We start from the raw sequence: 56688 nt of genomic DNA on the forward strand, positions 1-56688 counted from the left end.
TCGACGAGAAGTTCGCCCAGGCGGGCGTCGCCTCCCTCGGCAAGTGACACCCGGGCCGACGCCGCCCTCGGCGAGCAACCCCCGGGGCAGGCGCCGCCGCCCTCGGTGAGCACCCCCCCCAGCTGGTGGTGACGCCCGGATCCCCCGCCGGGCGTCACCGTCTTTTTCGTTTTTGACCTTTTAAGATCGGTACGTGTCACAGCGCAGCAGGACCTCAGTCGCCGCCCTGGCCGCAGTCCTCGCGCTGCTCGCGGGCGGTTGCACCACCACCGCCGGCGTCCGGGGCACCCCCGGGGCCGCCGGACTGCGCGACCCGTACTTCCCGAAGCTCGGCAACGGCGGGTACGACGTCGGGCACTACGGCCTCACCCTCGCCTACGACCCGGCCTCCGGCCGCCTCGACGGCACCGCCGAGATCACCGCCCGCGCCACCCAGGACCTCAGCGCCTTCAACCTCGACCTCGCCGGCCTCACCGTGCGCGGCGCGACCGTCGACGGCACCCCCGCCGCGTACAACCGGGCCGGGAACGAGCTGACCCTCCGCCCCCGCGAGGAGCTCCCCGAGGGGAAGCAGTTCCGGGCCACCGTCACCTATTCGGGCGTGCCCGAGCCGCTCACGGACGCGGACGGCTCCAAGGAGGGCTGGCTGCGCACGGCCGGCGGGGCGGTCGCCGTCGGCGAACCCGCCGGCTCCATGACCTGGTTCCCCGGCAACCACCACCCCTCCGACAAGGCCTCCTACGACCTCACGCTCACCCTCCCCGCCGGAGTCGACGGCTTCTCCAACGGCGTCAGGACCGCGCGGCGGACCGAGCCGGACGGACGCGTCACCACCGTGTGGAGCACGCCCGAGCCGATGGCGAGCTACCTCGCGACGCTCGCGATCGGCCGGTACGAGACGCGGACGGCGACCGCGCTCGGCACCGTGCCGGTCCTCACCGCCGCCGAGCCCCCCGCCGCGGCGGGCAGCGCCGCGCTGCGGGCCGAGATCCCCGCGATCCTCGCCCGCCAGGTGAAGCGCTTCGGCCCGTACCCCTTCTCCGCCGCCGGGGCCGTCGTCACCGAGAACGGAAACCTCGACTACGCCCTGGAGACCCAGACCCGGCCCCTCTTCCCGACCGGCTCCTTCGACCGGCCGACCCTCGTCCACGAGCAGGCGCACCAGTGGTTCGGCAACTCGGTCACGCCGGAGACCTGGCGGGACATCTGGCTGAACGAGGGCTTCGCGACGTACGCCGAATGGCTGTACGGGGAGGAGTACGAGCACGTGCCCGCGCGGACGCGCTTCGAGCAGGCCTTCGCCCAGGACGCGAACTGGGCCTTCCCGCCGGCCGCCCCGCCCACCGCCGAGAACCTCTTCGACCCGCCCGTGTACCAGCGCGGCGCGATGGTCCTGCACAAGCTGCGCGAGGCGGTCGGCGACCGCGTCTTCGACGAGATCCTGCGCGGCTGGCCCGCCGAGCACCGCCACGCCAACGCCACCACGGACGACTTCACGGCCTACGCGGAGGGCGTCGCGGGCCGCGACCTCAAGCCCCTGTGGGACGTCTGGCTGTACGGCGACGGGAAGCCGGACAAGCCCTAGGGTGTCTTTCGGACCGGGCCCCGGACCAGGCTCTTGCGCATCACGACGCACGGGCGGCCGTGGGCGAGGTCCGGGCGGCGGGCCGTCTCCTCGTAGCCCAGCGCGGTCCAGAAGGCCAGTGCCTTCGGGTTGTTCTCCAGGACGGCGAGCCGCAGTCCGGTGCGGCCCTCGGCGCGGAAGCCGGTCTCGACGTACGCGGCGAGCCGGCGGCCGTACCCGGCACCCTGCGCGTCGGCGTGGACCATCAGCAGGCCGAGCCACGGGTCGGTTCGGAGCGGGTCGGGGTGGCGTCCGAGCGTGACCGCGACGGCGACGAGCCGACCCTCGGCGCGGGCGAGGAGCACCTCGGCCGTCGGCTGCGCGAGCTCGTCGGCGAGGGCGGCGGCGACCTGCTCGGGCCGGATGTCGTCGGGGTCGGGGAAGTCGCCGCTGAGCTGCTGGAACTCCTGGTTCGACGCGTACAGCGCGGTGAGTTCGGTGAGCAGCGGGCCGGGGAGGGCGTGCGCTTCCGCGCGCGGGAGGGGTTCGACGATCACGCGGAGAAGGGTAGGGCCCCGGCGCGCGTTCCGCCGGGGCCCAGCTGGTGCGTGCCGTCCGTCAGAGGTTGACGCCGAAGTCGCGGGCGATGCCCTCCAGGCCCGAGGCGTAGCCCTGGCCGACGGCGCGGAACTTCCACTCGGCGCCGTTGCGGTACAGCTCGCCGAAGATCATGGCCGTCTCGACGGCGGCGTCCTCGGAGAGGTCGTAGCGGGCGATCTCGGCGCCGCCGGCCTGGTTCACGATGCGGATGTACGCGTTGCGCACCTGGCCGAAGTTCTGCGAGCGGGAGACCGCGTCGTAGATGGAGACCGGGAAGACGATCTTGTCGACGTTCGGCGGGAGGGCCGCGAGGTTGACGTTGATCTGCTCGTCGTCGCCGCCGCCCTCGCCGGTGCGGTTGTCACCGGTGTGCACGATGGTCTGGTCCGGCGTCGACTTGTTGTTGAAGAAGACGAAGTGGGCGTCCGAGGCGACCCGGCCGGCGCCGTCCACGCCGATCGCGGAGGCGTCCAGGTCGAAGTCGGTGCCGGTGGTGGTGCGGACGTCCCAGCCGAGGCCCACGGTGACGGCGGTGAGGCCCGGGGCCTCCTTGGTCAGGGAGACGTTGCCGCCCTTGGACAGGCTCACAGCCATGGAAAGTCCCTTTCGTCGTTCTGTCGTCGCCTGGAGAAACGCGCTTCGGCCGCCGGCGGTTCCCGCCGTCCCCACGCACGCGTGCCGCGCGGGGCGCTCCGCGCGAAAATCAGGATGACTCGTGGCCGCCCCTCCGGGGAACATGGGGGGCATGTCCGGTCCGTATCCCGTCCGCGGCTCCGTCTCGCTGCCCGAGGCCGAGCTCCAGTGGCGTTTCTCGCGGTCGTCGGGGCCGGGCGGACAGCACGTGAACACCAGCGACTCGCAGGTGGAGCTCCGCTTCGACCTCGCGGCCACCGACGCGCTCCCCGAGGTGTGGAAGGCCCGCGCCCTGGAGCGCCTGGCCTCCCGCCTGGTCAACGGCGTCGTGACGGTCCGCGCCTCGGAGCACCGCTCCCAGTGGCGCAACCGCGAGACGGCGGCGGTCCGCCTGGCCGCGCTCCTCGCCGAGGCGACGGCCCCGCCGCCGAAGCCCCGCCGTCCGACGAAGATCCCGCGCGGGATCAACGAGCGGCGGCTGCGCGAGAAGAAGCAGCGCGCGGAGACCAAGCGCACCCGCCAGTCCCGCGACTGGAGCTGACGGGAGCCGACGGGAGCCGGAGCGCCGGACGGCGCGCCGCCGCCCGCGACCTCACCCCAGCCGGCGGTACTTCCCCTGGTAGTACGTCAGCGGGCCGCCGCCGCCCGAGGGCAGGCCGACCGTCAGGACGCGGCCCACGACCAGCGTGTGGTCGCCGGCCACGACGCGGTTCTCCGTGCGGCACTCCAGGACCGACAGGGCGCCGTCCAGGAGCGGGGCGCCGCTCTCCTCGCCGCGCGCGTACGGCAGGTCGGCGAAGAGGAGGCGGTCGCTGACCCGGTTCTTCATGGCGAAGCGTCCGGCGACGTGCCGCTGGTCCTCGGCGAGGATCGACACCGCCCAGACCGGGACGTCGGCGAGCAGGTCGTCCATGCGGGAGCCGTTGCGGAGGCTCACGAGGACCAGGGGCGGTTCGAGGGAGACGGACATGAAGGCGGTGGCCGTCATGCCGACGTCCTCGCCGCGCGGGCCGTCGTCGGGGTCGTGCGCGGTCACCAGGACCACGCCCGCCGCGAGGCGGGACATCGCCGCCCGGAACTCGTCGTTGCTCACCCCCTCAGCATGAGGGACGGCCGGATCGGACACGGGGGGTGAGGTGGGTGTCTTCTGCAGCACCCTCGCACGCTAGCCCCGGCGCCGGGCGCCCCGCATCGGGCCGGGGGACCAGCCGGTCACGGCCGCCGGACCTAGGCCCTGGCATATGCCCCGGCCGGGAGGGCCCGCCGACGTACATTGTGACTTGAGTCACAGAGGGCAGTATTTGCTGACCCTGTGTACCGGGTGCGCAGCTCGCTGTGATTCAGTGGCGGTGACAGTGCAGTACGAAGCCGATGAGAACCCTGGAGTTGCTGTCGAGGTCTCGGGGAGAGCGAGCGATGGAGACCGAGTCGGAGCCCTACGTCCGTCTCTCGACCCTGCGGCAGCTGCATCAGGTCGTGGCGGACCTCAACACTGCCCGGAGCCTGGCGGACACCCTGCAGACCGTCGCCGACGGCGTGGTCGCCGGCCTCAACTACGAGCTGGCCTGCGTCAACCTCGTCCGTCCCGACGGTGACCTCGTCGTCGCCGCCTTCGCCGGAAGCTCCGCCGCCGAGGCCCTGATCACCGGCCGCGTCGGCTCCCGCTCCTCCTGGGACCGCCGTCTGTCCATGGGCGTCTCCTGGGGCGACCTGCGGTTCATCCCGCACACCGAGGGCTGGGTCCTCATGGAGGACGACGTCCCCCAGTGGCACACCGACGGCCCCGCGCCCCGCTTCGAGGACGAGTGGCACCCGCACGACCGCCTCTACGCCCCGATGTACGCCCCCACCCTCGGCTCCGCCCGCACGGGGGGAGCCCCCTCCGGCTCCGGCCGCGAGCTCCTCGGCGTCATATCCGTCGACCGCCCGCGCAACGGCCGGCACCCCGGCCCCTGGGGCCAGGAGGCGCTCCAGATGTACGCCTCGCAGTCGGCGATCGCCATCAGCAACGCCCGCCTCCGCTCCAACATGCAGCGCGCCCTGGTCCGCCTGGAGCGCGAGCAGCAGGCCCTGCGGGCCAGCGAGGAGTCCTTCCGGCAGGCCTTCGAGTACGCCCCCTCCGGCATGGCCATCGCCGAGATGGGCGGCGACCAGCACGGCCGGCTCCTCCGCACCAACGACGCCCTGTGCCGGCTCCTCGGCCGGCCCGCCTCCGTCATGCGGCGCTACTCCTTCGCCGACCTCGTCCACCCCGAGGACATAGGGACGCTGCTCCGCACCTCCGCCGAGGGCGGCCGGGCCGAGCTGCGGCTCGGGCGCCGCGACGGCACGTACGTCTGGGTCTCCCTGCGGAACTCGGTGGTCGCCGACACCGCCGACGGTCCCCGCTTCCTCCTCACCCACGTCGAGGACATCGAGGAGCGCAAGCGGCACGAGCTCCAGCTCGCCCACCGCGCCTCGCACGACGCCCTCACCGGCCTCCCCAACAGCGCCGAGCTGCGCTCCCGGCTCTCCGCCCGGCTCTGCGAGCGGCCGTCGGCGCCGGGGAACGAGGCGGCGTACGGCGGGTACGACGCGCGGCGGGACGCCGGCGGCTACGAGTCCGCGTACGAGTCCTCCCACGACCCCTCGTACGACCCCACGTACGACTCCGGCTACGAGCCGCAGCCGTACGAGCACGAACACGAGCACGGCTTCGGCTTCGAGCCGGCGGGCGGCTCCGGGCCGTACGACCACCACGTCCACATCGTCGCGCCCACGGGGGGCGAGACCGACGACGGGACCAAGGGGCTCGCGGTCCTCTTCTGCGACCTCGACGGCTTCAAGTCGATCAACGACCGCTTCGGGCACCACACCGGCGACGCCGTCCTCATCGAGGTCGCGCGCCGGCTCACCAACGGCGTGCGGGACGGCGACACCGTCGCCCGGCTCGGCGGTGACGAGTTCGTCGTCCTCGCCGACGGCCTCGGTTCCGCCGACGCCGCCGACCTGGCCGTGCGCCTGCGCAACGCGATCATCCCGCCGATCCGGGTGGACGGGCGGGCGGTCCGTGTCGGGGCGAGTTTCGGCATCGGCTGGGCCGAGTGCGGGATGACCGTGGAAGAGGTCCTGAACTCCGCCGACCAGCGGATGTACGTGGAAAAGCGCTCCCGCGCCAAGGTCCACCGGCGGGCGGGCTGAGCCGCGCGCTGGTCCGTTCGGGGTAGGCTCGCCCGGTCGGCGACGGCTGGCGAGCATGGAGAGGATGACCCGGATGGCTGCCGGTAACGACGGCGCGAGCAAGCCCGAGGACGACGATCCGTTCGGCTACCTGTACGCGGACGGCCAGGCAGCGGGTGCCCAGCCCCCGCAGGGCGGCGGCTACGGCTACCCCGGCCCCGCCCCCGCCCAGCCGGGCGTGCCCCGCACCTCGTACAACCAGGTCAGAACGGTCGGCGAGCGCCAGTACGGCCACCACCAGCAGCAGGCGTACGTGCCGCCGCAGCAGCAGGCCCCGTACGGTCAGCCGCAGGCGCAGTACGCGGCGCCCGAGACGTACGGCGCCCAGCCGCAGACCCGCTCGATCCCGGCCCAGCGCGGTGGCGGCTCCGGCCGGGGCCCCAACACCAGGAGCCTCCTGATCGGTGCGATCGCGGTCGTGGCGGTCGTGGTGGTCGGCATCGCGGCGGCCCTGATCACGAACGCGGGCAAGAAGGACGACGAGGACGCCCGGGCCGGCGGCGGCACGCCGTCGACCGCGCCCACCCAGGTCTCCGATACGCCGAGCACCGAGCCGAGCACCGAGAAGACCCCGGAGGAGCTCCCCAAGCAGGACGCGGCGACGCTGACGCTGGGTGGCTCGGCCACGACGGAGAAGACCGTCCAGGGTGCCGAGGGCGTCGACGGCGCGTACGTGTCGGGCTTCAACGCGCCGGGCGCCTCGGTGACCTGGAAGGCGAACATGCCGACGGCGGGCAAGTACCGCCTGACCGTCCGCTACGCCATCCCGGCGGTCGACGCCAACGCCACCCTGACGGTGAACGGCAAGCCGAACTCCCTGCCGATCGGCCTGAAGAACTTCATCCACTCCACGGACACGAACCTGGAGAAGAACTGGCAGACCACCTGGGCGCCGGTCGACCTCCAGAAGGGCGACAACGAGATCAAGATCTCGTGCGAGCAGGGCAACCAGTGCAACGTGCTGCTCGACTGGCTGGAAGTCACCCCGGGCGGCGCCTGAGCCCTACGCGGTCTCCTCGACGACCTTCACCCGCGTCAGCAGTTCCTCGTACGCCGGTGCGTCGAACTCTCCGGCCACCGGGGAGAGGACCGTCGCCGCCGAGAGGGCGACCGCGCGGGTGAGGCGGTCGGGCCAGGGGGCGGCGTCGACCAGGCCCGAGAGGAGACCGGCGACGGCGGAGTCGCCCGCGCCCGTGGGGTTGCCCCGCACGGTGGCGGGCGGGGTCGCGCGCCAGACGCCCTCGGGAGTGGCGGCGAGCAGGCCCTCGGGGCCGAGCGAGGAGACCACCGCGCGGGCGCCCCGGCGGCGGGCGTCGCGGGTGGCCCGGTGGGGTTCGCGGGCGCCGGTCAGCTGGGCGAGCTCCTCGGCGTTCGGCTTGACCAGGTCGGGGCGGGCGGCGATGCCGCGCCGCAGGGGTTCGCCGCTGGTGTCCAGGAGGACGGGGACGCCGGCCGTCCTGGCGAGGCGGACGAGTTCCGCGTACGCGCCGACGTGGACGCCCGGCGGGAGGCTGCCGCAGAGGGCGACCGCGCGGGCTCCGTCGAGGAGCGCCGTGAAGCGGGCGCGGAAGGCGGTCCATTCCGCGGCGGTGACGGTCGGGCCCGGTTCGTTGAGCTGGGTGGTGTTCCCGCTCGCGGTGTCGACGACCGCGACCGTGCGGCGGGTGGGGCCGGCGGTCTCGACGAGCTCGTCCCGTACGGGCGTCGGCGCGAGCCGGTCCCGCAGCGTCGCGCCCGTGGCGCCGCCCGCGAAGCCGGTGGCGACCGTCTCGTACCCCAGGGCGGCGAGGACGCGGGCGACGTTGAGTCCCTTGCCGCCGGGCCGCTCGATGACCTGGGTGACCCGGTGGGAGGCGTGCGGGGTGAGGGCGGGGACCCGGTAGGTGAGGTCCAGCGCCGTGTTGAGGGTGACCGTGAGGATCACGACCTGACCGCCCCCCGTACTCCGTGTGAAGTCCTGCGGAACGTGCGTTCCGACGGGCACCGATCATGCCAAAGGAAAGGCGGTTGGCCCAGACCCGCGGCCGACCGCCTTCGCGCGTGACACCTGATCAGGCGGCTGTGCCCGCCGTCGGGTCGACGATCCACTCGCCCTTGCGCATGACGCCCCTGAGCTCGAACCCGGCGTCGAGGACGACGACGTCGGCGTCCTTGCCGGGCTCCAGGGAGCCGACGCGGTCGTACACGCCCAGCAGCCGGGCCGGGTTGGCGGAGACGGCCCGGACGATCGACTCGACCGGCAGGGCGTCGACGGTCGCCGCGCGCTTGAAGGCACGGTCCAGGGTGAGGGTGGAGCCGGCGATGGAGCCGCCCTCGACGAGGCGGGCGACGCTGTCCTTCACGTCGACGGCCAGCGGGCCGAGCATGTAGCGGCCGTCGCCGAAGCCGGCCGCGTCCATGGCGTCGGTGATGAAGGCGACGCGTTCGGGTCCCGCGTGGTGGAAGGCGAGCTCCAGGGCGGCGGGGTGGAGGTGGGTGCCGTCGTTGATGAGCTCGACGGTGATCCGCTCGTCCTCCAGGAGGGCGGCGATCGGGCCGGGGGCGCGGTGCCCGAGGGCCGGCATCGCGTTGTAGAGGTGGGTGGCGACGGTGGCGCCCGCGTCGATGGCCGCGCGCGTCTGCTCGTACGTGGCGTCGGTGTGGCCGATGGCGGCGATCACGCCGTGCTCGGCGAGGAGGCGCACGGAGTCGAGGCCGCCGGGCAGCTCGGTGGCGAGGGTGACCATCCTGGCCTGGCCGCGGGCGGCGTCGATCAGCTTGCGGACCTCGGCCGGGTCGGGGTCGCGGAGCAGCGTCTCGTCGTGGGCGCCCTTGCGGCAGGGGGAGATGAAGGGGCCCTCGAAGTGGATGCCGGCGAGGTCGCCCTGTTCGGCGAGCTCGGAGAGCAGCCCGGCGCGCCGGGCGAGGAAGTCCGTCTCGCCGGTGACGAAGGAGGCGACGACGGTGGTGGTGCCGTGCAGCCGGTGGGTGTGGACGCCCTTGAGGACCTCGTCGACGGTGCCGGAGGTGAAGGAGGCGCCGCCGCCGCCGTGGTTGTGCATGTCGACGAAGCCGGGGACGAGCCAGTGGCCGGTCAGGTCGACGGTCGGGGCGCCCTCGGGTGCGGAGCCCGCGATGCGGCCGCCGTCGACGATCACGCGTCCGTTCTCGACCGTTCCGGTGGGCAGCACGACGTGTGCGCCGGCGAGAACCTTGTGATCGGCCATCAGGCGGAAACCTCCGAGTCGAGGGAGAGAAGGTCCCAGGCGAGGAGGCCCGCGCCCAGGCATCCGGCGGTGTCCCCGAGGGCCGCCGGGACGATGGCGGGCAGCTTCTGGAACGTGACGCGTTCCTCCACGGCGGCCCGGAGGGGTGTGAACAAGGTTTCCCCGGCCTCGGCGAGACCGCCACCGATGATGAGCGTGCGGGGGTCCAGCAGGGTGAGGGCGGTGACGAGTCCGTCGGCGAGGGCGCCGACGGCGTCCTGCCAGACCCGTACGGCCGTGGGGTCGCCGGATTCGACGGCCTTCGCGCAGTCGGCGGCGTCGGCGTCGGGGTCGCCGCTCGCCTCGGCCCAGGCGAGGGAGACGGCGGAGGCGGAGGCGTAGCGCTCCAGGCAGCCGCGCTGGCCGCAGCCGCAGTCGGTGCCGCCGGGGCGGACGACGATGTGGCCGATCTCGCCGGCGTAGCCGTGGGCGCCGGCCTCGATGCGGTCGCCGATGCCGATGGCTCCGGCGATGCCGGTGCCGAGGGGCACGAAGAGGAAGCGGTCGGCGCCGTTGCCCGCGCCGATGCGGCCTTCGGCGAGGCCGCCGGTGCGGACGTCGTGGCCGAGGGCGACGGGGACGCCGTCGAGCCGGCGGCTGAGGAGTTCGCGCATGGGAACGTCGCGCCAGCCGAGGTTGGCGGCGTAGACGGCGATGCCGTGCTCGGCGTCGACGATGCCGGGGACGGCGACTCCGGCGGCCGCGGCGGGCTCTCCGTACCGCTCCTGGCCGAGGGCGCGGAGCTCTTCGGCGAAGCCGAGGATGGTCTCCACCACGGCCTCGGGGCCGCGCTCGCGGCCGGTGGCGCGGCGGGCCTCGTGCAGCAGGGCGCCGTCGGCGCCGACGAGAGCGGCCTTCATGCCGGTGCCGCCCACATCCAGGGCGATGACGTGTCTCACGGAGGACAGTGTGTCGCTAGAGGGCCCAAAAGGTCTAGTCCACTTACGAGGATTGTTGCGTACGGATACAAATTCGAAGGCCGTCATGCGGTCATGGTCCCGCCGCAGTTGCGGAAGTGATACCCGAGTGGACTAGACCTCGCGCCCGCCCACGGGAGAGACTTGCGGCCCGAAGACGAGCAAACATGCAGCTCAACGACGAGCAAAAGGTGGATGAAGCCGTGGAGCGGCGACGATTCCTTGGACTGACCGCGGCCGCCGCCGCCCTCGGACTGACCACGACGGTCGCCGGCTGCGGCGTCCTGGGCGGCGACTCCGGCGACGTGACCCTGAGACTGGTCGCCGCCGACTACGACCTGACCGGCGGCGACACCACCGAGAAGTACTGGACCGACCTCGTCGCCGCCTTCGAGGCGAAGAACCCCGGCGTCAAGGTCGAGGTCCAGATCGAGTCCTGGGACGACGTCGACCGCAAGGTCGCCGAGATGGTCGAGGCCGGCAAGGCCCCCGACATCGCGCAGATCGGCGCCTACGCCGACTACGCGGCCGCCGGACAGCTCTACGCCGCCGACGAACTCCTCTCCATACCCGTCCAGGCCAACTTCCTCGGCCCCCTCGTCTCGGCCGGGGAGTACAAGCGCACCCAGTACGGCATGCCGTTCGTCGCCTCCACCCGGCCGCTCTTCTACAACAAGGACCTCTTCCAGGCGGCCGGGGCCAAGCCCCCCACCACCTGGGACGAACTCGTCGAGGCCGCCGAGAAGCTCAAGGCCGGGGGCGTCGCCACCCCCTTCGCCCTGCCCCTCGGCCCCGAGGAGGCCCAGGCCGAGGCCCTCATGTGGCTGCTCAGCGGAGGCGGCGGCTGGACCGACGCCGCCGACCGCTACGCCGTCGACTCCGACGCCAACGTCCGCACCTTCGACTGGCTCCGCAAGAACCTCGTCGGCAAGGACCTCACCGGACCCGTCGCCCCCGGAAAGCTCAACCGCAAGGCCGCCTTCGCCGCCTTCGCGAAGGGCGAGGTCGGCATGCTCAACGGCCACCCCTCGCTCCTCAAGGAGGCGGCCAAGAAGGGCGTCCGGGTCGGACAGGTCCCCCTCCCCGGCGTCGACGGCCCGCCCAAGACCTCCATGGGCGTCGCCGACTGGATCATGGGCTTCCGGCAGAACGGCCACCGCAAGGAGATCGGCGACTTCCTGAACTTCGCCTTCAGCGACGAGAACGTCCTGAAGTTCGCCGGCGACAACGACCTGCTGCCGGTCACCGTCACCGCCTCCACCCGCATGGAGACCGACCCCGCCCACGCCAACCTGCGCGTCTTCCTCGAGGTCCTCCCCGACGCGCAGCTCCCGCCGGTCGGCAAGACCTCCTGGGCCAAGGTCAGCGAGGACGTCAAGCAGAACATCGGCCGGGCCGTCGCCCCCGGCGGCCGCCCCGCCGACGTCCTCGGCCGGATCGGCCGGGCGGCGACGGCGGCGGAGGCAGCCGAGTAATAGGTTGTTCGTATGACCGAAGAGACGGCGGACGGCGGGGGCGGGCTCGGGGAGCGCGAGCGGGCGCTCCTCGCCGTCGAGCGCCGCTCCTGGCCCGGGCCCGGGGCCAAGGAGCGGGCCGTCCGCGAGCGGCTCGGGCTCTCCCCGACCCGCTACTACCAGCTGCTCAACGCGCTCCTCGACGACCCGCGCGCCCTGGCCCACGACCCGGTGACCGTCAACCGGCTGCGTCGGGTCAGGGAGGAGAAGCAGCGGCGCAGGGAAGGGTGACCCCGGCCACGCTGACGTGACCCCCGTACCTGGGTAGGGTCGGAGCATGGTCAACAGCCTTCAGCACCCGACCACACCGTCCGGCCGAGACGGTCTGGCCGCGTTCCTCGCGCGGCCCGAGAAGGCCGTCGTCGCCCTCGACTTCGACGGCACGCTCGCCGACATCGTCCCCGACCCCGAGCAGGCCCGCGCCCACCCCGGTGCCGCGGCCGCCCTCGCCGCCCTCGCCCCCCGGGTCGCCTCGGTCGCCGTCGTGACCGGCCGCCCCGCCGGGGTCGCCGTCCGCTACGGCGGCTTCGCCGGCGTCCCCGGCCTGGAGCGCCTCGTCGTCCTCGGCCACTACGGCGCCGAACGCTGGGACGCCGTCACCGGCACCGTCCGGGCCGCCGCCCCGCACCCCGGCGTGGCCTCCGTCCGCGCCGAGCTCCCCGGATTCCTGGACCGGGCCGGGGCCTGGCCGGGCGTCTGGATCGAGGAGAAGGGCCGCGCGGTCGCGGTCCACACCCGCCGCGCCCAGGACCCGGAGGGCGCCTTCGAGGCCCTCAAGGGTCCGCTGGGCGAGCTGGCCGTCGCCCACGGCCTGGTCCTGGAGCCCGGCCGCATGGTCCTGGAGCTGCGGCCGCCGGGCATGGACAAGGGCGTGGCACTCGCGAAGTACGTACGGGAGGTGGGCGCCGGGTCCGTGCTCTACGCGGGCGACGACCTGGGCGACCTGCCGGCCTTCGCGGCGGTCGAGAAGCTCCGCTCCGACGGGACCCCGGGCGTCCTGGTGTGCAGTGGCTCCACCGAGGTCCCGGAGCTGGCCGACCGGGCGGACCTCGCCGTCCGGGGCCCGGCGGGCGTGGTCGAGTTCCTGACGGAGCTGGCGGAGGCGGTACGGAAGGGCTGAGTCCTCCTCCGTGATGCCGCGAGGGGGATACGGGGGGGGAGGTCCCGTGACGCGCGCGCCGTGACCGGCGTGCCTGCACGCCGGCCCGGCGGACCACCGGGGCGCGGATCGCCGGGGACCGGGGCGCCCTCACCGCAGCAACAGGTCCACCACGCCCGTCAGGTCCTCGTCACCGCTCCCGACGTCGAGCCGACGGCGCATCAGCTCGAAGTAGGGCCGGAGCAGTTCCGGGCTGACGCCCTGCCCCTCGGCCGTGGCCAGGAACGTCGGCGTGCCGGCCACCTGCATGGCGAGGGGGGAGGCCACGTCCGTGGTGAGGTCGCCGCTCTTGAGGCGGTCGGCGGTCTGCAGGACGTACGGGTCCGCCATCGCCGAGAGGTAGCCGGAGAGCAGCGGGGCGAACGCCACGGGGTCGATGTCCTCCCGGCGGATCAGCGCGAAGGCGTGCGCCGCCCCTGCGAACATCCCGTACATGCCGCTGAGCAGCGCCACGTCGTGCAGGGCGGCGAAGCCGGCGTCCTCGCCGACGTACTCGGTCCCGGCCGGGACGGCGAGGGCGGCCCGGTGGAGCTCGAACAGCTCCCGCGAGCCGCTGTAGAAGACGTAACCGCCGGCCTCGGGGACCCCGATCATCGGCGGGACGGCCATGATGCCGCCGTCCAGGTGGCGGGCGCCCCGCTCCTCGGCCCACGCGGCCCGGGCGCGGGCCTGGGCGGGAGTCGTGGTGGTGAGGTCGACGAGGTCCTTGCCCGCCAGGTCGACGCCGTTCAGGACGGCGCCCACGGAGTCGTCGTCGAGGAGGCAGACCACGACGAGGTCGCCCGCCGCGACGGCCGCGGCCGCGCTGTCCGCGACCTCCGCCCCCTCGGCGGCGAGCGCCTCGGCGCGGGCCGGGGTGCGGTTCCAGACGGTGAGCGGATGCCCGGCGGCGAGCCAGGTGCGGGCCAGGGCGCTGCCCATGGAGCCGAGGCCGAGAAGGGTGACGGGGGTCTTCGGAGGCGTGTTCGCTGTCATGTCCGAAAGGCTGCTGCACGCTTCTGACCTGCTCAAGTACCCACTTGGAAGTGGGTGGTTACCCTGGGGTGAGCGAACAGGTCAGAGGGGCGGGACGCATGGCGACACTGAACCGGCCGGCAGCCGGGGCCGGGCACGTCTGTGGCATCGACACCGCGATGGAGGTGATCGGCGGCAAGTGGAAGGTGCTCATCCTCTGGGCGCTCCACGAACGGCCGCGCCGCCGCTTCGGCGAACTCCGGCGCCTCGTCCCGGGCATCACCGAGAAGGTCCTCGCCTCCCACCTGCGCGAGCTGGAGGCGGACGGCATCGTCGACCGCGTCTCCTACGACGAAGTCCCGCCCCGCGTCGAGTACGCCCTCACCCCGTCCGGCATCCGCCTCAACGAGGCTCTGGAGCCCCTGGCGGCGTGGGGGAGGGACCGGGCCGGGGCCCGAGCGACCGCCTGAGCCGCTGACGGCCCCTGCCGTGACCCCGTCCCGCGAAAGCGCCCGCCCGGACGGTGCCGGGAGGGGCGCTCACCGCTCCCGCAGGGCCTCCAGCTGGTTCAGGAACCAGCGCTGCGGGGGCTGGGAGGTGGACGTGGCCGCCAGGCGTTCGGTGCGGTCCGCGCGTTCGGACGGGGGCATCGTGAGGGCCGCGTGCAGGGCCTCGGCCGTCTCCGAGACGTCGAAGGGGTTCACCGTGAGCGCGTCCTCGCGGAGCTCCTCGTGGGCGCCCGCCTCGCGGGACAGGACCAGGGCGCAGCCCGCCTCCGAGACGACCGGTATCTCCTTCGCGACCAGGTTCATGCCGTCGCGCACCGGGTTCACCAGGGCCACGTCCGCGAGCCGGTAGGCGGCCAGGGAGCGGGTGAAGTCGTCCTTCACCGAGACCAGGACCGGCTGCCAGTCCGCCGTGCCGAACTCGGCGTTGATCTCCTCCGCCAGCTCCTTCACCGCCGCCGTGTACGACCGGTAGGAGTCGAGGTCCTGGCGGGAGGGGTACGCCGAGGCCAGGTGGACCACCCGCTCGCGCCACTCCGGACGGACGGTGAGGAGCTCGCGGTAGGCCAGCAGGCCGCGCAGGATGTTCTTCGACAGCTCCGTGCGGTCGACCCTGACGATGCTCTTGCGGTCGCCGATCTCCGCGCGGAGCTCCGCCAGGCGCTCGTCCACCTCCGGCCGGTGCGCCAGCGCCCGCAGCTCCTCGCCGTCCACGCCCAGGGGGTGTGCCGCGACCCGGGTGCGCCCGAGGTCGCCCGCGCACTCCTCGAACGCCGACGCCCAGGCCCTGGTGTGGAAGCCCAACCGGTCCGCGCCGAGCATGCCCCGCAGGAGCTCCTCGCGGATGTCGGCCGGGAGCATGCGGAGGTACGGAGGGGAGGCCCAGGGCGTGTGCGTGAAGTGCGCGATGCGCAGGTCCGGGCGCAGCTCGCGGAGGCGGCCCGGGACGAGGGCCAGGTGGTAGTCCTGGACCAGGACCGCCGCGCCCTCCGCCGCCTCCGCGGCCAGCGCCTCGGCGAAGGCGTGGTTGTAGGCGCGGTACGACTCCCAGCGGCGGCGGAACTCCGCGTCGAAGACCGGCTCGCGCGGGATGTCGTACAGGTGGTGGTGGAGGAACCACAGCACCGAGTTCGCGATGCCGTTGTACGCGTCGGCGTAGACGGACGGGTCGATGTCCAGCATCCGCACGCCCGGTTCGGCGACGCCCCGCCGGACCGCCTCCCGGTCGCCCTCGCCGAGCGCCGCGCACACCCAGAGACTGTCCTGGGAGCCGATGGCACTCAGGCCCGAGACCAGGCCGCCGCCGCCCCTTCGGGCGTCGAGCGAGCCGTCCTCGCCGAGTGCGTACGAGACGGGGCCCCGGTTGGAGGCGACGAGCACAGTAGCCATGGGGCGAACCTAGCCCGTCCCGTAAACGCTCAAACGTACGTATACGAGACAGGCTGATCCGGCCACGCTCCGTCACCGCGGATCGATGCCGCCGATCGATCGCCGCGGATCGTCGCCGCCGATCGATCGCGGGTGCCCCGTCCCGTCTCATGCCACGCGGCGCTGCGCGTACTCCGTGATCTCGGCCATCGGGGGGCGCTCCTCCGTGTCCACCGCGTACGTGCGCGGCTCGAAGCCCTGCCGGCCCCGCTCGAACTGCGTCAGCCTCGGCCGCACCAGGTGGCCCCGCGAGAGCCGCAGCTGCGCCGTCCGGTAGATCGCCGCCGCCATCCGGCCCAGCGCCTGCCCGTCCTGGTGCCGGTGCTTGCGCACCCCCACGTCCACCTGTGCGAGCGCGTCCAGGCCCACCGTGTGCAGGGCGTCCACGAGCAGTCCCAGCTCCACTCCGTAACCGACGGGGAACGGCAGCCGTTCGAGCAGGGAGCGCCGTGCCGCGTACTCGCCGCCCAGCGGCTGCACGAAGCCCGCCAGCCGGGGCCAGTGCAGGTTGAGCAGCGGACGGGCCACCAGCTCCGTGACCCGACCGCCCTGACCGGGAGTGTCTCCGAACGGGCGGTCGTACATCGCCTTCACGAAGTCCACGTCCGGATCGGTGAGCAGCGGGCCCACGATCCCCGTCACGAAGTCCGCCGAGAAGTCCCGCAGGTCCGCGTCGACGAAGCACACCACGTCCCCGCTCGTCACCATCAGCGACCGCCACAGGACCTCGCCCTTGCCGGGCACGGTCGGTATCCGGGGGAGTATCGAGTCCCGCGCGACCACCCGCGCCCCGGCCGCCGCCGCCACCTCCGCCGTGCGGTCCGTGGAGCCCGAGTCGATCACCACCAGCTCGTCGACGAGCGGCACCGCCTCCGTCATCAGCTCGCGACGGATCACGGCGACGATGTCCCCGACCGTCGCCTCCTCGTTCAGCGCCGGCAGGACGACGCTGACCTTCGTGTTCCGCTTGGCGGCGAGGATCCGCTCCAGCGGTCGGTCCGCCACGGACCAGGACCGCCGGTCCAGCCAGCGCTCCACCTCTTCCAGCACGTGATCTCCATCTCGCGGTTCGGACGGCCGGTTCAAGCGTCCGGGCCTTCGGTTACAGTCTTGAACAACGCGGATGCCCGATGCACGTCGGGGTGCCGACCGCGTCGGAGCGCAGGAACGAAAGTCCACCGCGCTTCACAATCGAATACCGCTCATCCAGAGGGGCAGAGGGAAACGGCCCGTTGAAGCCCCGGCAACCCTCCAGTCGGTTACCACTCGTCCTCCAGCGAGGTCCCCGGCTAGGGAAGGTGCCAAATCCGTCTCATGGCGAAAAATTCGCCATTGGGAAAGATGAGGAGAAAGGGCCTCGCCTCCATGGCTGTACAGACCGTTACCCCCACCACCGTCGACCTCGGTCCCGCGTCCGGGCTCTCCTGTCGCGAATGCGGTGAAGTCTTCCCGCTCGGTCCGATCTTCGCCTGTGAACTCTGCTTCGGACCGCTCGAAGTCGCGTACGACCTCCCCACCGGTGACCCCGAGGCGCTGCGCAAGCAGATCGAGGCCGGTCCCGCCAACATCTGGCGCTACGCCCCGCTGCTGCCCGTCCCGGCCGACGTCGCCGAGAAGCCGAACCTGAACCCCGGCTGGACCAAGCTCGTCCGGACCGACAACCTCGCCCGCGAGATCGGCGTCGCCCCCGGCAAGCTCTTCGTCAAGGACGACTCCGGCAACCCGACCCACTCCTTCAAGGACCGGGTCGTCGCCCAGGCCCTCGAAGCCGCCCGGGCCTTCGGCTTCACCACGCTCTCCTGCTCCTCCACCGGCAACCTGGCCGGCGCCGTCGGCGCCGCCGCCGCCCGTGCCGGCTTCCGCTCCTGCGTGTTCATCCCGCACGACCTGGAGCAGGGCAAGGTCGTCATGGCGGGTGTCTACGGCGGTGACCTCGTCGCCATCGAGGGCAACTACGACGACGTCAACCGCTTCTGCTCGGAGCTCATCGGCGACCCGCTCGGCGAGGGCTGGGGCTTCGTGAACGTCAACCTCCGCCCGTACTACGGCGAGGGCTCCAAGACGCTCGCGTACGAGATCTGCGAGCAGCTCGGCTGGGTCGTCCCCGACCAGCTCGTCATCCCGATCGCCTCCGGCTCCCAGCTCACGAAGATCGACAAGGGCCTCCAGGAGCTCATCAAGCTGGGCCTCGTCGAGGACAAGCCGTACAAGATCTTCGGTGCCCAGGCCGAGGGCTGCTCCCCGGTCTCCGCCGCCTTCAAGGCCGGGCACGACGTCGTCCGGCCGCAGAAGCCGAACACCATCGCCAAGTCGCTCGCCATCGGCAACCCGGCCGACGGCCCCTACGTCCTCGACATCGCCCGCCGGACCGGTGGCGCCGTGGAGGACGTGAACGACGAGCAGGTCGTGGACGCGATCAAGCTCCTCGCGCAGACCGAGGGCATCTTCGCGGAGACCGCGGGCGGCGTGACCGTCGGCGTGACGAAGAAGCTCGTCGAGGCGGGTCTGATCGACCCGGACCTCACCACCGTCGTCCTCAACACCGGCGACGGACTCAAGACCCTGGACGCGGTGGCCGACACCTCTCAGGCGACCGCCACCATCCGCCCGAGCCTGGACGCGTTCCGCGACGCCGGCCTGGCGCTCTGAAAGGTTGAAGAAGACATGGCCGTGAACGTCCGCATCCCCACCATCCTCCGCACCTACACGGGCGGGCAGTCCGAGGTCCAGGCCGAGGGCGCGACCCTCGCCGAGGTCATCGCGGACCTGGAGAAGAACCACACGGGCATCGCCGCCCGCGTCCTGGACGACCAGGGCAAGCTGCGCCGTTTCGTCAACGTCTACGTGAACGACGACGACGTGCGCTTCGAGCAGGGTCTGGAGACGGCCACCCCGGCCGGCGCGGGCGTCTCGATCATTCCGGCCGTCGCCGGAGGCTGACCGCCGAGCGCGGTGCCGGCGGCTGCTGAGCCCCTTGCCTTACCAGTCAGTACGAATTGCCCCTTCCGCGCGATAAGCGGAAGGGGCAATTCTGCATGGTTGAGCGCGGTAGAGTTGGGGAAGTCCCCTCCGCTGCCCATGCCGGGCGCATATGAGAATGCGTCTCCGCACGACAAGAAGCAGCCAAAGTGTGTGCGCGTTGTGTACCTTCTGCGCGCTTTGCCGGGCCCGACTTGCCCCGTGATCCTGGGGATCCTCCCCAATTCCCCTTTCCGCCGCGCCCAGAATTCTCGGTCGAATGACCTGTTGCAGAGGGCAGTTGGGCAGATACATTCAGCCGCGGTCGACGCGTTCCGGCGCAGAGGTCTGACCCGGGTCCGCGAAGTGCGGGTCCCGCGCAAGGGCCAGTAATAGGGGAGTTAGGCATGGCTCAGGGCACCGTCAAGTGGTTCAACGCGGAGAAGGGCTACGGCTTCATCGCGGTAGACGGTGGTGCGGATGTTTTCGTCCACTACAGCGCGATCCAGATGGATGGCTACCGCAGCCTCGAAGAGGGCCAGCGGGTCGAGTTCGAGATCTCGCAGGGCCAGAAGGGTCCGCAGGCGGACATGGTCAAGCTCGCCGTCTGAGCGCGGCGCGATCGGCCACCGACGACGCAACGCCGTCGAGGGGTCCGCATCCCCGAGGGGATGCGGACCCCTCGTGCGTTCCCGCCCCTCCCGATCGACCTCCCGAAACTCGAGAGTCGCTTGCACTCTCCTAGGGCGAGTGCTAATCATTGGCGTTAGCACTCGGAAGGTGAGAGTGCTACGAGGATCGGGCAGACGAGGCCGCCGGCCGGGTGGGGCAAGGAACCACGCGGAGTCGCGGAGGCCGTCCGTCGCGGGCGTCGGCGCGGTCCTGGAGCGTTATCCACCCCATGTCCGGGAGGACCACTTCACATGGCCAAGATCATCGCGTTCGACGAGGAGGCCCGGCGCGGTCTCGAGCGCGGCATGAACCAGCTCGCTGACGCCGTCAAGGTCACCCTCGGCCCCAAGGGCCGCAACGTCGTCCTCGAGAAGAAGTGGGGTGCCCCCACGATCACCAACGATGGTGTCTCCATCGCCAAGGAGATCGAGCTCGAGGACCCGTACGAGAAGATCGGCGCCGAGCTGGTCAAGGAAGTCGCCAAGAAGACGGACGACGTCGCCGGCGACGGTACGACCACCGCCACCGTCCTCGCCCAGGCACTCGTCCGCGAGGGCCTCCGCAACGTCGCCGCCGGTGCCAACCCGATGGCCCTCAAGCGCGGCATCGAGAAGGCCGTCGAGGCCGTCTCCGGCGCCCTGCTCGAGCAGGCGAAGGATGTCGAGACCAAGGAGCAGATCGCTTCCACGGCCTCCATCTCCGCCGCCGACACCCAGATCGGCGAGCTCATCGCCGAGGCGATGGACAAGGTCGGCAAGGAAGGCGTCATCACCGTCGAGGAGTCCCAGACCTTCGGTCTGGAGCTGGAGCTCACCGAGGGCATGCGCTTCGACAAGGGCTACATCTCGGCGTACTTCGCCACCGACATGGAGCGCATGGAGGCGTCGCTCGACGACCCCTACCTCCTGATCGTCAACTCCAAGATCTCCTCCGTGAAGGACCTCCTTCCGCTCCTGGAGAAGGTCATGCAGTCGGGCAAGCCGCTGCTGATCATCGCCGAGGACGTCGAGGGCGAGGCCCTGTCGACCCTGGTCGTCAACAAGATCCGCGGCACCTTCAAGTCCGTCGCGGTCAAGGCTCCGGGCTTCGGCGACCGCCGCAAGGCCATGCTGAACGACATCGCCATCCTCACGGGCGGCACGGTCATCTCCGAGGAGGTCGGCCTCAAGCTCGAGAACGCGGGCCTGGACCTGCTGGGCCGCGCCCGCAAGGTCGTCATCACCAAGGACGAGACCACCATCGTCGACGGTGCCGGTGACAGCGACCAGGTCGCCGGTCGCGTGAACCAGATCCGCGCCGAGATCGAGAACTCCGACTCGGACTACGACCGCGAGAAGCTCCAGGAGCGCCTCGCGAAGCTGGCCGGCGGCGTGGCCGTCATCAAGGCCGGTGCCGCGACCGAGGTCGAGCTCAAGGAGCGCAAGCACCGCATCGAGGACGCCGTTCGCAACGCGAAGGCGGCCGTCGAGGAGGGCATCGTCGCCGGCGGTGGCGTGGCCCTGCTCCAGGCGTCGAACGTCTTCGAGAAGCTCGAGGCCGACCTGTCGGGCGACGAGGCCACGGGTGCGAACATCGTCAAGCTGGCCCTCGAGGCCCCGCTGAAGCAGATCGCCGTCAACGCCGGCCTCGAGGGCGGCGTCGTGGCGGAGAAGGTCCGCAACCTGCCCGTCGGCCACGGCCTGAACGCCGCGACCAACGAGTACGTCGACCTCATCGCCGAGGGCATCATCGACCCGGCGAAGGTCACGCGCTCCGCGCTGCAGAACGCCGCGTCGATCGCCGCGCTGTTCCTCACCACCGAGGCCGTCATCGCCGACAAGCCGGAGAAGGCCGCCGCGCCGGCCGGCGGCGGCATGCCGGGCGGTGACATGGACTTCTGATCCTGACGGATCGGCAGTTCGTCGCTGGACGCGAACGAGGGCGGCACCCCCTGGTGGGGGTGCCGCCCTCGGGCGTTCCGTCCGGCGTGCGGGATCAGCGCACGTCGACGTAGTCCCCGACCGAGGCCGGGGAGTTGAAGTGCCGGTAGTCGCCGAAGCAGTGGATCCGCCAGCTGCCGTCGGCGCCCGCCTTCGCCTTCAGGGAGACCTTGCCGGCGGAGGTGGAACGGCCGGAGAGCACGGTCTTCCAGACCGTCGAGCCCTTCGGCTTGAACTGCAGGACCACCGGCGCGTTCCCGTACGCCCGCCAGGCGCCGTCCCAGTGGTGCTGGAGTCCGCCGGTGACGGTCACGTACCCGCCCTTGGCGACCGGCTCGGGGCCTGCGTTCAGGGAGACGATCCGGGTGTCGTTGCGGGCGAGCCGGAACGAGCCGGAGCCGGACTCGGCGAACCGGTCGCTGGTCAGGTGCCGGACGCGGTACCAGCCGCCGCGACTCGCGGCGGAGAGCGTGAACGTGTTGTAGTACGACGATTCCACGTTCGCCGTCGCGATCTTCTTCCAGCCGCCGTCGACGGACTGCTCCAGCTGGAGGTACTGCGTCGTCGGGAAGGACGCGTCCCGCTCGTACGTGGCGCGGAAGGTGCCGGTGACCGTGACCCGGCCGTCGGCGGAGAGGCCGATGGACGTGAGGTCCGTGCGGGATTCCAGGGGGATGGCCAGCGCCCCGTAGACCGGGTCGAAGTTCAGGTACCGGTCCGGGGAGTCGACCGTCCAGCCGCCCGCCTCCCCGCCCGAGGCGGCGACGAGCCGTGCGCTGAAGCGGCCGTCCGCACCCGTGAGCACGGTCACGGGCGTGCCGATCCCGTACTGGGGGGCGCCGAGGCGCACACGGACCGGCTCGTTCGCGACCGGCGCGTTCCCGGCCGTCGGGTCGGTCATCCGGCCGCTGATGGTGACGGTCGTGCCGTTGAGCGCCCGCTTCTTGTCGGAGGCGGCCGTGACGGTCACCTTGCGCGGCGCCCACTCGTAGACGCTGTGCCACGTCTCGACGGAGCCGTGGACCTCGGTGCTGTCCTCCGAGAACGTCGCCCGGACGTTGCTGTAGCCACCGATGTCCGCGCTGGTGATCGGGTACGGCTCGCCGGTGAACCCGCCGGTCGCGTCGGTGACGGCCTGCGCCGTCGGGGCTTCCCTCGGGAACAGCCGGTAGGAGACCGAGCGGCCCGCCAGCGGCACCGCGTCCCCGGACCCGGGCTGGATTCCGACGAGGGTGCCGGCGGGGCGGGTGTTGCGGTCGGCGTAGGAGGGCTTGCTGAGGGTGAAGGCGGGGATCGCCGGGCGCAGCCGGAAGTCGAGCTGCCCGGCGTCGGGGCGGGTGAGCTTGTTGCCGAGCGAGTCGGTGGCGGTGACGTCGATGGCGTACGTCCCGAGGGACGGGAGGGTGCCGCCGTCCTCGACGAGCTTCAGCGTGGCCTCGGCGGGCAGCCGGAAGGTGTGGGCGTACCTCGGGTCCGCGGCGTGGTCCGCGGTGAGCGCCGGGACGGTGGCGACGACGGTGTCGCCCTGCCGGATCCGCGCCGAGACGGCGGTGATCCTGGCCTGCGGGGCGTCGGACCAGGCGGTCACCGTGAAGGTGCCGCGCTGGGTGTCGTCGGTGACCGCTCGGCCGATGCCGACGGCCGGGGCGTCCTCGGCGAGGGCGGGGGCGGTCGACGCGGCCAGGGCCACGGCCGCGACGGCCGCTGTCAGGGAGAGGCGGAGGTCAGCGCGCATCGATGTACTTCGCATTCGTCTCGCTGTAGAAGTGGCTGCCCGTGGTGTTGAGGTAGAGCGCCCAGGAGCCGTCGCCGTAGGCGGTGGCGCGGTAGCTGAAGTTGCCGCTGGTGTTGGTGGTGATGCTCTTGGTCACCCAGTACCACTGGTTCTCGCCCTTGGGCTTGTAGACCAGGGTCAGCTTGGCTCCGGCGAGCGGCTTCCAGGCGCTGCCGACCTTGCGCTGGACGGTGCCGGAGACGGTCATCTTGCCGTTCACCGAGGGCCGGGTGGGGCTGACGGTGAAGGCGGAGAAGCGGGTGGAGGTGCGGGCCCGCTTCAGGGACGTGCCGGTCTTGGCGACCAGCTCGTTCGTCTCCGGGTGGTGGACTCGGTACAGCGCGCTCTCGTAGCCCTGGGCGACGAGGGTGTAGCCGCAGTAGTCGTCGGCCCCGCCGGAGCGGAGGGTGCGCCAGGTGTGTCCGCCGTCCAGGGAGGCCTGGAGCTGTACGGGCTGCCCGTAGGCGCAGTAGCCGGTGCCGATCCTGCCCTTGGCGGTGACGGTCCGGTACTCGTCGAGGGTGATCGCGTACGAGGAGTACGAGAACTGCTGCGGGACGGCGACGTCCGCCTTGTCGTACACGTGGTTGCCGCCCTGGAAGTACGCCGAGGGCCGCAGGGTCGTGTAGACGAAGTCGGTGCTGTACTCGGCCCGCGCGGCGAAGGTGAAGGTGCCGGTGGCGGAGGCGGCGGCGCCGCCGAGCACGTTCACCGCCGACCGGTCGTAGTACCCCGGTTCCCTGCCGGTCGCGACGACGGGGGCGCCCGCGAAGGGCTTCCAGGTGTCGTCCACGTACCGCTCCACGTGGCCGGTGACCTGGACGTTCGTACCGGCGAGGACGCGGTACCGGTTCAGGTCGGAGCTGATGCGGTAGACGAGCTGCTCGATGCCCAGGCGCGGGACGGAGACCTGGTCGTCCGGGTCGTTTCCGGTGCCGGTGGTGACCACGGTCGCGGAGCCGCCGCTGACTTCGGCGTTCGGGGTCAGGGGCACGGAGAAGGTGCCGTCCGCGAGTGTCGTGGCCGTGGTGGTCGTGGTGCGGCTGTCGCCGTCGTACAGGTTCAGCGTCAGCTGCACCTTGGTGCCCTCGGGGGCGGTGGTGCGGGCTCCGGTGGCCGGGTTCCACAGGGTGGTCCGGCCGGAGAGCACGGCCTGTCGCCGGTCGTAGCTGGTGGTCTCGCGGTCCCAGGACAGGTCGGTGACGCCGACGTGCGGACGGTGGGCGTAGGTGCCGGTCCACTGCTTGGTGGTCTCGCCGGGCAGTCGGTACTCGACGCGGACCGGGTAGTCCCCGAGGGCCGTGCCCTCGGGGAGGACGACCGGCGCTTCGGTCGTCCAGCCGGCGAACTCCGAGGTGAGCGCCTCCGTGGAGGCGAGGACGGGGGCGTCCGGGGCGGCGGAGGCCAGCACGCTGACCTTGACCCAGAGCGCGTTAGAGGGCAGCAGCAGACGGTAGCGCCCGTCGTCCAGCGTGCTGCCGGTGGTGCCCGTCCAGTCCGCGTGCGCGGCCGGGGCGTGGATGACGGCGGGTACGGCGATACCCGCCGAGAGAGCGAAGACGGCGGCCGCACGGACGAAGGCGTGCGGAAGCCTGCGCGTTGAGCGCGGCAAAGGGACCCCCCACAGGTCTGAGATCGCGGCCACGCCCTCAGCCGGGCGGCCGCGTGGCAGAACTTTAGCGCTCACCTGTTGAACATGTTCATTCGCTTTGCGGAAGTGCCGGGGTGATCCTGGAATGGCCTCCTTGTGAAGGGAGATCACGATGGTCACCCTCCTGACGACGCCGGCCGACCGCGAACTGGTCGTCACCCGCACCTTCGACGCTCCGCCGGCCCGCGTCTGGGAGGCCTGGACGCGGCCCGAGCACGTGCGGGAGTGGTACGGGCCGGCCGGGCTGACCACGTCCGTCGTCGACATCGACCTGCGGGCGGGCGGCGCCTGGCGCTGGGGCCAGACCGGGCCGGACGGCCAGGAGATCGTCTTCTCCGGCACGTACGAGGACGTCGTCCCGGCGGAGCGGCTCGACTACACGGAGGTCTTCGAGCAGATGCCGGACGCCGGGCCCGTCCGCGTCACCCTCACCTTCGACGCCACCCCCGACGGCGGCACGGCCCTGACCAGCGCCTCCTTCTGGCCCTCGAACGAGATCCGGGACCAGGCGCTGGCGGCGGGCATGGAGGCGGGGGTGAGGGAGCAGTACGACCGGCTGGCGGAGCACCTGGAGGGGATGGGGTGAGTCCCCGGCGGGGTCAGCGGCGGAAGAGGGCCGTCCAGAGGAAGGACTCGCCGAAGAGCGGGGAGTCGGCGGTCTGCGCGCGCATGCGGCGCAGCTCGATCTCTGTCAGGTCGGTCTCCGTCGGGGCGGTCTCCGTCGGGCCGGTGAAGATCGTACGGAGCGAGGCGTCGGTGTAGGCGAGCCCGCCGTGGAGCCTCCCCTCGCGGTAGAAGTCGGCATCCGGCAGCTCGGAGCCCATGCCGCCCTCGCCGGCCGCGAACGCGGTGAGCGCGAAGCGGCCGCCGGGGGCGAGGGCGCGGCCGAGGAGGGCGAGGTAGCCGATCCGGCGGTGCGGGGGCAGGTGGTGGAAGCAGCCGGAGTCGTAGATCAGGTCGTACGGTCCGTCGAGGACCGCGGTGAAGGCGTCGCCGCAGACGAACCGGACGTTTTCGGCACCCGTCCCGGCGGCCCGCTCCTCCGCCCAGGCGATCGCGGTGGGCGAGAGGTCGACCGCGGTCACGTCGAAGCCGGCCGATGCGAGGTACAGGGAGTTCCGGCCGGGTCCGCAGCCGAGGTCGAGGGCCTTGCCGCCGGCCGGGAGCAGGCCCTGCTCGACGTACGAGACGAGGTTCTCGTCGGGCTTCGCGACGAAGAACGGCACGGGCTTGTCCCGGTCCGTGTAGAAGGCGTCCCACCAGTCGGCCCCGCCCTCCGTCCACCGGTCGGCGCCGGGCGAGAACAGGCCGTCGAGCAGGGTGAGTACGTCGTCGATCGTGCGGATGCTGCGGTCCGTGGCGTCCATGTGGATCTCCCCTCCGAGTCCCCCAAGAATAGCGGGAGTTGAGATAAAACCGCAGGTCGGAGGCGGTGTGCGGATCGGGTGTGCGGGTGCTGGGCGGGCTGCGGCGGTGGGGGTGGGGCCGGGGTCCGGGAGGGGCGTGCGGGCCCTCCCGTACCCGCCCACAGGCCCGGGGAAGGACCGTTTCACGGCGCCCGCGGCCAATTTTCTGGCGCGTGCGATTCGCCTGAATGTACGATCCGGCTGCCGACAGGGGGGGTCCCGCCGGCCCCCGGCCACGCGGCCCGTTCCGCCCCGCCCGTCGCGCCCGCCCTCCCCCGTCGTACCCGCCTTCACACCCGTACGAGGGGACACGTACTTGTCCGTCCGAAGAGCCGTCGCGCTCGCACTGAGCGCGGCCCTGGGCATCACCGGCCTCGTGGCCACCGCACCCTCCGCACCGGCGGCCACCGCCTCCGACGCGCCGTACGACGTGACGATCCCGGCGCCGGTGGACGCTGCCGGAACCGCCGACATGATCCTCGTCGCGGCCGGGACCGGTGTCCAGATGATGCGCGGCGGAGAGATCGCGTCCCCCGTCTGGCAGGATCTGAAGGACGGGCGGGTCGCCCATGGCCCGCTGTGTCACACGGGGGACTCCTTCTCGCGCGGCGACAGGGTCGCCTGCGTCGGGTACGGGGAGGTCACCGTCCACGACTTCGCGGCCGGCGCCGACTTCACCCGGTCCTTCGCGTACGAGCAGTGGTACCCCGTCCTCGGGCCGGACCGGTTGCTCGCCGCCGAGACGGGGGCCGACGGAACCGTCCTGCACCTCCTCGGCTACGGCCCGGACGCCCCCGCGGACCTGGACGTGCCCCTGCCGGGCGACACGACGCCCTCCGTCCTGGGCTACGACGACGCAGGCGTGCTCATCCGTTACGGCGGCACCACCTCGCTCGTCGACTTCGCCACGGGCACGCTCACGCCGGTGCCCGCCCTGCCGGTCGCCACGAACTCCCCCCGTGCCGCTCTCAGCGCCGACTGGATCGTCCAGTACAGCGAGTCGGGCACGGACCAGGCGTTCGTCGTCTCCCGCACGGACCACGGCGACCCGGGCCGGACGGTGAAGCTGCCCAACGACGACGTGAACACCAAGGGGGGGATCGGCGTCGTCGGTGACTGGATCGTGGGTGACTACAGCAGGCCGTACGGCGAGGCCGCCCCGATCCTCGCCACGCCGATCGCCGGGGGCGCCACGCGCGATCTCGGCCTGGACGCCGAGCTGTACGAAGGGACGGGGACGGACGGCGCCCTGTACATGGTGGCCGAGGGGGGCGTGCAGCGGGTCTCGCCCGGATCCGACGGAGTTCCGGTCACCGCGCAGGTCCTGGCACTCCCCCCGACCCTCCCGTACACCGGGCTGACCATGGCCGACGGCAGGGTCGTGACCGAGACGCAGTCGGACACCCACACCCTCCGTGGCTTCGACGTGTCCCTCACCGGCACGCGCACGGCCGCGCGGGCCTGGACGTGCGACGCGCTGAAAAACCTCGGTCCGAACTGCCCGTCGCTCCTCGCGTCGGACGGCATGAGCACCGGGACGTGGTGGCACGACACCGGCGACGGCCGTCTGGTCGTCCTGGAGAACGGGAACCGTCCCGCGTCCGGCGGGCAGTCGGGCTGCTACGACTGCGCCGTCCTGGCGCGGGTGACCACGCCGGGCTCCGCGGGAACCACGCGCACGGTCACGCTCGCCTATCCGGGCACGCTCCAGGTGGATCTGATCCGCGGAGTCTCCGGCCGGTACGTCCTGTTCCGTGGCACCACGGCCGCCGGGAAGCGCTTGATCGTCGCGGACGTCGAGACGGGGAGGATCCTCCGCGACGGCGCCGTGACCGGGCAGGCCCTGCAGGGCGCCCGGCTCTGGACGGCGTCCGCGACGGACGACACCGTGTCCGCCGTCGACCTGCGGACGGGCGCGACCGTCGAGACGCACGCCCTCGGGACGAACTGCGTCACGTACACCCTCGAAGCCGTCGGCAAGTGGCTCTACGGCCGCTGCCCGAGCTCGACGTCCGCAGTCGTGTACGACCGTGAGAAGAAGGTGGCGACCAAGGTCTCGGTCGAGCGCAACACCGAGCCGCACCTGGGCGACGGCTTCCTCGTCTCCAGCTTCTACGGCTCCATGGGCTACGGGCTGATGGTGAGCGACGTCCGGCCCGGTGCGGAGGCGCACCGGTTCTTCGGCCCCCTCGGGTACGACGACATCCGGGAGCCTTTCGCCTGGACGGTCGACCGCTTCGGCGGAGGCTTCGCGTACATAGACTCCTGGCGGGCCGTCCGCGTCGTCGGCCTCGGCGGCGTCACGAGTCCGCTGACCGCCCTCGACGCCGACGCTCCCGCGTCCGTCGCCCTCAAGTCCGCCTCCTGGAAGCCCCGCTGGTGGCTGTCCAAGCCCGCCGCTTCCTGGACGCTGACGCTCAAGCACAAGGCGACCGGCAAGGTCGTCCGGACCCTGACCGGGGGCGAGGCCCGCGGCATCGTCGCCCCCGTCTGGGACGGCAAGGACGCGGCCGGGAGGTTCGTCGCGAACGGGGCCCACACCTGGACCCTGACGGTGAAGCCCGCCGACGGGCAGGGCGCCGACCTGACCGCCTCCGGGGCCGTCTCCGTCAGCGGTGCCGCCGCCGTCCGGCGGGACCTCGCCGGGGACGACGGCTTCGGGGACCTGCTGGTGATGGACACGGCCGGGCTCGTGTCGATGTACCGGGGGACCGGGACGGGCGCGCTGTCCGCGCGGACCGCCGGTACGGGAACGAAGTTCGCGACGACCTCCGTGTTCGTGCCGACGGGCGACCTGAACGGCGACCGCTGCGCCGACGTCTACGCGCGCGTGGGCGACCAGCTGCGGGCGTACCGGCCCGGCTGCGGGAAGGTGGTCTCGGCCTCCTCGCCGTACGCGTCGGTCGGTTCGGGCTGGGGACAGTACGACGTGCTCACGTCCTCCGGCGACGTCGACGGCGACGGGTACGCCGATCTGATCGCCCGCCAGGCGTCCACCGGTGACGTGTACTTCTACGGCGGCACCGCCGACCACCGGGTCAAGGCCCGGGTCCGGATCGGTGCCGACTGGAAGCTGTACAAGAAGATCGTCGGGGCCGGTGACCTCAACGGCGACGGGCGCGGCGACCTGCTGGGCGTGGACGCCTCCGGTGTGCTCTGGCGGTACTGCGGCACCGCGACCGGCGGCGTCACCGCGCGCGTGAAGGTCGGCTCCGGCTGGGGCGGGTACTCCTCGCTCGTCGGCGTCGGCGACCTGTCCGGCGACGGTCGCGCCGACCTGCTGGCCCGCGACACCGCCGGGAAACTGTGGCGCTACAGCGGCACCGGCACCGGGGCGTACGGCACCCGGGCGGCCATCGGCAGCGGCTGGGGAGCCTTCAAGGGCCTCTACTGACCCGCGGAACGCCCGAGGGCCCGGCCGCGCGCTCGCGCGGCCGGGCCCTCGGGCGTTCACTCCCCGGCCGGCGGGGCCGGCAGTTCCGCCTCCTGGCCCGAGCGGCGCAGCGACTCCGCGACGAAACCGTTCGCCTTCAGCTCCTCCACGACGGAGCGGAGGAAGGCGACCGCCTCCGGCGAACGCGTCACCGCCGTCCCGACCGCCTGCCGGATCTCCATGAACCGGCCCTCGATCAGCCGCACGTCCGGGTGCGCGGCGGCGTACGCGGTCATCGGCCGGCGGATGCCCGCGCCCGCCTCCAGGCCCTCGGCCCGGAACACGTCGACGCCCTCGTCGCCCCGCACCACCGTGGCGTGGACCAGCGACCTCGACAGGAACAGGTCGTACGCGGAGCCCTTCTTGACCCCGATCCGCACGCCCGGCGCGTCCACCTCCTCCACGGTGGTGAGCGCCGAGCCGCGCGGCACGGCGTACACCCCCTCGATGACGACGTACGGGGCGGTGAACGCGACCTCCGTCTCCCGTGCCGGGTCCACGGCGAGGAAGCAGAGGTCGGCCCGGCCGTCCGTCATCGCCTCGAAGGACTTCCGCGCCGCGTCGAAGCAGAGCAGCTCGACGGGGAGGCCGAGCCGCGCCCCGATCTCCCGCGCCAGGTCCACGGTGATCCCGCTCGGCTCCTCGGGCGTGCCCTGGGCGAGCACCGGGTTCCCGAGGTTGATCGAGGCCCGCAGGACTCCGGTGGGGGCGAGGTCGGCGGCGAGGGACTTCGGCGCGGTGGTCATGGGGCGGAGCCTAGGCGGTTTCGTTTGGATCATCTGGCGGACCAGAGGAAGATCCCCGCGACGTGCAGCCCGGCCAGGTAGATGGCCGCGGTCTTCTCGTAGCGGGTGGCGATCCCTCGCCACTGCTTCAAGCGGTTGATGCAGCGTTCGACCGTGTTGCGCTGCTTGTATGCCTCGCGGTCGAAGGTGGGTGGTCTGCCACCCCGGCTGCCGCGCCGCAGACGGTGTCCGCGTTGATCGGCCGGCACGGGGATGACCGCCCGGATGCCGCGCCGCCTGAGGTGTTCACGGATGGCCCGCGACGAGTACGCCTTGTCTGCGAGGACGGCTTCTGGTCGGGTCCGGGGCCGTCCACGCCTTCGGGGAACACGCAGCCGGGCCATCACGTCAGCGAAGGCAGGCGCGTCACCGGCCTGTCCAGCGGTGAGATGGAAGACCAGGGGCCGGCAGTTGCCGTCGGCCGCAAGATGGATCTTCGTGGTCAGCCCGCCGCGGGACCGGCCGATGGCATGATCGTCCGGCTCGCCGGCCGGGGCCCCTTTTTGCGGGCTCCGGCCGCGTGCTGGTGAGCCCGCACGATCGTGGAGTCCACCGAGACGACCCAGTTCAGCTCCTCGTCGGCGTCCGCCTGTGCCAGAAGCGCGGTGAACACCCGCTCCCACGTGCCATCGGCGGACCACATCCGCAGCCGGTTGTAGACGCCACGCCAGTTGCCGTACTTCTCCGGCAGCTGCACCCACTGTGCCCCGGTCTGAAACTTCCAGGCGATGGCGTCGATCACCTCTCGGTGTTCCCGCCACCGACCGCCCCGCTTCGGTGTCCGGTCCGGAAGCAACGGCTCGATCCGCGCCCACTGCGCGTCAGTCAACGACACGCCCGGACAAACGATCAGGCGACGCGGAAGGAGCGGTTACACGCAGCTGGTGCCATCAGCCCTACCGACGGTTGCCCACCAGTCGATCACTCGGGTTGCCATTGCGTCCGGTCGCAGGCCCAGAGGGTTGAGACCGAAGTGTTCCTCCAGATCTTGCCGCAGGAACTTACCGATCTCCGCCTGGTCAGCGCCACCACGGAGGCGCTGGAGCAGAGGGGCGAGCATGCAGTCGTACTCGTCTTGCACGTCGTCGGCGACGCCGATCGGATCCCACTCATTGAGCAGCTGCCGCAGGTCGTTCTCGGTGGCGTCGGTTCCAGGTCGCATCGCATCAGGGTGCCACCTGGGAGCCGCCGTCACTCGCCCCCGCCATGATCCAAACGAAACCGCCTAGGCGGCGGTGTTCCGGTGGGCGCGGTCGAGGAGCTCCCGCTCCTCGGCGGTGAGGCGGAGGGTGCCGGCGGCGACGTTGGCGGCCAGGTGGGCGGGGTCGCCGGTGCCGGGTATGGCCAGGACGTGGGGGCCCTGGTGGAGGGTCCAGGCGATGCGGACCTGGGCGGGGGTGGCGTCGTGGGCCGCCGCGACGGCGAGGACCTCCTCGCTCTCCGGGGCGGTCGCCCCCGTCTCGCGCCCGCCGGCGGCGATCGCGTAGAAGGGCACGAACGCGATGTCCTGTTCGCCGCAGTGGCGGACGAACGCGTCGTACTCGGGGCGGACCCCGATCCCGTACATGTTCTGCACGCAGACGACCGGGGCGATCTCCCGCGCCTCGGCGAGCTGCGCCGGGGTGACGTGGGAGAGGCCGAGGTGGCGGATGAGACCCGCCTCACGGAGTTCGGCGAGCGCGCCGAAGCGCTCGGCGACCGGATCGGGGCCGACGACGCGGAGGTTGACGACGTCGAGGTGGTTGCGGCCGAGCTGCCGCAGGTTCTCCTCGACCTGCGCGCGCAGCGCGGCCGGGGTCCGGGCGTACTCGCTCCAGGCGCCCGCGGCGTCCCGGGCCGGGCCGACCTTGGTGGTGATGACCAGGTCGTCGGGGTAGGGGCCGCCGAGGGCGCTGTTGATCAGCTCGTTCGCGGAGCGCAGCGGCGAGAAGTAGAAGGCGGCCGTGTCGATGTGGTTGACGCCGAGGTCGACCGCCTTGCGCAGGACGGCCGTCGCGTGGTCGCGGTCCCTCGGCACGGCGTTCGGGACGAGCGCCTCGCCGAGCTGGGGGAGCCGCATGGCGCCGAAGCCGACACGGCGGACGGCGAGGTCCCCGCCGAGGAGCCAGGTGCCGGAGCCGGCGGCGTGGGGGGCGGGGACCGGGACGGTGGTGGCGGTCGGGTCCGTGGGGGGCAGGGCCGTGGCGGTCGGGCCCGTGGTGGTCGCGCCTGTAGTGGTCATGGCGGAGATGATCTCCCGCGGACGGGGGCGGTGCCGGCGGATGGCCCGCGACGAGGGCCGGCGAGGGCGTGGTCCGCGGTTCGGGACGGAGCGGCCTCGCAGGTCAACCCGCTTCGTCCGCACGGGGGTTGGCCCCACCCCCGACCCACCGGTCCACCGGATGGGGTCCCGCCGCCCCGTCCGCGAGGCTATGCGCATGACAACGAACCGTGGACGCAAGGCCCTGGTGCTCGCCCTCTCCGTCGCCGCCGTCGCCGGTGTCGGCCTCGCCGGCGGCGGTGCCGCCCCCGCCGTCGCCGCCCCCGCCGCCGGGCTGGACTGGGGCGACTGCGACGCCGCCGTGAAGCCGCTGCCGGGGCAGCGGTGCGCCACGCTCTCCGTACCCCTCGACTACGCCGACCCCGACGGCGAGCAGATCGGTCTCGCCGTGGCCCGGCTGCCCAGCACCCGGCCCGAGGCGCGGCGCGGGACGCTCATGGTGATCCCGGGCGGGCCGGGCAGCTCCGGTGTGCAGCGGCTCGGGCAGAAGGGGGCCGCCCTGGCGAAGGAGACGGACGGCGCGTACGACCTGGTGGCCTTCGACCCGCGCGGGATCGGCGGCTCCGCGAAGGCCCGGTGCGGCTTCGCCGAGGGGGACCGGCGCCTGGTGACCCTGCGGTCCTGGCCCGCCGCCGACGGCGGCATCGGCGAGAACGTGGCCCGCTCGCGCCGGATGGCCGAGGCGTGCGAGCACAACGGGGGCGCGATGCTCCGCGGTCTGACCACGGCCAACCAGGTGCGGGACCTCGACCGGCTGCGGCAGGCGCTCGGCGAGCGGAAGCTGTCCGCGTGGAGCGTGTCGTACGGGACGTACGTGGCCGCCGTGTACGCCCAGAAGTTCCCGGAGCGCACCGACCGCTGGGTCCTCGACAGCAGCTCCGACCCCGACCCGGAGCGGGTCGCCCGGGGCTGGCTGGCGGCCATGGCGCGCGGCGCCGAGGACCGCTTCCCGGACTTCGCGGCCTGGGCCGCCGACCCGGCCCGGGCCGGCGAAGGGCTGCGCCTCGCCGAACGCCCGGAGGACGTACGGCCCCTGTTCCTCGACCTCGCCGCCCGGCTCGACCGCGCGCCGCGCGCCTCGGCGACCCCCGGCACACCGCTGACCGGCACCGTGCTGCGACAGGCGCTCCAGCAGACCCTGTACTCCGACGCCTCCTTCCCGGCCTTCGCGCGCCTGGTGTCCCAGGCCCTCGACCCGGCGGGCGTGCCGGTCCTCCCGCCCGAGCTGGCCGGGCCGATGCCCGACGAGGCGGCGACCGTCAGCGTGGGCGTGATCTGCAACGACGTGGACTGGCCCGCCTCCGTGCCGGCGTACGGGAGGGCCGTCTCCGCGGACCGGGAGCGGTACCCGCTGACGGCCGGGATGCCGGCGAACGTCACGCCGTGCGCCTTCTGGAAGGGCGGCGCGGTGGAGAGGCCGACCCGGATCACCGACCGGGGCCCGTCGAACGTCCTCATGATCCAGAACCTGCGCGACCCGGCCACCCCGCACTCCATGGGCCTGAGGATGCGGAAGGCCCTCGGCGACCGGGCGCGGCTCGTCTCGGTCGACAAGGGCGGCCACTCGGTCTACCTCGGGACCGGGAACGCGTGCGGCGACCGGGCCGTGACACGCTTCCTCACCGAGGGCGTGCGGCCGGCGGAGGACGTGCTCTGTCGGTGACGGGGCGGTGGACCGCCCGGGGTCACGCGGTGGGCGCGTGCAGGGCCGCGCGCAGGTGGCCCCGGGAGGCGGTCAGCCGCTCGGCGGCCGTGGGGGCGTCGATGTCGGCGAGGATCATGAGGATGGCGTTCTTCACCTCGCCGTCGGCGGCGGCGAGCGCGGTCTCGATCTGCTCGTCCGGCGCACCGGTGGCCAGGGCGACGATCCGCCGCGAGCGGGCCTGGAGCTTGTCGTTGGAGGCGCGGACGTCGACCATCAGGTTTCCGTAGGTCTTGCCGAGGCGGATCATCGTGAGGGTCGAGATCATGTTGAGGACGAGCTTCTGGGCGGTGCCGGCCTTGAGGCGGGTGGAACCGGTGAGGAGCTCGGGCCCGGGGACGACCTCGATGCCGTGCTCGGCGGCGGCGGCGAGCGCGCTGTCCTCGTTGCAGGCGAGCCCGATGGTCAGCGCGCCCCGGGCGCGGGCGTGTTCGACGGCGCCGACGGCGTACGGGGTGCGGCCGGAGGCGGAGACGCCGACGACGGTGTCGTCGGCGGTGAGCCCGAGCGCGGTGAGGTCCTCGACCGCGAGTTCCCTGGAGTCCTCGGCGCCTTCGACGGCCTTGACCATGGCGGTGGGGCCGCCCGCGATGAGGCCGACGACCTGCGAGGGGTCGGTGTTGAAGGTGGGCGGGCACTCGCTGGCGTCGAGGACGCCGAGGCGGCCGGCGGTGCCCGCGCCCATGTAGATGAGGCGCCCGCCGCGGGCCATGCGGGCGGCGGTGGCGTCGATGGCGGCGGCGATCGCGGGGAGCTGCCGCTCGACGGCCTCGGGGACGGTCCGGTCCTCGCCGTTCATGAGGCGGGCGATGTCCAGCGTCGGGAGCCGGTCGATCTCGGCGAGTTCGGGGCGGAAGGCCTCGGTGGTGAGGGTGGCGAGCTGGGCGCGGAGTTCGGAGTACGTGGTGGGCACGGGGGCTCTTTCGGTACGTCGGCGTCGTCGGCGCCGGTGAACGTGTGGGTCAGCGGCTGCGGGGGGAGTGACGGTGGGCGAGGGCTTCGTACGAGGCGGCGAGGGCGGGGGCGGCCGTCTCGTACGTGCGCTGTGTGACGCAGGTGAACAGGCAGTCCACGACCAGGAGCTGGCTGGTGCGGGAGGACATGGCAGCGGGGCGGAGTTCGCTCTCGCGGGCCGTGGAGGTGGTCAGGACGTGGTCGGCGTACTGGGTGACGGGGCCGTCCGGGCGGCCGGTGACGGCGACCGTGGTGGCGCCGTGGTCGAAGGCCACGCGCAGGGGTTCTATGACGTCGCCGGTGGAGCCGGAGTGGGTGATGGCGATGGCGACGTCCCCGGAGCGGAGCTGCACGGCGTTGGTGACGGCGAGGTGCGGGTCGCTGTGGGCGTGCGCGATCAGGCCGATCCGGAGCAGCTTCTGGCCGAGGTCCTGGGCGACGAGGCCGGAGGCGCCGATGCCGTAGATGTCGATGCGGCGGGCGGCGGCGAGGGCGGCGACGGCGGCACCGAGCTGGACGGTGTCGAGCCCGGCGGCGGTGTCGGCGAGGGTCTGCTGCTCGTCGTAGGCCAGCTTGGCGACGACGTCGGCGACGGGATCGTCGACGGCGATGTCGGCGGTGACGGCCGGGGCGCGGCCGGACTGCTGCTGGGCGGCCAGGCCCGCGAGGGCGAGGCGGAGGTCGCGGTAGCCGGGGTAGCCGAGGAGCCGGGCGGTGCGGACGACGGTCGCCTCGCTGGTGCCGGTGAGCTCGGCGAGGCCGGTGACCGTGAGGGCGGCGCAGCCGGCCGGATCTCCGGCGACGGCCTCGGCGACCCGTTGCATGGAGCGGGTCATGGACGGCGCGAGGGTCCGCACCTTGGCGGCGAGCGCGGCGGGGGCGGGGGGCGCGTCGCCGGTGAAACTTTCCTTCACGTCATGGTTCACACTTGAAAGCTACTTTCGACGGGGTGGGGCGACAAGACCCCGTGGTCCCTCTCGCGGCCTCTCCCGCGGGCTTTCCCCCGGGCCCTCCCGTGCTCTCCCGCGGGCCCCCTCGGCCCCGGACCCGGAAGGGACCCCCTTTTCTCGTGGGGGCGCGTGCGCCGGGTGACAATGGAGCCCATGGACGACATCGACCCCGTGGAGCAGGCGCTGCACGCCGCTCGCGCGCTGGTTCTGGCCGACCTGGTGGCCCGGCAGGTGGCCGCCGCCGAGGTCGTGTCGATGGTGGAGGACGCGGTGACCCACCGGCGCTGGTGGGTCGAGCAGTGGCCCGAGGGGGTGTCGTACGTCGCCGGGCTCGTCGCCCAGGACGTGCAGGACGCCCTGCTCGAACGGTACGGACGCTGGCCGCTCTGCCCGGTCTGCTCCTCGGGCGACCCGCACGCCCTCGACGTGGAGCCGGAGCTCGGTCCCGACCCGCACTGGGTCTGCGGCAAGCAGGGCGTGGTGGTGGCCCCGGTGGGCGGCCTGACGTGACGGGAGTCCTCGCGTGACCCTCTACATCGACCCGCCGACCTGGCCGGGCCACGGCCGCATGTGGTCGCACCTGGTCAGCGACGTCTCCTTCGAGGAGCTGCACGCCTTCGCCGCCTCGATCGGCGCCCCGCCGCGCGCCTTCGAGCGGGACCACTACGACATCCCCTCCGACCGGTACGCGGACGCGGTGGCGGCCGGTGCGGTCGAGGTCGGCTCGAAGGAGCTGCTGCGCCGCCTCACGAAGGCGGGCCTCCGACGCCCGAAGGGCCGCCCGGTCGCCTGACGCTCCTCTGGTCCTTCCTGGCCCGGGGGCCGCCCGGTCGCCCGGTCGCCCGGCGCTCCGCCCGTCCGGTTTCCGCGTCACCCCAGCCCGGCGGCGATGGCGCGGGCGCAGTCCGGGGACTCGGCGTGCGTCGTGTCGACCTCCAGGTCGTACTCCACGCCCGCGTGCACCGTCAGGGCCTGCTGCGCGGCCATTCCGACGGTCCGGTCCCCGCGGGCGATCTCGCGTCCTTCGGCGACCGCGCTCTCGCACCGGACGCCCACCCACAGCACGGGCAGGTCGCCGAGGGCCTCGCGCCAGCGCCGCTGGGAGGCGGCGCCGCCGAGGAAGACGTCGTCCACGATGATCCTGGCGCCGGCCCCGGCCATCGCCGCGAGCCCCCCGGCCCAGGCGGCCTCCAGGGCCCGGAAGCCACCCCCAACGCTGACCCCGCCGTCGGCGTCGAACACGATCCCGTCGTCGGAGTCCTGCATCCTCGCGGGCAGCGCGTCGACGAACGAGTCGACGCCGAACGCCAGCCACGGGTCCGGCAGCACGGCCTGCAGACACCGCACGATGCCGGACTTCCCCGAGCGGGAACCGCCGTTGAGAAGGATCATCCGTGTCGTCCCGGGCGCCACCCTGGGGGCGTCAGCGGACGACGTCGAACACGTTCTTCTGGAGGCCGTTCGCGTAGGCCTCGTGCTCGACCAGCTTCAGCTTCTGCACGTCCTTGTCCGTGGCGCTGAAGAGGCGCTTGCCCGCGCCGAGCAGGAGCGGGAAGACCAGCAGGTGGTACCGGTCGATCAGGCCGGCGTCCGAGAGGGCCCGGTTCAGGGAGGCGCTGCCGTGGACGATGATCGGCCCGCCCTCGGTCTCCTTCAGGGCGGCGACCTCGTCGAGCGAGCGCAGGATCGTCGTCTCGCCCCAGTTCGACACGAGGTCGTCCTCGGTGAGGGTCGTGGAGACGACGTACTTCGGCATCGCCTTGTAGTCGGCGAAGTCCTCCATGTCGGGCCACACGGGGCTGAACGCCTCGTAGCTGGTCCGCCCCATCAGCATCGCGGCCGCCTCCTTCTGCTCGCGGCCCTTGATCTCGAACGCCTCGGGGAGGAACTCGACGTGCTTGAAGGTCCATCCGGAGTTGCGGTACCCGGGCTCGCCGCCCGGGGCCTCCACGACGCCGTCGAGCGAGACGAAGGCGGTGCTGATCAGGGTGCGCATCTGGGGTTCCTCGGCTTCTCGTGTTCCGGTGCGGGCGGTCATGATCTCTGACCGACGATCATGAGGAGACTCATCGCCCGCCGTCCGACTTTCTTTCCGGCGGATGCTCAGCAGGAGGCCCCGGCCTGCCGCTCCTGTTCCCGATTCTCTCCGGCCGCGCCCGAAGTGACCACCCGGGACGGGGACTTGTGGAGCTTGAGGGAGACCGCCGCCGTGGCGAGGCCCAGGGCCGTCATGGCCGCGCCCGCCCAGGCCGTGGAGGCGTAGCCGAGGCCGGCGTCGATGACGGTGCCGCCGAGCCAGGGGCCGCCGGTGTTGCCGAGGTTGAAGGCGGCGGTGGTGGTGGCGCCCGCGAGGGTGGGGGCTCCGCCCGCGACGTTGAACATGCGGGCGTTGAGGGCCGGGGCGGTGGAGAAGGCGGAGACGCCGAGGAGGAAGGCGAGCAGGACCGTGACGACGGGGCTGGACGCGAAGAGGGCCAGGGCGGTCAGGAAGACGGTCGAGGCGGCGATGCCGCTGAGCAGCACCCCGAAGAGGTGGGCGTCGGCGACGCGGCCGCCGATCGTCGTACCGACCAGGGCGCCGATGCCGAAGAGGCCGAGGACGGCCGAGACCCAGCTCTCGTCGAGCCCGGAGACGTCGGTGAGGAGCGGGGCGAGGTAGGAGAAGGCGCAGAAGACGCCGCCCGCCGCGAGCGCGGTGACCGCGACGGAGAGGAGGACCTGGCGGTCGCGGTAGACGGTCAGTTCCCGTCCGAGGCGGGGCCTGGTCCCGGGGAGCGGGATGTGCGGGATGCGGGTGACGACGCCGACGAGCGCGATCGCGGAGGCCGCGCCGACCGCCCAGAACGCCGAGCGCCAGCCGAGGTGTTCGCCGAGGAACGCGCCGGCCGGGACGCCGAGGACGTTGGCGATGGACAGGCCGCCGATCATGACGGCCATCGCCCTGGCGCGGGAGCCGACCGGGACCATCGCGATGGCGACGGCCGCGCCGACCGCCCAGAACCCGGCGCAGGCGAGCGCGCTCACGACGCGGGAGACGAAGAGGACGGCGTAGTTCGGGGCCAGCGCCCCGGCGATCTGCCCGAGGCCGAAGACGGTGATGAGGGCGACGAGCGTCGTCTTGCGGGGCAGCCGGAGCGTCGCGACGGCGAGCAGTGGCGCGCCGACGACCATGCCGATCGCGAAGGCGGAGATGAGCAGCCCGGCGCGGGGGATGGAGACGCCCATGTCCTCCGCGAGGGGCGGCAGGAGGCCGGAGAGCATGAACTCGCTGGTGCCGAGTGCGAAGACCGAGAGCCCCAGGACGTACACGGCCAGGGGCATGCGGGCGGCGGGCGGGGTGTCGGCGGCGGGGGTCGCGGGCTCGGCTGGGGAAGACGGCATGACATGCGTCAACCTGCGGTTCGTTCCTGTCATTCCGTGGTGCCGGGAAGGTCTTGGGATGCGAGACGGATCCGCCCCGGCCCGCGTTCCTTACGCCGGGTAACAAGATGATCAACGCGGAGGTCGCTTTGCCCGGTCCTGGGCTGCCGCGTGACCTTGGTCCAGAATATTTGATCTTCACGGGCCGGGCGCGACGTGGCATCGTCGCGACGTAAGCGGCAGTGCCGGTTCGTGGGGAAGAGCCGAGTGCCGGCATGCGCCGCGACCGGGTGCGACCCCGCTCGGCGGCAAGGTCGCCCTCTGTCATGCCCATGAAGAAGCACTGCCTCGCGATCGAGAGATTGTCAGGCAACATGCCCATGTCCAGAGACGTCGGCCGGCGCCGGCGTCGCATGCGGGACGCCCTCACCCGGGCCACCAGCGCGACCGCGCTGGTCACCGCCACGGCCGTACTCACCGGCCTCGTCCAGGCCACGCCCGCCGCGGCCGACACCACCCCCGAGACCGACACCGGATACACCCGCAACAGCATCGGCCAGGACCGGCGGCTCGACCGCTGCCTCGCCGGTGTCGCGCTGCACGTCGGCGGCCCCCTGATGAAGGCCAAGGCCGTCGAGGGGCTCACCGGCACCGAAGAGCAGCTCCGCGAGGCCATCGGGGACCGGGGATGGATCGGCTTCGGCCCCCTCGGCCAGGCCTCCGACGCCGACAAGGAGGCGCGAGACGCCCAGTGGGCCGCGGAGACGGCCCGCACCACGGCCCTCGACGAGGCCAACAAGCCCTACCGCGAGTCCGCCTGGGCCAGCGACCAGATGGAGTGGCACGCGCCGAAGTTCGCCGACGCGATCACCCGGCACGCCGTCGTCGCCCAGACCGAGCTGGCCTGGCGCCTCGGCAAGGACGAGCACAGCAAGGCGAGCCCCGAGGCCGTCGCGCGCGCCAAGGCCGTCACCGAGGAGAACCGCGGCAAGGACGACTGGCACGACTGGGCCGCCGCCGACATGCTGCGGGACAGCGACGTCGCCTGGGACTACTTCGGCGGCACGACGTCCAGCGACATCGCCTCCTACCTGAGGCGCGGCGGCTACGCCGTCGACACCCCCGCCAAGGACTCCGCCGCCTACCGCGTCGAGGTCGAGGACCTCAAGCAGGCCTGGGCCGCCTGTGACTGGCAGAACCCGGTCGACCCGCGACGCAAGCTCAACGAGCCCGTCATGGACGCGATGGTCGAGTGGGAGCAGGAGTACGCCGGACAGGCCACCCAGCGCGCCGCGATCATCAAGGCCGAGGTCGAGGCCTCGGTGGCGGCCCGCGAGACCACCGACCTCATGATCCGGTCCATCGAGCAGGCCTGGTTCGCCGACCAGATCCTGACCTGGCGCAAGTACTGGACGGACAAGCTCGCCCAGGACCCGGACACGATCTTCGAGAAGCCCGACCAGGCGTTCTACGACAAGGCCACGGCCGACCTGGCCAAGGTCCGGACCGACGTCACCGCCCTCGTCGCCTCCGCCAGGGCGCAGGCCGCCAAGGCCGCGACCGCCGCGCAGAAGGCGTCGACCGCGCAGCAGGAGGCCTGGGGCGTCGCCGACGCGACCCACGTGCCGCGCGGCCGGGGTCTGATGTACGCCCAGCAGTCCGTCCAGGTCGCCCGCGCCTCCTCGGCGGTCGCCGCGGCCGCCGCGAAGGCCGCCGAGACCGCGCTGAACGCCGCCAACGCGACGATCGCCACCAGCGACACGCTGCTCGCCAAGGCGCAGACCGAGTCGCACGCGATCGACACCGAGTTCCGCCGCGTCGCCGCCCAGGAGGCCGCCGCCCAGGCGAAGGCCGCCGCCGACAGCGCCGAGGCCAACGCCACGGCCGCGGCCGAGAGCGCGAAGACCGCGAAGGCCGCCCGTACGACGGCCGAGGACAAGCGCGACCGGGCCAAGGCCGCCGCCGGCACCGCCGCCACCGAACGGGCCAAGGCCCAGACGGAGCAGGCCACCGCCGTCGCCTCCCGCGCCAAGGCCGCCGCCGAGCGCGCCAAGGCCGCCGCGGCCGAGCAGCGCGCCACCACCCAGCAGACGACGGCGACCGCCGCCGACACGGCCGCCGGGACCGCGACCGCCGACGCCAGGACCAAGCGGACGCTCGCCGACGCGAAGGCCAAGGCCGCGCAGACCGCGCGCGAGAAGGCCGTCGTCGCCCTCCGGGCCAAGCAGGCCACCGCCGCCCGCGCGGCCGCCCTCGAAGCCGCGGCCACCGCCGCCGAGGGCACCGCGGCCGCCACCGAGACCCGTACGGCCGCCACCGCCGCCCGTACGGCCGCCACCGAGGCCGCCCAGGCCGCCACCGCCGCGCAGACCGCCGCGGACCAGGCCACCGCCGCCGCCGTCACGGCCCGCTCCGCCGCCACCACGGCGGAGGGCGCTGCCGCGCGCGCCCGGTCGAGCGCGAGCACCGCGTGGTCGGCGTACCGCACCTCCCTCGGTGAGGCGTCCACCGCGCACGCCGCCGCGGCCACCGCGCTCGACGCGTCGCAGGACGCGGCGATCCGCGCGGACAACGCCGCCACGGCGTCGGAGAACGCCACCGGACTCGCCAAGAAGGCCGAGCAGGAGGCGACCGCCGCCGGCACCGGAGCAGCCGAGGCCGTGAAGGCGGCCGGGACCGCCGCGGGCCGCGCCTACGCCGCCGGTCAGGCCGCGCTCGCCGCCCGCGACAGCGCCACGGCGGCGGTCACCGCCGCCGGCGACGCCGTCTCGTACGGTGCGCCGTACCAGGAGAAGGACAGCGCGGCCGCGTTCGCCGTGCTCGTCGGCCAGTCGACCAAGACGGTCGCCGAGCAGCAGGCCGCAGCCGCCGAGGCCAAGGCCGCGCAGGCCGCGGAGGCCGCGGAGTCCGCGCAGCAGACCGCCGCGCAGGCCACCGGGGACGCGAAGCTCGCCGCCGAGGTGGCCGCCGCCGCCGCGGCGGATTCGGCCCGCGCCGTCGAGGCCGTCACCCGCGCCCAGGCGTCCGCGGCCGAGGCCGCCGACGCGCAGCAGGGCGCGAAGACCGCCTCCGACACCGCCGCCGACCATGCCGTGCAGGCCGGGAACGACGCCGCCTCCGCCCGCCTCACCGCGGACGCGGCGAGCGACGCGGCCACCGAGGCCGACCGCGAGGCCACCGACGCCGAGCGGCACGCCGCCGAGGCGAACGGGAAGGCCGGCCGGTCCGCCGACGCGGCCGAGGAGGCCGCGGAGAAGGCGGCCGAGGCCGAGCGGGACGCCAAGGACGCCGAGGACAGGGCCGGCGACGCGGCGGGCGACAGCACCGCCGCCGAGGAGGCCGCGAAGAAGGCCGAACAGGAGCAGCGCGAGAAGAACGAGGCCGCGCACAAGGCCGCGCTCGCCGAGGGCACCACGCCCATCGAGGGCGGCGCGAGCAACTGGCCGGTGCTCGGCGAGCGCGAGGAGGGGATCCTCCTCGACGCCTGCGGCCAGACCTGCGTCGACGACTACCGGAAGGGCCTCGCGGCCGTCTCCGTGAACGTCGTCGAGTGGGCCGACGCCAACGGCGGGAAGATCCTCTTCGAGCAGCTCGACGCGGGCAAGGCCAAGGCCTGCCTGGCCGGGTCCGACGTCGACGACTGCCTCTGGGACCTGGTCGACATCCCGTCGTCCGCCGTGATCGTGGGCCGCGTTCCCGCGCTCGCCCAGGCGATCGAGAAGGTCTCCGACGGCATGCGGACGATCTTCCGCGATGCCGACGACGCCCTGCGCCGGCTCAACGAACTGACCGCCGTCATCAGCGAAGCCCGCTCCACCCCGCGCCTCAACCGGTGCCTCGCGGGTGTCGCCCTGCACGCCGGCGGCGCCAAGACGAAGACCCTGGCCATCCAGGGCCTGACCGGCGGCGACGCCCAGCTGGAAGCCGTCGTCGGCGAGCGCGGCTGGATCGGCTTCATGCCCCTGGGGCAGGCCAACGCCCAGGACCGCGAGGCCGGTTACGCCTACCTGGACGCCTTCGCGGCCCAGAAGGCGATCCTGGAGGACGCCAACAGGCCGTACGCGATGAGCTCGTTCGACGAGGGGATCACGCTGCACGCGCCGGAGTTCGGCGCCGACATCAGCGCGTACACGGCCGCCACCCAGGCGAAGCTGGCGGAGCGCATCGGCTGGGACGCGCACACCAACGCGAGCCCCGAGGCGATCGCCAAGGCCCGGCAGATCACCGAGCAGAACCGCGGCAAGGACAGCTGGCACGACTTCGCGGCCGACATCATGCTGCGGGACTCCAACGTCGACAACACCCGCTTCTTCGGCGGCACCACGTCCTCCGACATCGCCACGTACCTGCGGCACGGCGGCTTCCCCGCCGGAAAGGTCACCGAGGGCACGCCCGAGTTCCGCGTCGAGGTCGAGGGCCTCAAGCAGGCGTGGGCCTCGTGCAACCACGCCGACCCGGTCGACCCGCGCAACGCCCTGAGCGAGGCCGTCTCCCAGGCCTCGGCCGAGTGGGAGGCGGAGTACGCCGGTCAGGCCGCGCCGCGCGCCGTCATCATGCAGGCGGAGGCCGACGCCGCCGCCGCGACCCGGTCCGCCACCGCCGCCATGATCGAGGCCATCGGCCAGGCGTGGCGCGCGGACCAGATCCTGCGCTGGCAGAAGTACTGGCACGACCAGCTGGAGGCCGACCCGCACCACATCCTCAAGCCGAAGCAGGCCCTCTTCGACAAGGCGAAGACGGACCTGGCGAACGCCCGGGGCAAGGTCCAGGCGCTGGTCGCCACCGCCAAGGACCAGGCCACCGCCGCCAACGCCGCCGCCCAGCGCGCGGTGACCGGCCAGCAGCAGGCCTGGGCCATCGCGGACGCCTCCGAGGTGCCGCGCGGCCGGGGCCTGATGTACGCCCGGCAGTCCGTCCAGGTCGCCCGTGCCTCCGGCGCGGCCGCGACGGCCGCCTCCAAGGCGACCGAGACGGCCCTGAACGCGGCGAACGCCACCGTGTCGACGTCCGAGGCGCTGCTCGCCCTGGCGAAGACCGAGGCGCACGCCGTCAACACCGAGTTCCGCCGCATCGCCGCCCAGGAGGCCGCCGCCCAGGCGAAGGCCGCCGCGGACAGCGCCGACGCCTACGCGGCCTCGGCCGCGAAGAACGCGGAGACCGCGAAGAAGGCCAAGGAGACGGCCCTCGCGGAGGAGCAGGACGCCAAGGACGCGGCGGCGAACGCGCAGGCGCAGCGTGCCGTGGCCGAGCTGGAGCGCGCCAACGCGGCGGCCTACCGGGCCACCGCCGAGCGCGAGCGGGACAAGGCGGCGGGCCACGAGGCCGACGCCGTCGCCCAGGGCCGGATCGCGAGCCAGGCCCGCACCTCGGCCGAGGCGGCGGGATCCACGGCCTCGTCCAAGCGGGCCGTCGCCGAGCAGGCGGAGCGCGACGCGGTCGCCGCCCGTGACAAGGCCCTCGAGGCCGAGCAGCGGCGGGACTCGCTGAACGCGAAGGCGGCGGCCCTGGAGGCCAATGCCGCCGCAGACGAGGGCACGGACGCGGCCGGAGCCTCCCGTGCCGCCGCGACCGACGCCCGTGCCGCCGCGAACACGGCGACCACGGCGGCCACCGAGGCGCGCGCCTCGGCGAACGCGGCCACGGCCGCGGCCACCAACGCCCGCGAGGCGGCCACCAAGGCGCAGGGCGCCGCGTCCCGCGCCAAGGCGGCGTCCGACAGTGCCTGGGCGTCCTACTGGGTCGCGGCGGGTTCCGCCGCGGCGGCGCACGCGGCGGCGGCCGAGGCCATCGACGCCTCCCAGGCGGCGGCGGCCGACGCCAAGGGCGCCAAGGAGCAGTCGGAGAAGGCCTCGGCGGCGGCGAAGGTCGCCAAGACGGAGGCCGCGGCGGCTCGTTCCGAGGCGGCGCAGACCGCCGCCTGGGCGGCGACCACGGCGGGCAAGGCGCTCGCGGCGGTGCAGTCCTCGCTCGCGGCGCGTGACTCCGCCGCGGCGGTGACCAAGCCGGCGAACGAGGCGATCGCGCTCGGCGGCCCGTTCCAGGAGGTCGACAGCTCCGCCGCGTTCGCGGTGCTGACCGGCCAGCAGTCGCTGACGATCGCCCAGCAGCAGGCCGCCGTCGCGGCGGCCACGGCCGACCAGGCCCAGGCGATGTCCGCCGAGGCGAAGGCGCTGGCCGACCGGGCCGCGGCGGACATGAAGCTCGCGGCGCAGGCCTCGGCCTCGGCCGCGGCGGACGCGTCCCGGGCGGCCAAGGCGTACCAGCGGGCCCAGGAGTCGGCGGCCCAGGCCGCGAAGGACGCCAGGGAGGCCCAGGCGGCTGCCGGCCGCGCCGACGGCTACGCCATGGCGGCCGGCGAGGACGCCCTGGCGGCGTGGTCGGCGGCGACGGACGCGCAGTCGGACGCCAACGCGGCGGACGCGGCGGCGACCGAGGCGGAGAAGGACGCCGCCAACGCCCGCGCCGTGGCCACCAAGGCCGAGGAGGACGCCGCCAGCGCCCGTGCCACCGCCACCAAGGCGGAGGAGGACGCGACGGCGGCCGAGACGGCCGCGGCCGGTGCCAGGGACGCGGCGGAGGAGGCCCAGGCCGCCGCGGACCGCACGGAGAAGAGCGGCAGCGCCGAGCAGATCTCGCAGGGCGTCACCACCGGGATCGGCGACGTGTGGGCGGTCCTCGACCACATCGAGTACATCGGCGAGCCGCAGAACGTCGTCAAGGACAACTGCAACCCGATCATCCACATCGGGGACTGCAAGATCACGGCGACCGTCACCTACAAGTCGCACACCGACGTGTACATGTGCGCGGCCAAGTCGGAGGACTACGCGACGACCACGGGCACCTGCCCGAAGGACGACACGATCTACCTCGGTCCCGACGTCTCGAAGGAGCCCGTGACCGAGCGGCTCACCACGGTTCTGACGATGACCGAGTTCAACTCGGGCATCGACCCGGTCGACATCCTCCTCGGCGACTTCATCGGCTGCGCGAAGCTGCTCACCCCGGGTCTCTCCGGCGGCAGCTGGGGCGACTGCGCCTGGGCGGCCAGCTGGTTCGTCGCGGGCCCGCTCTTCCGGGCCGGCAAGGCCGCGGTGCAGGCGCTCGACGCCTCCCTCCGGATGGGCGTCGGCTTCATGGACGCCTATCGGGCGCTCCGCACCACCGGTCTGACCGAGGCCGCCATCCAGGGCATCATCAGCCGGATCTTCCAGAAGCTCGGCAAGGCGTGCGAGGTCGCGGACACCGCGACCTTCAAGCTCGCGTCGTTCTCCATCGCGTCGTCCGACTCCGACGTCGTCAAGAAGTGCACCGAGGTCCTCAAGGACATAGTCAAGGACGGTGACCACGTCGTCCTCGGGGTCAACCCCCACTCGGACGAGCTGGCCAAGTCCCTCGGCGGCGGCGCGGACACGTTCAACAACAAGGTGTACGGCACCGAACTGCCGGCCAGCATGGGGATGGGGTCGCGCGCCCTGTGGACGGTGGGCGTCGAGCGATCGGTGATCAACCCCAACGTGAGCATCTCGGTGTCCCTGGACGGTGTCGAGGGCGCCAGGACCGCGAACGAGGCGCTGAGCAAACTTCTGGCGCGAGGGGAGACGATCCCGGCCAACGACTGGAGCGTCGTCCAGGCCGGCGGCTACGGAACCGCATGGGAGATGATCAAACTCCGCACGGCCGTCCGCATGGAGTACCGCACCTGGGATTCCATCAAGTGGTACATGAAGGTGCTCGACGAGGAGACGGGCAAGATGGTGCCCAAGCGGGTCTACCCGGATCGCTTCACGTACCCCAACGGAACGCCTGTCGACTGAGGAGGGGAGAGCAGTGACGGATTTCGTCCGGGAAGGGCGGCTCTTCAGAGTGAGCGGGTTCGACCCCTCGCACCGCCGGCTCTTCCTGATCAGCGAGGCCACGCTCGTGGACCGGACCACGACCAGGGTCGAGGTCTCCTTCGGGCACGTGGAACTGATGTTCCTCAAGCCCCTCTACCGGAACGGGCTCCACATCCGGCGGGCGACCGCCGCCGAGTTCGGCGTGCTCAGCGAACGGCACGGCATTCCGGCGGCGGACGCCGAGTACACCTGGATCCTGGATCCGGACGGCGAGAGCTTCGTCGTCAGCTCCCATCCGAGCTGGCGGGAGGCGGAGTACGCCCTGATGGGTGAGCGGGAGTCGTTGTACGACGGCCCCTGGCCGCCGGAGTTCCCGGTGGAATCGGGCAGCGTCGGCTGACCGTGGAACGAAAGGGGGCCGTCCCCGGTGCGGATGCACCGGGGACGGCCCCCTCTCCTTTTCGCTTCTTCGCGCCGGCGGCGTCAGCCCCGCGCGTCCGCGATCTTCTCCAGCTGGGCCTTCACCACCGGCTCCGGGATCGCCGCGTGGTTCGGGTCCAGCATGTTCACGCCGTAGAAGGCGGCGACGACGCCGCCGCTGCGGACCACGGTGTACGTCATCGGGACCTTCTGCTTGCCGATGTCGCCGGTGATCCGGTAGGCGACGGTCTCGTCGGCGCCCGCGCCGAGCTCGGGGGCCGGGAGGCTCCCGACCTTGCCGTAGGTGAGGCCGAGGGTCTTGAAGCCCTTGGGGCAGGCGGTGACGGCGGCGCGGAGCTCGGTCATGACGCGGGTGGCGTCGGCCTCCGAGTGGGAGGCGAGCCACATGGAGCCGACGGTGGCGTTCTTGGCGTCGACGGGCTGGAGGGAGCGGTGGGCGGTGGCCACCGCGGGGAGGTGGGTGAAGCCGCCGATCAGGCTGGCGAGGGGCTGGCAGGCCTTGGTGTCGGCCTTCATGCCCCGGCCGGCCTCGACCTCGGCCTTGGCGACCTTCTTGGCGTCGAACCCGGCGTTCTTCCCGGTGAGGGCGGCCTTTTCGAGCTGCTCGCCGTCGAGTGCGCCGAGGCGCTTCGCCTCGGCGGAATTCTTCTCGTCGGCGCTCGGTGCGGTCGCCTTCGGCTTTTTGTCGCCGGATTCCGCGGATTCTCCGCTGCAGGCGGAAGCCAGGAGCAGGGCCGGAACGACGGCGACGATCGGAAGGGCCCTGTGCAGTCTCATTTTCTTTTGCTTTCCTGGCGTCTCTCGCGGGCGAAGAACAAACGAAATGATCTTACCGGCGGTAGGAGAGCCTCCTCATTACGTTTTGGCTTCGGCGGAGCGAGTGGTGCGGTGTTCAGCCCTCGTCGGACGTGTCCGTCAGCTCCGTGAGTTCCCGCTCCATGTTCTCCCGGGCCTTCTCCTCCCAGACGGCCGCCCCGTACGGGGTGCGGAAGAGGCGGGGGAGGTCGAGGAGGTGGCGGAGGACGGCGGCGCGGCCCTTGCGGAATTCCGGTTCCGGGACGAAGGCGTACTCCTCGCGGACCGCCGCCGCATACCCCCGGTACGTATCGGGATCGGTGGCCAGGATCGCGAGGTCCGCGTCGCAGAGGGCCTCGCCGTTGAGGTCGCCCGGGGCCGGGTCGTGGGTGGTGGTGAGGCGGACCAGGCGGGCCACCTCGGTGACCTCGTGCGCGGTGAGGCCGGCCTCGGTGAGGGCCTTCTCGGCCAGGGCCGCCGAGCGTTCCTCGTTCTCCGAGCGGTCCGGGCGGTAGACGGCGTCGTGGAACCAGGCGGCGAGCCGTACGAGTTCCAGCTCGCCGCCCTCCCCGCCCTGGTCGGTGAGCTCGTCGACGCGGTCGAGTACCGCCCGGAGGTGGGTGACCGTGTGGTAGCGGCGCTGCGGCTCGGCCCAGCGGGACAGCAGGTTCCGGCCGTACGGCGCGGGGTCGGGGCCTTCGCGGCCGGCGCGGGCGGCGAGGAGGGTGGTGTTCCACCGCCGCAGTAGGTCCGGGTCCAGGGCCAGGTCCCGGGCGTGCTCTTCCTCGATGGTCATGAGGGCATTCTGCCCGCCCGGGGGGTGCGGAGCGAGTGCTTCCCACGCCCCCTCATCCCCCTCTTACATACCCCCCATGGGTATGCTACGGTGCTCCGCACAGGTACCCCCTAGGGGTATACGGCAGCGAGTGAAGGGTCAGGGCAATGTCAACCGTCAATCCCCGGCGCTGGTGGGCACTTGTCGTGCTCGCCGCCGCTCAGTTCATGGTCATCATGGACACCTCGATCATCGGGGTCGCGCTCCCCGAGATGCAGAAGGACCTGGGCTTCTCGCCGAGCGAGCTCCAGTGGATCTTCAACGCCTACGTGGTCGTCTTCGGCGGCCTGCTGCTCCTCGGCGGACGCCTCTCCGACCTCGTCGGAGCCCGCAGGATCTTCGTCTCCGGCTGGGCGGTCATGATCGCCGGTTCGGTCGTGGCCGCGGCCGCGCAGACCGCCTGGGTCGAGATCGTCGGCCGCGCCGTCCAGGGCGTCGGCGGCGCGCTGATCGCGCCCTCCGCCATGACCCTGCTCATGATGCTCTTCATGCACGACCCGAAGGAGCTCGGCAAGGCGATGGCGCTCTACGGTGCCGCCGCCCCCGCCGGCGGCACCGCGGGCGTCTTCCTCGGTGGCGTCTTCACCGAGTGGGTGAGCTGGCAGTGGGTCTTCATCATCTACATCCCGATCGGCCTCGCGACCCTCGCCGCGACCAAGCTCCTCCCGAACGTCGACTCCCGCCGCGGCTCCGTCGACGTCCTCGGCGCCGTCGCCGTCACCGCCGGTCTCGCGCTCGCCGTCTTCGCCGTCGTCCGGGCCCCCGAGGTCGGCTGGGGCGCGACCGCCACCGTCCTGGAGCTGGCCGGCGCCGCCGTCCTGCTGATCCTCTTCCTCGTCGTCCAGAAGGGCATCCGCGAGCCGCTCATGCCGCTCTCCGTCTGGCGGGTCCCGCGCCTCGGCTCGGCCAACCTGGCCATGACGCTGCTCGGCGCCGCGTGGATCCCGATGTGGTACTTCCTCAACCTGTACCTCCAGCAGGTCCTGGGCTTCGGCGCCTTCGAGTCCGGCGCCGCGCTGCTCCCGATGACCGTGCTCCTCATGATCTTCATGACGGCCATCACGGCCCGGCTCATGATGAAGGTCGGCGCCAAGCCGCTCATCGCGGGCGGTCTGCTGGTCCTCGCCGCCGGTCTGGTCTGGCTCGCCGCCGTCGGGCCCACCGGCACCTTCCTCGTCGACGTCCTGCCGGCCTCGCTGGTCGCCGCGCTCGGCATGTCCCTCGCCTACATCCCGACGATGATGAGCGCGATGGCCAACGCCCCGCAGGAGCAGGCCGGTCTCGCCTCCGGCATCGTCAACACCACCTACAACGTCGGCTCCGCGCTCGGCCTCGCCGCGCTCACCGCCGTCGCCATGTCCCAGGGCGCCGACCAGCTCGGCAACCTGCCGAAGCTGACGGACGGCTTCTCCTCCGCCTTCATCGGCGCCGCGATCGTCGCCGCCGTCGGCGGCGTCGTCACCCTCCTCGTCATGAAGGGCGACAAGGCGGTCGCGGCCGGGGTCGCCGCCCCCGCCCCGGAGGCCGAGAAGGTCTCCGCCTGAGCCCCGCCCCGAAGGGGCCGCCCGATGTCCGCCCCCGGACGTCGAGCGGCCCCTTTCCCGTACTCGGAAGGAAGAGAAGTGGAGCTGAACACCCGCGCCGTGCACGTCTTCAACGAGCCCTTCCCCAGCGGCAGCCGGCCGCTCTCCGTGCCCCTCGTCCAGTCCTCGGCCTTCGCCTTCGACTCCGCCGCCGAACTCGCCGACGCCATGGCCGACCCCGACGGCCGGTACGTCTACGGCCGCCGCGGCAACCCGACCGTCCGGGCCCTGGAGCAGACCCTCGCCGGGCTGGAGGGCGGGGCGGGGGCCATCGCCTTCGCCTCCGGCATGGGCGCCATCAGCGGGGTGCTCCTCGCCCTCCTGCGGCCCGGCGACCGGGTGGTCGCCCAGCGCTGTCTGTACGGGGGGACGCACGCGGTCCTGTCGGACCTGGCCGAGCGGTACGGGATCGAGGTCGTCCGGATATCCGGCGACGACCCGGCCGAGCTGGAGGCCGCCGCGGTGCACCCCGCCACCCGGCTCCTCGTCCTGGAGACGATCGCCAACCCCACCGGCCAGGTCCCGGACCTGCCCGGACTGCTCGCGGCGGCCCGTGGCCTCGGGGTGACGAGCCTGGTCGACAACTCGCTCGCCTCGCCCGTGCTGTGCCGTCCCCTGGAGCTCGGCGCCGACGTCGTCGTGCACTCCACCACCAAGTACCTCTCCGGGCACTCGGACGTCCTCGGCGGCGCCGCCGTCTTCGCGGACGACGGACTGCGCCGCCGGGTGTGGCCCCGCACGGTCGAACTCGGCGCCTGCGCGGACCCGTTCGCCGCCTGGCTCACCCTGCGCGGGATCCCCACGCTGCCGCTGCGGATGCGCGAGCACTGCGCCAACGCCGCCGCCCTCGCCGAGCTCCTGGCGACCCGCGCCGGCGTCACGGCCGTCCACCATCCCTGGCGCGTCGGCCATCCCTCGTACGACACCGCCCGGAAGGTCCTCGCGGGCGGCGGCGGGCTGCTCTCCTTCGAGCTCGCCGGGGGCCGGGAGGCGGGCCGGGCCTTCATCGAGCGCGTACGGCTCGCGAAGCTCGCCCTCTCGCTCGGCGGCGTGGAGACGCTGGTGGCCCATCCGGCGTCCACCTCCCACCGCGAGCTGGACGCGGACGCCCTCGCGGCCGCGGGGATCGCTCCCGGGCTGGTGCGGATGTCCGTCGGCATCGAGGACGTCGAGGACCTGTGGTCCGACATCGAACAGGCCCTCGCATAGGCCTTCTTTTGGGTTGACAAAATAAAGGGTCGATTCGTAGATTTGGAGGTGCCAGGGAAAGACCACTCCTAGGTCAAGGGGGGCGCGCGATGCGCTACTTCGAGGACTTCCGGCCCGGCGACGTCCACGAACTGGGCACCGTCACCGTCACGACGGAGGAGGTGCTGGAGTTCGGCAGGCGCTTCGACCCGCAGCCCTTCCACACGGACCCCGAGCTCGCGAAGGACTCCCCGTTCGGCGGTCTGATCGCGAGCGGGTTCCACACGCAGTCGATGTTCATGCGCCGCTACGTCGACGGCCTGCTCGCCTACAGCGCCTGCACGGGCTCGCCCGGCATCGACGAGGTCCGCTACCTGCGGCCCGTCCGCCCGGGCGACGTCCTCACCGCGCGCGTCGAGATCCTCGGCGCCACCCCGTCGCCGTTCCAGCCCGCCACCGGCACCGTCAAGCCGCGGTGCACGCTCGTGGCCCCCGACGGGACGGCCGTGTTCAGCATGATCCTGCACAGCATCTTCCGCCGGCGCCCCGCCGACGCCGAGGCCGGCCATCCGTCGTCGATGCCCGCGGCCGAGGACCCCGTCGCCTGTGGGCGACCGGCCAAGACCTGTGCCCCGGCCATGAGCGCCTGACGGACCGTCCTCCGTCGGGGCCCTGAACACGGCCGTCCGAATCTCCGCAACCCAAGTGAAGGGGGACCTCCTGTGGAGGCCGTATCCCGCACCGCCCAGTGGACCGCCGCCGCGCGCGCCCTGGAGACCGAGCGCGAGGACCGGCTGTTCGCCGATCCCTACGCGCGCACCGTCGCCGACGAGATCGGCTTCGAACTGCTCGCACGCTACGACGGGGGCGGCATCGTGCCGTTCCTCGCCATCCGCACCACCTACCTCGACCGGGCCGTCGTGAAGGCGGTGGAGGAGCGCGGCATCCGGCAGGTCGTCTTCCTCGCCGCCGGCATGGACACTCGCTTCTTCCGGCTGCCCTGGCCCGACGGCGTCACCGTCTACGAGCTCGACCGCCCGGCCCTCCTGGAGGCCAAGGCCGAGATGCTGAAGGACGAGCCGCGGCCCGCCGGCCGCACCCGGGTCACCGTCCCCGTCGACCTCACCCAGGACTGGACCGGCCCCCTGAAGGAGGCCGGCTGGAAGAGCGAGGAGCCGGTCCTGTGGGTGGTCGAGGGCCTGCTGTTCTTCCTGCCCGAGCAGGCCGTGCGGACCCTCATCTCGACCCTCTCCGCGCACGCCGCGCCCGGCTCCGTGCTGCTCGGCGACGTCATCTCCAAGTCCGCCCTGGAGAACCCGCTCGCCCGCACCTTCATGAGCGCGCTCGAGGAGGACGGCAACCCGTGGCTCTTCGGCACCGAGGAGCCCGAGGCGCTGCTCGCCGACTGCGGCTGGGACGTGCGCGAGGTCAGGCAGCCCGGTGAGGACGGCGCCTCCTTCGAACGCTGGCCCTACCCGGTTCCGGCCCGCTCCGTCCCGCGCGTCCCCCGCTCCTTCCTGTTCACCTGCGACCTGCCGACGCACGAGGAGGAGAAGGCCGCATGAGCGCCCACGACTTCCACCAGCGGGTCATCACCGACGCCGGTGCGGCCGTGCGCGGTCTGACCGTCGCCCTCGGCGAACGCCTCGGCCTCTACAAGGCCCTCGCGGAGCACGGCCCGCTCACGGCCGGGCGGCTCGCCGCCGAGACCGGCACGAACGAGCGGTACGTCGAGGAGTGGCTGCACGCCCAGCTCTCCGCCGGGTACGTCGAACGGCACCCCAGCTCCCTCACGTACACGCTCCCCGCCGACCACGTCGAGGTCCTCGCCGACCCGAAGGCCGTCACCTACGCCGCCGGATTCTTCACCGCCCTCAAGGCGCTGTACGCCACCGAGGACCTGCTCGTCGAGGCGTACCGCACCGGCGAGGGCGTCGGCTGGGCCGAGCACGACGCGGCCCTCGACACCGGCATGGGCTCCTTCTTCCAGCCCACGTACGAGCACAAGCTCGTCCCGGACTGGCTGCCGTCCCTCCACCAGGTCACGGAGAAGCTGAGGAACGGCGGCGCCGTCGCCGACGTCGGCTGCGGCGTCGGGCACACCACCCTCCTCATCGCGAAGGCCTTCCCGAACGCCACCGTCCACGGCTTCGACTACTCGGAGGAGGCCGTCTCGATCGCGCGGGAGCTCGCCGAGGAGGCCGGTCTGTCCGACCGGGTCGTCTTCGAGGTCGCCTCCGCCGACGACTACCCCGGCTCCGGCTACGACCTGGTGTGCTTCTTCAACGCCCTGCACGACATGGGCGACCCGGTGGCCGCCGCCCAGCACGTCCACAAGTCCCTGGACGCGGACGGCACCTGGATGCTCGTCGAGTCCAACGTCTCCCCGCAGGACATCGACGCCCAGACCCCCGCCGCCCGCATGTTCATGGCCCTGTCCGCCGTGATGTGCCTGCCGGTCGCGGTCGCGCAGCGCGGCCCGCACGCCCTCGGCAACCACTCCGGCGAGAAGGCCTTCCGCGCCATCGCCGAGGAGGCCGGCTTCACCCGCTGGCGGCGCGCCACCGAGACGCCCGTCAACGCGGTCTACGAGGTCCGCCCGTAACCCCCTCCGAAGGAGCGAGATCATGGGCGTCGCCGCCCCCCTGCCGGTCACCGACCGCTTCATGGAAGTCCTCAGCCGCCTCAGCGAGCGCTCGGTCGAGGACTACTACAACCCGTACCAGACCTTCCAGTGGCCCGAGACGCTGGAGGAGAACCGTTTCTGGATGACGCCGGAGCTGCTCACCGTCTACGGCACCGAGCACTACGACACCCTCGGCGAGGAAACGCTCCGGCGCCTGTCGAAGTGGGAGTCCGTCAACTTCTACAGCCTCAACGTGCACGGCATCCGCGAACTCCTCATCGAGGTCGTCGGCCGCATCCACATGCCGGGCTTCGAGGTCCCCTCGGACTTCTTCCACCACTTCATCGGCGAGGAGAACGAACACATGTGGTTCTTCTCCGAGTTCTGCCGGCGCTACGGCCACAAGATCTACGGCTCCACCGCCATGCGCGCCGACGCCGCCTGGGAGCCCGAGGTCGAGAACTTCCTCGTCTTCACCCGCATCCTCTTCTTCGAGGAGCTCGTCGACCACTACAACTCCCGGATGGCGAAGGACGAGTCCCTCTGCCACACCATCCGCGAGGTCAACCGCATCCACCACCAGGACGAGTCCCGCCACATCGCCTTCGGGCGCGAGCTGGTCTCCCTGCTGCACCAGCGGATGTGCCAGGCCGTGAGCGCCGACCGGGTCCGCGAGGTCGAGGCGTACCTCAAGCGGTACGTCGTCTACAGCGTCAACTCCCTCTACAACCCCCACGTGTACAAGGACGCCGGCATCGCCGACCCGCTGGCCCTGCGCAACGCGCTCATCGCCGACGGGTCCCGCCGCGCCCACGAGCGCAAGTCGATCCGCAAGCCGCTCGGCTTCTTCCTGAAGACCGGCATCTTCTCCGACGACACCCTGCCCGTCCTCTGAGCGACACCCTCACCCGAGAGGTGCACCGACCATGACCTTGACGACCCCCGAGACCGTCGGGGAGACCAGGGGCCTGCCCTCGCTCGGCCCGGAGGGGACCCGCCTGCTGCGGCTCCTCGACGACACCTTCGAGGGCTGGGGGGTGGCCGCGGGCGCCCGCCCGATGACCATGCCCCCGCTCCTGCCCGCCGCCGACCTGGCCAAGCTCGACTACTACGACAACTTCCCCCACCAGGCCGTCGTCGCCGCCCCGCTCGACCTGGAGCGCCGCGCGACCACGCCCTTCGACACCACCGCCGGCCGCTTCCCGAACGCCGCGCTCGAACCCGCCGCGCTCGGCCTGCCCTCGGCGTCCTGCTACGCCGTCTACCTGACCCACCAGGGCACGCGGGTCGCCGACGACACCCTCGTCACGATCTGCTCCTGGTGCTTCCGCAAGGAGACGCACTACGAGGGCATGCGGCGCCAGCTCGGCTTCCGCATGCGGGAGGTCGTCGCCCTCGGCGGCCGTGAGCACGCCGAGAACCACCTCGCCGAGTTCACCACCCGCATCCAGTCCTTCGCCGCCGCCCTCGACCTGCCGCTGCGGCGGGAGGCCGCCTGCGACCCCTTCTTCGACAAGGGCAGCTCCAAGGCGGTCCTCCAGCGGCTCACCCCGGTGAAGTACGAGTTCCTGTACGAGGACCTGGCGATCGCCTCGGTCAACACGCACCGGAACTTCTTCGGCGAGCGCTGCGACATCACCCTCGCCTCCACCGGCGGGCCGGCCTTCACCAGCTGCGTCGCCTTCGGCCTGGAGCGCTGGCTGTCCGCGCTGACCCGGCGCCACGGCAGCTGGGAGTCCGCCACCCGGGCGGTGCTCGACGCCTCCCGCCGGGTGTCGGACGGCGCGAGCGGCGCGGCCGGGCCGGTGATCTGACGTGC

General features: G+C 72.6%; 49 protein-coding genes, 1 pseudogene and 1 riboswitch (1 of these 51 only partly in view). Of the genes and pseudogenes, 27 read left to right on the top strand and 23 right to left on the bottom strand.

Annotated features, from left to right (window positions below):
- Positions 1-193: 193 nt before the first annotated feature.
- Positions 194-1585: a M1 family metallopeptidase gene (locus tag ACZ66Z_RS33580; protein WP_469939492.1), complete on the top strand. Its 1392-nt coding sequence runs from the start codon at positions 194-196 to the stop codon at positions 1583-1585.
- Here the strand turns inward: ACZ66Z_RS33580 and ACZ66Z_RS33585 are convergent.
- Together ACZ66Z_RS33585 and ACZ66Z_RS33590 are read right to left on the bottom strand one after the other, a co-directional pair.
- Positions 1582-2121 (bottom strand): GNAT family N-acetyltransferase, encoded by a 540-nt coding sequence (locus ACZ66Z_RS33585; protein ID WP_469939494.1) that lies wholly within the window; start codon positions 2119-2121, stop codon positions 1582-1584. The two genes, ACZ66Z_RS33580 and ACZ66Z_RS33585, sit on opposite strands and share 4 nt — an antisense overlap.
- Before the next feature lie 61 nt (positions 2122-2182).
- Complete coding sequence (locus tag ACZ66Z_RS33590) at positions 2183-2758, bottom strand: TerD family protein (protein ID WP_469939496.1); 576 nt, start codon at positions 2756-2758, stop codon at positions 2183-2185.
- Between the two features lie 142 nt (positions 2759-2900).
- Here ACZ66Z_RS33590 and arfB point away from each other — a divergent pair, with 142 nt between their 5' ends.
- Positions 2901-3338: an alternative ribosome rescue aminoacyl-tRNA hydrolase ArfB gene (gene arfB, locus ACZ66Z_RS33595; protein ID WP_469939563.1), complete on the top strand. Its 438-nt coding sequence runs from the start codon at positions 2901-2903 to the stop codon at positions 3336-3338.
- 51 nt (positions 3339-3389) lie between these two features.
- Here the strand turns inward: arfB and ACZ66Z_RS33600 are convergent, their stop codons facing one another.
- Positions 3390-3953, bottom strand: coding sequence for a flavin reductase family protein (locus ACZ66Z_RS33600; RefSeq protein WP_469939497.1), 564 nt, complete (start codon positions 3951-3953; stop codon positions 3390-3392).
- A gap of 260 nt (positions 3954-4213) precedes the next feature.
- Here ACZ66Z_RS33600 and cdgB point away from each other — a divergent pair, with 260 nt between their 5' ends.
- On the top strand, positions 4214-5977 hold the full coding sequence (gene cdgB, locus ACZ66Z_RS33605) for a diguanylate cyclase CdgB (protein WP_469939499.1): 1764 nt from the start codon (positions 4214-4216) through the stop codon (positions 5975-5977).
- Between the two features lie 73 nt (positions 5978-6050).
- Positions 6051-7016 (top strand): CBM35 domain-containing protein, encoded by a 966-nt coding sequence (locus ACZ66Z_RS33610; protein ID WP_469939501.1) that lies wholly within the window; start codon positions 6051-6053, stop codon positions 7014-7016.
- Positions 7017-7019: 3 nt separating this feature from the next.
- Here the strand turns inward: ACZ66Z_RS33610 and ACZ66Z_RS33615 are convergent, their stop codons facing one another.
- From ACZ66Z_RS33615 to ACZ66Z_RS33625, 3 genes are all read right to left on the bottom strand, one after another.
- On the bottom strand, positions 7020-7940 hold the full coding sequence (locus tag ACZ66Z_RS33615; protein ID WP_469939502.1) for a 1-phosphofructokinase family hexose kinase: 921 nt from the start codon (positions 7938-7940) through the stop codon (positions 7020-7022).
- A gap of 127 nt (positions 7941-8067) precedes the next feature.
- Positions 8068-9222, bottom strand: coding sequence for an N-acetylglucosamine-6-phosphate deacetylase (nagA, locus tag ACZ66Z_RS33620; RefSeq protein WP_469939503.1), 1155 nt, complete (start codon positions 9220-9222; stop codon positions 8068-8070).
- Entirely contained in the window at positions 9222-10160 is a 939-nt protein-coding gene (locus tag ACZ66Z_RS33625) for an ROK family protein (RefSeq protein WP_469939505.1), read from the bottom strand. The genes nagA and ACZ66Z_RS33625 overlap by 1 nt, the downstream gene beginning before the upstream one ends.
- 185 nt (positions 10161-10345) lie before the next feature.
- Here ACZ66Z_RS33625 and ACZ66Z_RS33630 point away from each other — a divergent pair, with 185 nt between their 5' ends.
- From ACZ66Z_RS33630 to otsB, 3 genes are read left to right on the top strand one after another with little or no spacing between them, the layout of a single operon-like run.
- Positions 10346-11653: an extracellular solute-binding protein gene (locus tag ACZ66Z_RS33630; RefSeq protein WP_469939507.1), complete on the top strand. Its 1308-nt coding sequence runs from the start codon at positions 10346-10348 to the stop codon at positions 11651-11653.
- A gap of 12 nt (positions 11654-11665) precedes the next feature.
- Positions 11666-11923, top strand: a complete 258-nt coding sequence (locus ACZ66Z_RS33635) for a DUF3263 domain-containing protein (RefSeq protein ID WP_469939508.1) — start codon at positions 11666-11668, stop codon at positions 11921-11923.
- Between the two features lie 46 nt (positions 11924-11969).
- Positions 11970-12812, top strand: a complete 843-nt coding sequence (gene otsB / locus ACZ66Z_RS33640; protein ID WP_469939510.1) for a trehalose-phosphatase — start codon at positions 11970-11972, stop codon at positions 12810-12812.
- A 129-nt stretch (positions 12813-12941) separates the two neighbouring features.
- On the opposite strand, the gene ACZ66Z_RS33645 is transcribed toward otsB, so the two are convergent.
- Complete coding sequence (locus ACZ66Z_RS33645) at positions 12942-13826, bottom strand: NAD(P)-dependent oxidoreductase (protein ID WP_469939512.1); 885 nt, start codon at positions 13824-13826, stop codon at positions 12942-12944.
- 98 nt (positions 13827-13924) lie between these two features.
- Here ACZ66Z_RS33645 and ACZ66Z_RS33650 point away from each other — a divergent pair, with 98 nt between their 5' ends.
- Entirely contained in the window at positions 13925-14275 is a 351-nt protein-coding gene (locus ACZ66Z_RS33650) for a winged helix-turn-helix transcriptional regulator (protein ID WP_469939514.1), read from the top strand.
- A gap of 69 nt (positions 14276-14344) precedes the next feature.
- Here the strand turns inward: ACZ66Z_RS33650 and ACZ66Z_RS33655 are convergent, their stop codons facing one another.
- Together ACZ66Z_RS33655 and ACZ66Z_RS33660 are read right to left on the bottom strand one after the other, a co-directional pair.
- On the bottom strand, positions 14345-15700 hold the full coding sequence (locus tag ACZ66Z_RS33655; RefSeq protein ID WP_469939516.1) for an alpha,alpha-trehalose-phosphate synthase (UDP-forming): 1356 nt from the start codon (positions 15698-15700) through the stop codon (positions 14345-14347).
- A gap of 147 nt (positions 15701-15847) precedes the next feature.
- The gene (locus ACZ66Z_RS33660) at positions 15848-16789 is read right to left on the bottom strand and encodes a glucosyl-3-phosphoglycerate synthase (protein WP_469939517.1); all 942 of its coding nucleotides are present in this window, start codon (positions 16787-16789) and stop codon (positions 15848-15850) included.
- A 149-nt stretch (positions 16790-16938) separates the two neighbouring features.
- Positions 16939-17087, top strand: a riboswitch (SAM riboswitch).
- On the opposite strand from ACZ66Z_RS33660, the gene thrC reads away from it, so the two are divergent.
- From thrC to groL, 4 genes are all read left to right on the top strand, one after another.
- Positions 17081-18388: a threonine synthase gene (gene thrC, locus ACZ66Z_RS33665; RefSeq protein ID WP_469939519.1), complete on the top strand. Its 1308-nt coding sequence runs from the start codon at positions 17081-17083 to the stop codon at positions 18386-18388. (Overlaps the previous riboswitch by 7 nt.)
- Positions 18389-18403: 15 nt before the next feature.
- On the top strand, positions 18404-18679 hold the full coding sequence (locus ACZ66Z_RS33670; protein ID WP_055642141.1) for a MoaD/ThiS family protein: 276 nt from the start codon (positions 18404-18406) through the stop codon (positions 18677-18679).
- A gap of 425 nt (positions 18680-19104) precedes the next feature.
- Positions 19105-19308, top strand: coding sequence for a cold-shock protein (locus ACZ66Z_RS33675; RefSeq protein ID WP_015035246.1), 204 nt, complete (start codon positions 19105-19107; stop codon positions 19306-19308).
- Between the two features lie 312 nt (positions 19309-19620).
- Positions 19621-21249: a chaperonin GroEL gene (gene groL / locus ACZ66Z_RS33680; protein WP_030693129.1), complete on the top strand. Its 1629-nt coding sequence runs from the start codon at positions 19621-19623 to the stop codon at positions 21247-21249.
- A 94-nt stretch (positions 21250-21343) separates the two neighbouring features.
- On the opposite strand, the gene ACZ66Z_RS33685 is transcribed toward groL, so the two are convergent.
- Both ACZ66Z_RS33685 and ACZ66Z_RS33690 read right to left on the bottom strand, forming a co-directional pair.
- The gene (locus ACZ66Z_RS33685; protein WP_469939521.1) at positions 21344-23023 is read right to left on the bottom strand and encodes a hypothetical protein; all 1680 of its coding nucleotides are present in this window, start codon (positions 23021-23023) and stop codon (positions 21344-21346) included.
- A complete protein-coding gene (locus tag ACZ66Z_RS33690; protein WP_469939522.1) occupies positions 23013-24674 on the bottom strand; it encodes a hypothetical protein in 1662 nt (553 codons plus the stop codon). Before ACZ66Z_RS33690 ends, ACZ66Z_RS33685 begins: the two co-directional genes overlap by 11 nt.
- 151 nt (positions 24675-24825) lie before the next feature.
- Between ACZ66Z_RS33690 and ACZ66Z_RS33695 the strand changes: the two genes are divergently transcribed.
- Positions 24826-25299, top strand: coding sequence for an SRPBCC domain-containing protein (locus ACZ66Z_RS33695; protein WP_469939523.1), 474 nt, complete (start codon positions 24826-24828; stop codon positions 25297-25299).
- Between the two features lie 13 nt (positions 25300-25312).
- Here the strand turns inward: ACZ66Z_RS33695 and ACZ66Z_RS33700 are convergent, their stop codons facing one another.
- Positions 25313-26080, bottom strand: coding sequence for a class I SAM-dependent methyltransferase (locus ACZ66Z_RS33700; protein WP_469939525.1), 768 nt, complete (start codon positions 26078-26080; stop codon positions 25313-25315).
- Positions 26081-26435: 355 nt separating this feature from the next.
- On the opposite strand from ACZ66Z_RS33700, the gene ACZ66Z_RS33705 reads away from it, so the two are divergent.
- Positions 26436-29513, top strand: a complete 3078-nt coding sequence (locus tag ACZ66Z_RS33705; protein WP_469939527.1) for an FG-GAP-like repeat-containing protein — start codon at positions 26436-26438, stop codon at positions 29511-29513.
- Positions 29514-29569: 56 nt separating this feature from the next.
- Here the strand turns inward: ACZ66Z_RS33705 and ACZ66Z_RS33710 are convergent, their stop codons facing one another.
- From ACZ66Z_RS33710 to ACZ66Z_RS33725, 4 genes and pseudogenes are all read right to left on the bottom strand, one after another.
- On the bottom strand, positions 29570-30298 hold the full coding sequence (locus ACZ66Z_RS33710) for a transporter substrate-binding domain-containing protein (protein WP_469939528.1): 729 nt from the start codon (positions 30296-30298) through the stop codon (positions 29570-29572).
- A 29-nt stretch (positions 30299-30327) separates the two neighbouring features.
- Positions 30328-31172: pseudogene (locus ACZ66Z_RS33715) on the bottom strand (IS5 family transposase).
- A 36-nt stretch (positions 31173-31208) separates the two neighbouring features.
- Positions 31209-31499 carry a hypothetical protein gene (locus ACZ66Z_RS33720; protein WP_469939530.1) on the bottom strand — a complete coding sequence of 97 codons (291 nt, stop codon included), beginning with the start codon at positions 31497-31499 and terminating at the stop codon, positions 31209-31211.
- Between the two features lie 63 nt (positions 31500-31562).
- Complete coding sequence (locus tag ACZ66Z_RS33725; protein ID WP_469939531.1) at positions 31563-32558, bottom strand: aldo/keto reductase; 996 nt, start codon at positions 32556-32558, stop codon at positions 31563-31565.
- A 196-nt stretch (positions 32559-32754) separates the two neighbouring features.
- On the opposite strand from ACZ66Z_RS33725, the gene ACZ66Z_RS33730 reads away from it, so the two are divergent.
- Positions 32755-34260, top strand: coding sequence for an alpha/beta hydrolase (locus ACZ66Z_RS33730; protein ID WP_469939532.1), 1506 nt, complete (start codon positions 32755-32757; stop codon positions 34258-34260).
- A 22-nt stretch (positions 34261-34282) separates the two neighbouring features.
- Here ACZ66Z_RS33730 and murQ read toward each other — a convergent pair whose 3' ends face one another.
- Both murQ and ACZ66Z_RS33740 read right to left on the bottom strand, forming a co-directional pair.
- Entirely contained in the window at positions 34283-35212 is a 930-nt protein-coding gene (gene murQ / locus ACZ66Z_RS33735) for an N-acetylmuramic acid 6-phosphate etherase (protein WP_469939533.1), read from the bottom strand.
- Positions 35213-35261: 49 nt separating this feature from the next.
- Positions 35262-36179: a MurR/RpiR family transcriptional regulator gene (locus ACZ66Z_RS33740; protein WP_469939534.1), complete on the bottom strand. Its 918-nt coding sequence runs from the start codon at positions 36177-36179 to the stop codon at positions 35262-35264.
- Between the two features lie 177 nt (positions 36180-36356).
- Between ACZ66Z_RS33740 and ACZ66Z_RS33745 the strand changes: the two genes are divergently transcribed.
- Positions 36357-36713 (top strand): hypothetical protein, encoded by a 357-nt coding sequence (locus ACZ66Z_RS33745; RefSeq protein WP_469939535.1) that lies wholly within the window; start codon positions 36357-36359, stop codon positions 36711-36713.
- A gap of 13 nt (positions 36714-36726) precedes the next feature.
- A complete protein-coding gene (locus ACZ66Z_RS33750) occupies positions 36727-36996 on the top strand; it encodes a DUF4031 domain-containing protein (protein WP_123454140.1) in 270 nt (89 codons plus the stop codon).
- 77 nt (positions 36997-37073) lie between these two features.
- Here ACZ66Z_RS33750 and cpt read toward each other — a convergent pair whose 3' ends face one another.
- From cpt to ACZ66Z_RS33765, 3 genes are all read right to left on the bottom strand, one after another.
- The gene (gene cpt / locus ACZ66Z_RS33755) at positions 37074-37595 is read right to left on the bottom strand and encodes a chloramphenicol phosphotransferase CPT (protein WP_469939537.1); all 522 of its coding nucleotides are present in this window, start codon (positions 37593-37595) and stop codon (positions 37074-37076) included.
- Between the two features lie 31 nt (positions 37596-37626).
- On the bottom strand, positions 37627-38199 hold the full coding sequence (locus ACZ66Z_RS33760; RefSeq protein WP_469939539.1) for a dihydrofolate reductase family protein: 573 nt from the start codon (positions 38197-38199) through the stop codon (positions 37627-37629).
- Between the two features lie 107 nt (positions 38200-38306).
- Positions 38307-39524 carry a Cmx/CmrA family chloramphenicol efflux MFS transporter gene (locus tag ACZ66Z_RS33765; protein ID WP_469939564.1) on the bottom strand — a complete coding sequence of 406 codons (1218 nt, stop codon included), beginning with the start codon at positions 39522-39524 and terminating at the stop codon, positions 38307-38309.
- Positions 39525-39937: 413 nt separating this feature from the next.
- Between ACZ66Z_RS33765 and ACZ66Z_RS33770 the strand changes: the two genes are divergently transcribed.
- Positions 39938-47380, top strand: coding sequence for a polymorphic toxin type 27 domain-containing protein (locus tag ACZ66Z_RS33770; RefSeq protein WP_469939541.1), 7443 nt, complete (start codon positions 39938-39940; stop codon positions 47378-47380).
- A gap of 13 nt (positions 47381-47393) precedes the next feature.
- Entirely contained in the window at positions 47394-47801 is a 408-nt protein-coding gene (locus tag ACZ66Z_RS33775; protein ID WP_469939542.1) for a hypothetical protein, read from the top strand.
- Between the two features lie 83 nt (positions 47802-47884).
- Here the strand turns inward: ACZ66Z_RS33775 and ACZ66Z_RS33780 are convergent, their stop codons facing one another.
- Entirely contained in the window at positions 47885-48619 is a 735-nt protein-coding gene (locus ACZ66Z_RS33780) for a hypothetical protein (protein WP_469939543.1), read from the bottom strand.
- 115 nt (positions 48620-48734) lie between these two features.
- Positions 48735-49433 (bottom strand): HD domain-containing protein, encoded by a 699-nt coding sequence (locus ACZ66Z_RS33785; RefSeq protein WP_469939545.1) that lies wholly within the window; start codon positions 49431-49433, stop codon positions 48735-48737.
- 146 nt (positions 49434-49579) lie between these two features.
- Between ACZ66Z_RS33785 and ACZ66Z_RS33790 the strand changes: the two genes are divergently transcribed.
- The 8 genes from ACZ66Z_RS33790 to acpS all read left to right on the top strand — a co-directional run.
- A complete protein-coding gene (locus tag ACZ66Z_RS33790) occupies positions 49580-51016 on the top strand; it encodes an MFS transporter (RefSeq protein ID WP_469939546.1) in 1437 nt (478 codons plus the stop codon).
- Between the two features lie 78 nt (positions 51017-51094).
- A complete protein-coding gene (locus ACZ66Z_RS33795; RefSeq protein ID WP_469939548.1) occupies positions 51095-52264 on the top strand; it encodes a trans-sulfuration enzyme family protein in 1170 nt (389 codons plus the stop codon).
- A gap of 89 nt (positions 52265-52353) precedes the next feature.
- Complete coding sequence (locus tag ACZ66Z_RS33800) at positions 52354-52893, top strand: MaoC family dehydratase (RefSeq protein WP_469939549.1); 540 nt, start codon at positions 52354-52356, stop codon at positions 52891-52893.
- Between the two features lie 72 nt (positions 52894-52965).
- Positions 52966-53808, top strand: a complete 843-nt coding sequence (locus tag ACZ66Z_RS33805; protein WP_469939551.1) for a class I SAM-dependent methyltransferase — start codon at positions 52966-52968, stop codon at positions 53806-53808.
- Positions 53805-54848, top strand: coding sequence for a class I SAM-dependent methyltransferase (locus ACZ66Z_RS33810; protein ID WP_469939552.1), 1044 nt, complete (start codon positions 53805-53807; stop codon positions 54846-54848). The genes ACZ66Z_RS33805 and ACZ66Z_RS33810 overlap by 4 nt, the downstream gene beginning before the upstream one ends.
- Positions 54849-54870: 22 nt before the next feature.
- The gene (locus tag ACZ66Z_RS33815) at positions 54871-55764 is read left to right on the top strand and encodes a diiron oxygenase (RefSeq protein WP_469939553.1); all 894 of its coding nucleotides are present in this window, start codon (positions 54871-54873) and stop codon (positions 55762-55764) included.
- A gap of 31 nt (positions 55765-55795) precedes the next feature.
- A complete protein-coding gene (locus tag ACZ66Z_RS33820) occupies positions 55796-56683 on the top strand; it encodes a class-II aminoacyl-tRNA synthetase family protein (protein ID WP_469939555.1) in 888 nt (295 codons plus the stop codon).
- Between the two features lies 1 nt (position 56684).
- Positions 56685-56688, top strand: partial view of a holo-ACP synthase gene (acpS, locus tag ACZ66Z_RS33825; protein ID WP_469939556.1) — the beginning only. 452 nt of this gene lie beyond the right edge of the window; 4 of the gene's 456 nt are visible here — the first part of the coding sequence; its start codon is at positions 56685-56687; the stop codon falls past the right edge of the window.

It is taken from the genome of Streptomyces sp. NPDC107498 (assembly GCF_055582805.1).

What these genes read in the sequence shown, in the direction of transcription:
- ACZ66Z_RS33590 (WP_469939496.1), bottom strand. Translation starts at nt 2,758, where the DNA reads ATGGCTGTGAGCCTGTCCAAGGGCGGCAACGTCTCCCTGACCAAGGAG.
- arfB (WP_469939563.1), top strand. Translation starts at nt 2,901, where the DNA reads ATGGGGGGCATGTCCGGTCCGTATCCCGTCCGCGGCTCCGTCTCGCTG.
- cdgB (WP_469939499.1), top strand. Translation starts at nt 4,214, where the DNA reads ATGGAGACCGAGTCGGAGCCCTACGTCCGTCTCTCGACCCTGCGGCAG.
- ACZ66Z_RS33610 (WP_469939501.1), top strand. Translation starts at nt 6,051, where the DNA reads ATGGCTGCCGGTAACGACGGCGCGAGCAAGCCCGAGGACGACGATCCG.
- nagA (WP_469939503.1), bottom strand. Translation starts at nt 9,222, where the DNA reads ATGGCCGATCACAAGGTTCTCGCCGGCGCACACGTCGTGCTGCCCACC.
- ACZ66Z_RS33630 (WP_469939507.1), top strand. Translation starts at nt 10,346, where the DNA reads ATGCAGCTCAACGACGAGCAAAAGGTGGATGAAGCCGTGGAGCGGCGA.
- ACZ66Z_RS33635 (WP_469939508.1), top strand. Translation starts at nt 11,666, where the DNA reads ATGACCGAAGAGACGGCGGACGGCGGGGGCGGGCTCGGGGAGCGCGAG.
- otsB (WP_469939510.1), top strand. Translation starts at nt 11,970, where the DNA reads ATGGTCAACAGCCTTCAGCACCCGACCACACCGTCCGGCCGAGACGGT.
- ACZ66Z_RS33645 (WP_469939512.1), bottom strand. Translation starts at nt 13,826, where the DNA reads ATGACAGCGAACACGCCTCCGAAGACCCCCGTCACCCTTCTCGGCCTC.
- ACZ66Z_RS33650 (WP_469939514.1), top strand. Translation starts at nt 13,925, where the DNA reads ATGGCGACACTGAACCGGCCGGCAGCCGGGGCCGGGCACGTCTGTGGC.
- ACZ66Z_RS33655 (WP_469939516.1), bottom strand. Translation starts at nt 15,700, where the DNA reads ATGGCTACTGTGCTCGTCGCCTCCAACCGGGGCCCCGTCTCGTACGCA.
- thrC (WP_469939519.1), top strand. Translation starts at nt 17,081, where the DNA reads ATGAGGAGAAAGGGCCTCGCCTCCATGGCTGTACAGACCGTTACCCCC.
- ACZ66Z_RS33670 (WP_055642141.1), top strand. Translation starts at nt 18,404, where the DNA reads ATGGCCGTGAACGTCCGCATCCCCACCATCCTCCGCACCTACACGGGC.
- ACZ66Z_RS33675 (WP_015035246.1), top strand. Translation starts at nt 19,105, where the DNA reads ATGGCTCAGGGCACCGTCAAGTGGTTCAACGCGGAGAAGGGCTACGGC.
- groL (WP_030693129.1), top strand. Translation starts at nt 19,621, where the DNA reads ATGGCCAAGATCATCGCGTTCGACGAGGAGGCCCGGCGCGGTCTCGAG.
- ACZ66Z_RS33685 (WP_469939521.1), bottom strand. Translation starts at nt 23,023, where the DNA reads ATGCGCGCTGACCTCCGCCTCTCCCTGACAGCGGCCGTCGCGGCCGTG.
- ACZ66Z_RS33695 (WP_469939523.1), top strand. Translation starts at nt 24,826, where the DNA reads ATGGTCACCCTCCTGACGACGCCGGCCGACCGCGAACTGGTCGTCACC.
- ACZ66Z_RS33700 (WP_469939525.1), bottom strand. Translation starts at nt 26,080, where the DNA reads ATGGACGCCACGGACCGCAGCATCCGCACGATCGACGACGTACTCACC.
- ACZ66Z_RS33710 (WP_469939528.1), bottom strand. Translation starts at nt 30,298, where the DNA reads ATGACCACCGCGCCGAAGTCCCTCGCCGCCGACCTCGCCCCCACCGGA.
- ACZ66Z_RS33720 (WP_469939530.1), bottom strand. Translation starts at nt 31,499, where the DNA reads ATGCGACCTGGAACCGACGCCACCGAGAACGACCTGCGGCAGCTGCTC.
- ACZ66Z_RS33725 (WP_469939531.1), bottom strand. Translation starts at nt 32,558, where the DNA reads ATGACCACTACAGGCGCGACCACCACGGGCCCGACCGCCACGGCCCTG.
- ACZ66Z_RS33730 (WP_469939532.1), top strand. Translation starts at nt 32,755, where the DNA reads ATGACAACGAACCGTGGACGCAAGGCCCTGGTGCTCGCCCTCTCCGTC.
- ACZ66Z_RS33745 (WP_469939535.1), top strand. Translation starts at nt 36,357, where the DNA reads ATGGACGACATCGACCCCGTGGAGCAGGCGCTGCACGCCGCTCGCGCG.
- cpt (WP_469939537.1), bottom strand. Translation starts at nt 37,595, where the DNA reads ATGATCCTTCTCAACGGCGGTTCCCGCTCGGGGAAGTCCGGCATCGTG.
- ACZ66Z_RS33760 (WP_469939539.1), bottom strand. Translation starts at nt 38,199, where the DNA reads ATGCGCACCCTGATCAGCACCGCCTTCGTCTCGCTCGACGGCGTCGTG.
- ACZ66Z_RS33765 (WP_469939564.1), bottom strand. Translation starts at nt 39,524, where the DNA reads ATGCCCCTGGCCGTGTACGTCCTGGGGCTCTCGGTCTTCGCACTCGGC.
- ACZ66Z_RS33770 (WP_469939541.1), top strand. Translation starts at nt 39,938, where the DNA reads ATGCCCATGTCCAGAGACGTCGGCCGGCGCCGGCGTCGCATGCGGGAC.
- ACZ66Z_RS33780 (WP_469939543.1), bottom strand. Translation starts at nt 48,619, where the DNA reads ATGAGACTGCACAGGGCCCTTCCGATCGTCGCCGTCGTTCCGGCCCTG.
- ACZ66Z_RS33785 (WP_469939545.1), bottom strand. Translation starts at nt 49,433, where the DNA reads ATGACCATCGAGGAAGAGCACGCCCGGGACCTGGCCCTGGACCCGGAC.
- ACZ66Z_RS33790 (WP_469939546.1), top strand. Translation starts at nt 49,580, where the DNA reads ATGTCAACCGTCAATCCCCGGCGCTGGTGGGCACTTGTCGTGCTCGCC.
- ACZ66Z_RS33800 (WP_469939549.1), top strand. Translation starts at nt 52,354, where the DNA reads ATGCGCTACTTCGAGGACTTCCGGCCCGGCGACGTCCACGAACTGGGC.
- ACZ66Z_RS33810 (WP_469939552.1), top strand. Translation starts at nt 53,805, where the DNA reads ATGAGCGCCCACGACTTCCACCAGCGGGTCATCACCGACGCCGGTGCG.
- ACZ66Z_RS33815 (WP_469939553.1), top strand. Translation starts at nt 54,871, where the DNA reads ATGGGCGTCGCCGCCCCCCTGCCGGTCACCGACCGCTTCATGGAAGTC.
- ACZ66Z_RS33820 (WP_469939555.1), top strand. Translation starts at nt 55,796, where the DNA reads ATGACCTTGACGACCCCCGAGACCGTCGGGGAGACCAGGGGCCTGCCC.